Origin of the sequence: Psychromonas sp. SR45-3 (assembly GCF_014163575.1) — a bacterium.
GTDB lineage: Bacteria > Pseudomonadota > Gammaproteobacteria > Enterobacterales > Psychromonadaceae > Psychromonas > Psychromonas arctica.
Map to the genome: position 1 here is coordinate 1 of NZ_JACJDP010000026.1, position 57671 is coordinate 57671.

The window sequence follows — 57671 nt, forward strand, 5'->3', positions numbered from 1 at the left end:
GAAACGCAGCTGCGCCGATGATAGTGTGGGGTCTCCCCATGCGAAAGTAGGTCATCGCCAAGCGCCTAATTTAAAATAGCCCCACTGGTTAGTTCCGGTGGGGCTTTTTTAATTGTGTTGATTTAGTGATGATTACTTTCGCATGGGATAAACGAAATGCCACACAATGGCCATCCTTTAGTGCGACAGTAGGGCGAATATCGCGATAGCGATGGGTCATGAGCAATCTTCACCCATCGCCAAGTTGGCATAGTATTCAGAATAACCCTGTAGACTCTGTCTACAGGGTTATTCTCGTTTAGGGCTTTTGATGGTGATGACCTGCTTGAGCATGGGATAAATAAAGCGCCACGCAGTGGCCATCCTTTAGTGCGACAGTAGGGCGAATATCGCGATAGCGATGGGTCATGAGCAATGTTCAACTATCGCCAAGTTCTCTAAAAGCAGCTAGATACTCAATTCAATGATCAGACTTAGATAGTATCGATAAATCTGCAATGGATCGTTGCTATAAGTACATCCAATTTAATATTAATGAGAGGGTTATCCACATTAATATGACTAAGGGAATGCCTATACGTAGAAAGTCAGAAAATTGATAGCCGCCTGCGTTCATCACTAATAGATTAGTTTTATAAGCCATTGGAGTTGCATAACTTAAGTTGGCACCAAATAATACAGCAAGTATAAATGGTTCTGGTGAAAGGTTAAGCTGAGTAGCAACTGAGATGGCAATGGGAGTTCCAATAACTGCCGCTGCATTATTAGAAACAATATTAGTTAAGATAGCGAGCAGTAGCATTAAAGCCGATAAAACTCCTCCTGGTGGAAGGCCAGAGGATAAAACTACAAATACTTGTGCAATGTACTCCGCTCCTCCTGTAGACATCATCGCAGCACCGAGTGCTAAAGAGGCTGCTACTATTAAAATGACTTGGGTACTTAATGCGGAAGAGGCTTCTTCCCAGTTTAAACATTTACTGATTAATAATACTAGTACGCCACACACTGAACTAATTTCAATTGGTAATAAGTCGAATGCGGAAGATAATACAACAGCAAGTAATGTCCCCAACGCTAACGGTGCCTTGCTAGTTTGTGGTAATTGTTCTGCACCATCTATGATTAATAAACCTTGTTGAGATTTTAATCGTTCTATTTGTTTTGTTTTACCTTGTACTAATAACACATCAGCAATTCTCAGAGAGGTATTTGGAATACCACTGCGGGCTGTCTCCATGGGTTTACCTGCTCGATGCAATGCTATCACTGAGATATCATTTCTATTAAGAAAGTTGGTTTGTTGTAAGGTTCTTCCTTCTAACCCTGATCCGGCAATGATCACAATTTCTGCTAGTGTCTGATCTCCTGCTTCCAAAGCAGATAGTTCATTAGACTTATCTGAATCAGAAAATAAAGTCGCCCCCAATACTGATTCATACTCTTTAATATTATCAGGATAATCATGTATTTTTAAACGGTCACCAGCAATAAGGACTGTATCTGGTAAAGGGATGATATTTTGCTGGTTTTGATTACGTTGAATTCCCTCTATTTTGATGACACCATCGGTCAGTTTAATTATTTCTGTAATCGTTTTACCATTAGCTGCACTGTCTTCATTGATATTTAAATAAGCCGTAAATAAGCGTGGAGAGGTATCTGGCATTGAAGGTGTACGAGTAGGTAATAATTTAGGTGCTATAAATCCTAAATACAGGACTGCAACCACGGCAGCGATCAATGCCGGTTGAATAAAATCAAATAACTCAAATTCAATAACTCCCATATTTTTTGCGATACTAACGACTAATAAGTTTGTTGACGTTCCTATAGTTGTTGCCATTCCCCCAACTAACGTTGCTAACCCCATAGGTAGAAGTAATGGTGATGAATCTGTTTTAGTACGTAACGAGACACTGATTAAAATGGGCAGTAATAAAACAACAACGGGTGTGTTATTGATAAATGCACTTAGCGCACCCGCTAAGATCAAAGTTAATAATAAAGATAATTTAGGGCTTATTCTCCATAGTTTGGCTAGATATCGACCGATCGGCTCTAATGCGCCAGTTCGAACAATACCATGGCCAATAATCATTAATGCACAAACCGTGACTAAAGCTTCGTGTCCAAATCCTAAAAATAATGAACTTGGTTCAAAGTAATGGGCGGCTTTTTCGTCGTAGAAAGGGAAGAATACAAATAATAGACAGAGGACCGCTATGATTGAAAGCGAGGATGTTTCTAAAGGAATATCTTCACGACGGAATAAATATAACGCGAGTACTGTGATCAACAACACTATAAGCGCATGATTATTAGGTAGATCTGGAATATTCAAATGCCATCTCCTTAATAATGTCTTGTTATCATTTTATATATTAGATGTATGCAGGTTGTGATATTTGGGTGGTATTGATATGAAACTGATATCAGGACTAGGTTAAAAGCGATACCATCATTACTTTAGCATAACGCTTTTGTTTTTTTGCGGGATGAATCATGATTGTGAAATATCGCTCTTTTATTGTCCTGTATTGTTAGAAATAAAATGCAGATATAAAAAAACCGCAGTTAAGCGGTTTTTTATTGTTATATTTTCATGCGATTAACGCGTACCAAATACTACGATTGTTTTACCATGTGCAGAGATAAGGCCTTGTTCTTCTAACATTTTCAAGATGCGTCCAACAGTCTCACGTGAACAGCCCACGATTTGACCGATTTCTTGACGCGTGATTTTGATTTGCATACCATCTGGATGTGTCATCGCATCGGGTTGCTTAGCTAAATCTAATAATGTGTTTGCAATACGACCTGTTACATCTAAAAATGCTAAGTTACCTACTTTTTGGCTAGTAACTTGTAGTCTGTTCGCCATTTGGCGAGAAAGGCGCATTAAAATTTCAGGATTTACTGTAATTAGCTGAGTAAATTTTTTGTAAGAAATTTCAGCCACTTCACATGCTGATTTTGCTTTCACAGAAGCACTGCGAATTGGTTCTTCTTCTTTGTCAAATAAACCTAATTCACCGATGAAATCACCTTGGTTTAGATAAGATAGGATCATCTCTTTTCCATCTTCATCTTTAATTACAACAGCAACAGATCCTTTAACAATAAAGTACAGTGTGTCAGCTTTTTCACCTGCATGAATTAACATACTTTTTGCCGGATATTTGTGCGTATGACAATGTGATAAAAACCATTCTAAAGTAGGATCGGTTTGAGGTTTGGTAATGATCATAAACTTCCCTTTATCTGTATTGAATAGCTAATGGCTATTTCTTTTCATTTGTTGCACGAATAGACTTGTATATGAATTGTATCGCTTTTTTTTCAAACTCTATAATGTTTCTCAACATTAGTTGTGCAATAAATTAGATCTTGGTCATAAACAAGATTTATTTATTATGGTTTTGATTAGTTCTGCACTTATGCTCTCGGAATTAACCAAAGAACTATGATTTATTCATCTATTTTGAGTCTGTTGGAACTCTTGCTTACTAATCAAAGTGACACTCTCATTTAACTCTGAATACATGATAAATATTTCTTCATTTTTTATTTGAGTTAAAATTTGTTGCGTTTTTTGTTGTAATGAAAACTCTACTTCTCCGTAATCAGTACCCTCACGTAAAATATATTGTTCTATTAAATTGTTTAATGTCATTACATCAAGTTGTTGGTAAGGTATTAACATAAAAGGGCTCATCTAGGCTTTTCTTTAACAATACAGTAATTTAGAGGTGAAGTATGAGTTTGTTAAATGATTTACTTAAAAATAATAAGCAATGGGCGGAAGATATCTTAAAAGAAGATCCTGATTTTTTTATGCACTTAGCTGAGCAGCAATCACCAGAGTATTTATGGATTGGTTGTTCTGATAGTCGAGTGCCTGCCAATCAGCTATTAGGCTTGATGCCTGGTGATGTTTTTGTACATCGTAATATTGCTAATTTAGTGATTCATACCGACTTGAACTGTATGTCTGTGATTAAATATGCTGTTGATGTATTAAAAGTTAAACATATTATGGTGACAGGGCACTATGACTGTGGCGGAGTACGTGCAGCAATGGAAAAGCAATCCTTTGAATTGATTGATGGGTGGCTAAGAAATATTAAAGATGTGTATGTTAATCATCGTGCTGAATTCTTAGATTCAATGACAGAGAAACAAAAGTTGGATCACCTCACTGAGCTCAATATCATTGAGCAAGTTAAAAATGTTTGTCATACAACCTGTGTGCAAAATGCTTGGGTAAAAGGCCAGGACCTCACCGTACACGGTCTGATTTATTCTGTAAAAAATGGTCGTTTAAAAGACTTACAAGTGAATTTTGATAATATTGATAGCATTAATGATTTGTATCATATTAATTAATTAATGCAGTACTAGACTAGTTAACCAAAGAGTGATTTTAAAATGGAGTTGAATATGAACAAAAAGTTAATCGGTTTGTTGTTGGTTGGCCTGCCTTTTTTTGTTAGTGCAGGAGATATTGATGCAGGTAAAGCGAAGTCTGCTGTTTGTGTTGCTTGTCATGGTGTAGAGGGTATTTCTGCTGTACCTATTTATCCTAATCTTAAAGGACAAAAAGAAGTTTATTTAGCTTCATCATTAAAAGCGTATAAAGCTTCGCAACGACAAGGTGGTATGTCAGCACTGATGACGCCGCAAGCCGCAGCTTTAAGTGATACTGATATCGCTGATCTTGCTGCTTATTACTCTTCCTTGAAATAAACATGACCGCGTGATCAAAAATGGCCTCATAGAGGCCATTTTTATTATTAATATAGATATTTAAATATCAAATATTATAGGTCGTCAGAGTGACCTGATAAGTATTTTGCAACGCCTTCTGGAGTAGCTTCCATACCTGCTTTGTCTTTAGCCCATTGTGCAGGACAAACTTCACCGTGCTCTTCATGGAATTGTAGTGCATCAACCATACGCAACATTTCATCGATGTTACGACCTAAAGGTAGATCGTTAACTACTTGATGACGAACAACACCGTTTTTGTCAATTAAGAAAGAACCACGTAATGCAACGCCAGCTTCTTCTAATTCAACATCATATGCTTTACAGATTTCGTGTTTAACGTCTGCAACTAATGGGTATTGAACAGCACCGATACCGCCATCATTGATAGCAGTGTTACGCCATGCGTTGTGAGAGAATTGTGAATCAATTGATACACCAATTACTTCAACACCACGTGCTTGGAAATCACCAAAACGTTTGTCAAAAGCAATGAGTTCTGAAGGACATACAAAAGTGAAATCTAATGGGTAAAAGAAGATAACTGTTTCTTTACCGTTTGCGAATTCTTTTAGGTTAAAACTATCAACAATTTCACCGTTACCTAATACTGCTGCTGCTGTAAAATCAGGAGCTTGCTTACCTACTAATACCATGAGATTTTCCTTTATATAAGTTCAAATGAAGTTATGAATTATTTTTATCAGACATAACTTCATTAGGATGCGTTAAATAAAAAAAATATGCGAATTGTTTGTATCAATTAATTTAATAGGTTTTAACTATCGGTTTTTTGCTTTTATTTCTCACTACAAACTCGATAATTATTTGTTGATGTTAATGTTGATGTTGATGCTATTAATGGTCTTGAAGCTATCTAAATAGATAAGTCTCAGGAAGGGGCGGATCTTATTGGGTTAGTCACTGTAATTATCCGTCGGACATCAATAATAGTGGATAAAGCGAATTACTTTTAGTTAAATCCATCTTTTGAATAGCATCAAATGAATCGCATTACGCTTATCGATAATTGATATAAATAACAGAACTGAACGGCTACTTTGAATAACGAATATTAAAATATGAACAGGATAAAAGTGAGGAACTGAATTAATGTTGTTATTAATGGCTGTAGGGTTTTTAGTCTCTTATTAAAGCTAATAAACCCGACTTTTTAGTACGGGTTTATCTAAGTATCTGCTTTTCTTCAGGGCTGAGGGCTGAGGGCTAAGGATTACGTCCATATTTACTAAAGTCAGGTTTGCGTTTTTCGTTGAAAGCATTTCTTCCTTCTTGACCTTCCTCACTCATATAAAACAGCATCGTTGCATTTCCAGCTAATTCTTGTAACCCAGCTTGACCATCACAATCCGCATTAAGTGCCGCTTTTAAACAACGCAATGCCATCGGGCTATTTTGTAATATCTCTCGGCACCATTTTACTGTTTCTTTCTCAAGGTTTACTAATGGAACAACGGTGTTCACTAACCCCATATCAACGGCTTCTTGTGCATCATACATACGGCAAAGAAACCAGATTTCACGCGCTTTTTTCTGCCCTACAATACGCGCCATATAACTGGCGCCCCAACCACCATCAAAAGATCCAACTTTAGGGCCTGTTTGACCAAATTTTGCATTATCCGCGGCAATCGTTAAGTCGCACATCATGTGCAATACATGACCACCCCCGACAGCATAACCAGCAACCATTGCTATCACAGGTTTGGGACAAGTCCGAATCTGGCGTTGAAAGTCTAATACATTAAGATGGTGCCCACCTTCTTCATCTTTATAACCTGAATCACCACGGACACTTTGATCTCCGCCTGAGCAAAATGCTAAATCTCCAGCGCCAGTAAGAATAATGACACCAATTTTTTGGTCATAACGTGCATCACTTAATGCTTGCATCATTTCGTTGACTGTTTGAGGGCGAAATGCGTTACGTACTTGTGGTCGATTAATGGTTATTTTCGCAATACCTTCGGCTTTGTGATAAAAAATATCTTCAAAAGGTAAAGAACTTTCGTTCCATTGTATTGCTGAATAAAAGTCTGAATCAGTCATAATGGCTCCAACGTAATGTTTAAGAATGCTCTGTTAATAATAATTGTTTAATATTATTGGCATAGTTTATGGGATCTTGTTGGTGCGTGTTATGACCTAAACCATTAAAACAGTGAGTTTTTATATTTTTTGTTTGCGGAATAAATTTAGCTATCTGCGTAAACTTGGTATCTTTTTGCCCATAAAAATAACTAATCGCTAACGTTGTTTTGCTTAAAAAGTCTTGAGCACAATGTTGTTGGGCTAAGCTGGTTGAAAGCAACATATTCGCTAAGAAAACACCGTAGTTATGATTCCTTTTTTTTATGATATTTTGTTTTTGTTGTTCATTTAAATCCTCAAAGATCGGCTGTGCATACCATTGCTGTAAACTTTCTTCGATAGATTGAGTAGAGAATTTCTCTGCCCAAGCAAGATCAAATTGATAACGATTTTGCTTTGCTTCTTTATCTACTAATCCAATATGGCATGATTCTAAAATTAAATGTGTTAAACGAGGGTCATTTTGACTGCGAGCGTAATCCAATGCAATACGCCCACCGAGTGAGTATCCGACTAAACAAAACGAGTTAATGTTAAGTGATGCTAAGGTGAACTTTATCAATTTATGGCAATGTTCAAAACCACCTTCTAAAGGAGCTACGTTAGAAACCGAAGATCCGTGACCTGGTAAATCGATGGTAACACAATGGAAGTCATTTTTAAGGTGCTCGATGGTGGTTTGCCAATCCTTTCTATTGCCTAAAAAACCATGCAAAAAAACCAACGTTGGGTGGTCCTTTGAACCTTGCTGTTCACTAAATAATGGCATTTTGTAATTGCTCCTTTATTTCTGCTAACTGGATTGGCGTTAGTAGATTGCTGATACAAACTTCAATTAATGTTGCTTTATTGTGGGTAGTTATCGCGAGTGCATGTTGGTAATTTTCTTTAAAGGCTGTCAACGTTTTAGGCTGTTGGTAGTGAATTGAAAATTGCGCGCAGGTTTGGGAAAACGTTAAGCCGTGCGGTAACTGATAAAATGCTTGGTGTTGAGCTTTAGGGACGGGTAATAAGTTAAAAATACCTCCACCATCATTATTTAAAAGCACAATCACAAAGGGGTGTTGTAACTGAGTTAATAACGCTAAGGAGTTTAAATCATATAAAAAAGAGGTGTCGCCAATTAATAGCGCCGTTGCCGCCTGTTTATTTTTAGCAATACCCACTGCCGTTGCAATCACACCATCTATTCCACTTGCACCACGATTGCTATAAATTGTTGCGTTTGTATTGGCAAACATATCAGCTAAGCGGATCGCGAGACTATTCCCTAGAATAATATTATCTGTGCTGTGATTTAATACATATGCAGTACTATTTACTTCACTAATCTGATCATTCAGTAAATAAGGCTTAATAATATCTGGCAGCTGATCTTGATATACTTTTATTTTTTCAATCCACTTTTTATCTGTTGTTTTATTATTGTGTGCTTGTTTTATGAAGTTTTTTGCATTACTTACAAAACGTTGAGTGACGCAATGTGCGGGATCTATGCGTTGAGTATATTCAGAAACCACCCAAATAGGTGTGGCCGTTGAGCCGATATATTGTGTTAACCTTTTGCTCACTAAGTGATCTGAAAATTGTATAATTAGATCTGCTTGATCGATGTGTTGCTTAAATGATTGATTGCATAATAATAAATCGTAGCCGGTTATATTATTTATTACTCCCTGTAACTGAGACTGAACATCTGCGAACATTAATAGATTAAATTGTTGGCAAAACTGTGCAATTGCCATTGCCTGTTGCTTATCGCTGATACGTCCCACAAGTACTAAAACTTTCTCTGCATTCAACTCAATATTTTGATTTACGACCTCACCCTGTTGTGTTGAATGATAAATAGTGTAAAGAGCATGATGACTATCCCATCCTTTTAAACTACTAAGGTAGTTTTTGAAGTTAATGGTGCTCTGTTCGGGATAAAAAGGTTCGGCAATTGCCATATTAAAGTGGATCGGGCCTTTATCTAAATGTTGCTGGAATAAACCTTGATTGAGCGTTGTTAATAAGTAATTACTTTTGATAGATTCAGTCGGCGTTGGAATTTGTGCAAAAAATACTGGGTAATCGGCAAAAATTTTGTGCTGATCTATTGCTTGATTTGCTGCGCAATTAATGAGTTCAGGAGGCCTGTCTGCAGAAATGATGATCAGTGGAATATGGCTTTGTTTAGCTTCAATAACAGCTGGATATAAATTAGCCACTGCGGTTCCTGATGTTGTGATGATTACAACGGGCTTTGATGAAGCTTGGCTCAAACCTAATGCAAGAAAGCCTAAGCCTCGTTCGTCAAAATGAACATGTGTTATTACTTTTGGGTGATTAGCAGCAGCCAGTATCAATGGGGTTGAGCGAGATCCTGGTGCAATACAAAAGTCACTGATACCATAGCGAGTTAACTCTTCAATAAACAGGCTAGACCATAATAAATTAATATTATGGTGTTGATGGGGAAAGGTATATTGATGATCTGCCTGTTTCATTGCACGCCCTCTAATGTGTACCCAATATGGTTAATATCGTTTGAATCTTATTATCTAACTCTTGCCATTCTTGTTCTGCAATGGACCCGGTGACAATGCCTGCTCCTGCAAATAGTTTAATGCAGTTTTCGCTCACTAGGGCACTTCTTATGGCGACACTAAAGTCACTTTCATGTTCGCTAATACAACCTACTGCGCCTGCATACCAGCCTCTATTATAAGGTTCATTGTCATTAATAAATTGTAATGCAGGTAATTTGGGCGTGCCACCTACCGCTGGAGTCGGATGTAATTTATATAACAGGTCACTGTCTTTTGTATCTTCAGCTAATTGTGCTGAGATAGGGACGCATAAATGTTGCACGTTATGTAATTGCATTACGTGCGCGGGTGCACTGCTTACTTGTGCTTTAAGTTGTTTTAAACTAGCAACAATAAATTCTTGAACAATATGATTTTCACGGTCTATTTTTTTATCATTTAATAAACTTTGTAATAACAGATCATCTTCGCGTTTATTTCTGCCCCTATTCACTGTGCCTGCTAAAGCTTCTGTTGTCACCGTTCGTTGCTGACGACAGAAAAGGCGCTCCGGAGAGCAGCTGATAAAGCTCTGCTTATTAGATAGTTTTAAAACATAATGGAAACTATTAGGGTTAGCTTGTTGCCAAAGTGCCATCATATCCCAGGTGTTGATAGGGGTATCAAAACATAACTCAGTTTCTCTTGATAATACGACTTTGGGTAATAAAGCCTTATATTCTATGGCAAGCTCAACTAATTTCGCCCATTGTTGCAGATTAGGGCTATCCTGACGCTTTAGAAATTGTGAGTTAAATGCAATTAAGGGGACTGCAGGTTGTAACAGTTTAACGCTATCAATTGTTTTTTTAATGCTATGGGCACCATTAAAATGGAAAGTGACTTGTGTTTGTTCTTTGTCAGTCGCTCTTAATTGTTCAAATACCATTAGCGGTCTGATGAAAAGAATGGCTGGAAAATCAGGCCATTGTTGACCTTGCTGTTGGAAAGCTAAGCCACCTATATAAAATGCTTGTTCAGTAGCTTTGGGGATATGATGTAACGTCTCAATAGCGCCAAAACAGGCAAGAGTTTTACTTTTTTCTTTATTTTGCCAATAGATATGCGGTAATAATGGTAAGTTTTCTTGGCCAGCCAATCTTTGCCCTTTTAATAAAGGCAATAAACTGATTGATTCAATAGTTACTGTTAAATTGGTATTCGGAAAATGTCCGTGAATAAGACTAAATGATTGTAATTGCTGTGTTAATGTTTTTTTCAGTTGTTGAAGTTGGTTCATATCTTCGACTATAACCCAGTGCTATATTTATCTATTCATGTTTGCTAATGTAGCGCGATATTAACCTTATTCCTAGTACCGTTATCAATTATCATCATTTTTTATAGGACTTTTAGTGAAATCATTTCAAGTTTGGATCCAAGCATGTCGATTACGTACCTTACCGTTAGCTGTTGCTTCTATTATTGTTGCCGCAGGCTTAGCGGTACAACATCAAGTTTTTAGCTCGAGCATTTTTGTATTATCTTTATTAACTGCTTTATTACTACAAATCTTGTCCAACTTAGCCAATGATTACGGTGATGCGTTAACGGGGGCGGATGATCAGAGGACGGGTCCAGAAAGGGCTATGCAAAGTGGTTTGATTAGTGCCGCATCTATGAAAAAGGCAATAGTCCTTGTCACAGGGTTATGCCTCATTTCAGGGCTTTCTTTATTAAGCGTTTCATTTGCAGGTGACTTAACTCGTTGGCTGATTTTCTTAGGGCTAGGTGTGGCTGCTATTATTGCTGCAATTACTTATACCATGGGTAAATTACCCTATGGCTATCGTGCTATGGGCGATCTTGCTGTTTTCTTGTTCTTTGGATTATTAGGCGTACTCGGTAGCTTCTATCTACAAGCATTAACGCTGCCTATTTCTTTAATATTACCTGCTATCAGTGTCGGTTTATTAAGTGCAGCTGTTTTAAACATTAACAACATGCGTGATGTTTATAGTGACAAAGCGGCTAATAAAATCACTTTAGTGGTTTTATTAGGACGTAAAAAAGCGTTTGTTTATCACTTACTGCTTATCAGTACTGCAATGTTATGTAGTTCACTCTATATTTATCAGCTTGAGGGAAGCCAATTTTGGCAATATCTATTTTTATTAATTACCAGCCCATTAGCGAAAAGCTGTATTCAAATTGCTGAAGCAATCAAAAAAGATGATCGAGAAGGTGCAGTTTTTAATGAACAACTGAAAAACACAGCAATCAGTGCTTTTGTATTTTCATTATTGTTTGCGATTGTTCTGATTGCTTAAAAATCGAACAATTATTCTGCTAATAACTGGTTTTAAAGTCAGTTGTTTCGGTTTTTTTTACTATTTTTATAAAACATGACAAAATAAAGTCGAAAAAAACAACATATTTCCGCTTTTTTCTAAATACTGTGTTCTGTTTAACTACAAAGATTGTATAATACCGCGGGAATATAGCCTCCAATTTTTTACATACAGAGTATAAAAAATGACAGATTTAAGTAAATACAGAAACATTGGTATTTTCGCGCACGTTGATGCGGGTAAAACTACTACTACAGAGCGTATCTTGAAACTTACTGGACAGATCCACAAAACTGGTGAAGTACATGATGGCGAATCTACAACTGACTTCATGGAACAGGAAGCTGAGCGCGGTATTACTATACAATCTGCTGCTGTAACTTGTTTCTGGAAAGATCATCGTTTTAACGTAATCGATACTCCTGGACACGTTGACTTCACAGTTGAAGTTTACCGTTCACTTAAAGTATTGGATGGCGGCATTGGTGTATTCTGTGGTTCTGGTGGTGTTGAACCACAATCAGAAACTAACTGGCGTTACGCGAATGACTCAAAAGTTGCACGTATTATCTTCGTAAACAAATTAGACCGTATGGGTGCTGATTTTTATCGCGTAGTTAAACAAACTGAAACTGTTCTTGGTGCTAACCCACTAGTTATGGTTCTACCAATCGGTATAGAAGATGACTTCTGTGGTGTTGTTGATCTACTAACTCGTAAAGCACACATTTGGGATGAAACTGGTCTTCCAGAAAACTTCGAAATCACTGATGTTCCTGCGGATATGGTTGATAAAGTAGAAGAATACCGTGAAATGTTGCTTGAAGAAGCATTAGGTCAAGATGATGATCTACTTGAAGCATACCTTGAAGGCGAAGAGCCATCTCTAGAAGACATTAAACGTTGTATCCGTAAAGGTACACGTACTATGGAGTTCTTCCCAACTTACTGTGGTTCTGCGTTTAAAAACAAAGGTATGCAAAACATCCTTGACGCTGTTGTTGATTACCTACCTTCACCTACAGAAGTTGATCCACAACCTCTTACAGATGAAGAAGGCGAGCCGAATGGTAAATTTGCATTCGTTTCAGCTGAAGAAACATTTAAAGCGTTAGCATTTAAAATCACTGATGACCGTTTTGGTTCATTAACTTTCGTACGTATCTACTCTGGTACATTGAAGAAAGGCGATACCATCATGAACGCTGCTACAGGTAAAACTGAGCGTGTTGGTCGTATGTGTGAAATGCAAGCTGATGATCGTAACGAACTTACTTCTGCACAAGCGGGCGATATCATCGCTATCGTTGGTATGAAAGGTAACGTTCAAACTGGTCATACATTATGTGATCCAAAAGACCCAATCATTCTAGAAGCGATGGTTTTCCCTAACCCAGTAATCTCTATCTCTGTTACACCAAAAGATAAAGGTTCTACTGAGAAGATGGGTATTGCGATTGGTAAAATGGTTGCAGAAGATCCTACATTTAAAGTTGAAACTGATATCGATTCAGGTGAAACAATCCTGTCTGGTATGGGTGAGCTTCACTTAGATATCAAAGTAGATATATTAAAACGTACTTACGGTGTTGATTTATTAGTTGGTGAACCTCAAGTTGCTTACCGTGAAACAATCACACAAGCAATTGAAGATTCTTACACACATAAGAAACAATCTGGTGGTTCTGGTCAATTTGGTAAAATCGATTACCGTATCAAGCCTGGCGAACCTGGTAGTGGTTTTGCGTTTAAATCAATTGTTGTTGGTGGTAACGTACCTAAAGAATTCTTCCCAGCTATCGAGAAAGGCTTTAAAAGCATGATGGATACTGGTGTACTTGCTGGTTTCCCTGTACTTGACGTTGAAGTTGAACTTTTTGATGGTGGTTTCCATGCCGTGGATTCATCTGCAGTAGCATTTGAATTAGCAGCACGTGGTGCATTCCGTCAGTCTATCCCTAAAGCAGGCGCACAACTTCTTGAGCCTATGATGGCTGTAGACGTGTTCACTCCTGATGATCATGTTGGTGATGTAATCGGTGACCTTAGTCGTCGTCGTGGTATGATCGCTGGTCAAGAGCCTAGTGCTTCTGGTGTTCGTATTAAAGCTGACGTACCTCTTTCAGAAATGTTTGGTTACATCGGTTCACTACGTACAATGACATCAGGTCGTGGTCAGTTCTCTATGGAGTTCAAAAACTACATGCCTTGTCCTGCTTCAGTATCTGATGCTGTGATTGAGAAAGTTAAAGCTGATAAAGCAGCGGCTAAAAAATAATTTTTTTCCTAAATTAGGATAAAAAGAAAATATTTTAAAGTTGATAAACCCTGATAATGAAAGTTATCGGGGTTTTTTTATGTCTAATTTTATGAACGGAAGAGTTTTGCGCGACTGTTAGTGGTGAGTTCTCTATAGAGTTCAAAAAACACCATAGCTTATCCTACTTCCCTAATATCTAGAGTAAGCCGATAAAGTAGCTGCTAAAAGTAATTTCAAATAATAATAATTTTAGCTTTTCCTCGTAATGTAAGATGCGGGGCTCGTTTGTTTTTATCGATATGATGTTTTATTTTTACTTATAGGATATTTTAAACTATCCTCGCACCAACAATAAATTTATATCCAATAATAGGTATTTTAATTATGATTTTTGGTCGAGTTACACTTAAGCAAAAGTTGGCTTTTTCCGCTAGTTTTGCCATTTTAGTCGGTGCTATATTAGTGATGACAATCTCTTTTCAAAGCTCACTCAAACGATTAGATATTGAATTAAATCAGCGGCTTTTAAGTAGTACTAGTTATTACAATCGGTACGTGAGTGACTGGCTTGGTGCAAAAGGAGAAGCGCTACAGTCTCTACCCGCTACCATCGAACTTGATCAATTAGAAAAACATTTACAGCAGCTTCGAGTTGGTGCTAGGTTTGATAATGTATTTTTAGCATTTCAAGATGGTAGTCAAAAAAATGCAAATGGCGTAATTCTACCTCCAGGTAATGATGATCCTAGAAAGTGGGGCTGGTATAAAAATGCGATGAGCAAGCCGCAAGAAGTCTTTATGGATAACCCAACGGTAGCCGCAGCGACAGGCGCAAATGTTGTTTCTCTTGGTAAAGCCGTTCAGGTGCTAGGCGAAACTGCCGTTTTAGGTGCAGATGTACAGATAAGCGATATCATTGAGCAATTACAAAGTGCTGTCTTACCTGGTATAGGTTATATGTTTATCGCAACCGATAAAGGTAATGTTTTTGCACATGCTGATAGCTCGTTATTAAATAAACCGCTTAGTGCGATGGACCCTGGATTGAGTCAAGGTTTATCAAATTTGTCCACCGCAAATGCTAAATTACAAATCATGCTGGTGGCTAATCAAGAGAGTTATGTTTATGTCGCTCCTATTAAAGGAACGCGTTTACAAACGATTGTGATAATTAATAAAGAATCTGTTGTTGCGCCTTTAATTACAGCACTCTGGCAGCAATTGTTAGGTGCATTAGTGATTGTTGCTGTTTGTTTGTTAGCTTTTAATCTGTTTTGTAATTATCTCTTCAAACCATTACAAGGTGTATCTCGCGCTCTGGAAACGATTGCACAAGGGGGAGGTGATTTAACGAGACGTATTGATATTGATAGTAATGACGAAGTGGGTACATTAGCGAAGCACTTCAACCAGTTTATGGGCAGCTTACAAATGCTTATTCAAGATGTTTTTGCGCTGGCTGAACAGCTTAAAATAGAAGCGCGTGACAGTGAAGGGCGATCCAATGAATCAGTTAAAGGGTTACAATTGCAGCAGCAAGAGGTAACCATGGTGGCAACGGCTGTGACTGAGATGTCATCAGCAACGCATGAAATTGCCGAAAATGCAGAGCAAACAGCACAGGCTGCTTATTCTTTAGCTGATTATGCGCAACAGGGGCAATCAGAAGTAGAAAAAACGCAACATTCAATTACCAACTTAACGACTGAAATCGTTCAGGCGACTGATGTTATTAGCGAGCTACATCAGCATGCGCAAGATATAAATGGAATTTTAACAACCATCCAAGGTATCGCGGATCAGACTAATTTATTGGCACTTAACGCTGCTATTGAAGCGGCAAGAGCTGGTGACCACGGACGTGGTTTTGCTGTGGTCGCTGATGAAGTACGTAGTTTAGCGCAGAGGACTCATAGCTCTACTGAAGAAATTCAGAGTATGATCGGCACTTTGCAGACGAGCACTAATAATGCAGTGAAATTGATGAATAACAGTTCTTTATTAGCGAAAGGTACAGTGAATGATGCACAGCAGGCTGCACAATCTTTAGCTAAAATTAAGGATTCAGTAGAAGTTATTAGTAATATGGCAACACAAATTGCCACCGCTTCAGAGGAACAAAATCAAGTAACCTCTGAGATCACTAAAAATACGACATCAATTAAAGATGTAACTGATAAATTAACTGAAGACGCTACGGTATCTAAATTACAAGCGAGTGAATTGAATGCACAAGCTAATTTGTTAAGTGCTAAAGTTTCAGTTTTTCATGTGTAATTAATAATGAACTATTCGCTCCTCTTACTCTTGTAAGGGGAGACTTGTTTATCCCGAGATATCTGCCTTAGGGGAGATATTTTGAACCTCAATGCAGCTAAAGCTACGGTAAGTATAAAACCTATGCTGACAGATACTTAATGTGCTTTGCTTTTAGCAAATCCTTTTGTCATGAAACGTGCACTACTTTTTGCCATCAAGAGACCATCTACATATAACTCACCTTCTACTTTATAAAGAGGAGGACGAGAAGGCAGGACTTTAGCTGTCATTAAAATATCACTGTTGACTTTCATTTCATGTAGAAAGCGAATATTCATATCCGCCGTTACTGCTTCAATATCTTGATTGAAAACCGCTTGGCACATGCTGCTATCTAACAATGCCGCTAAAAAACCACCATGCAATATACTTTCATAGCCCTGCTGATGAATTGAGCTTTTAAAATGAGCCCAGACTTGCTGATTAGGATCACTGTAAAAATCTAATTTCAAACCTAATACGGCATTGGACCCGCACATCATGCAACCTTGATGACTTTTTTGCTTGTGTACTAAGGTGAGTGGCTGAGGAATATTCTTGTTATTAAGTAATTGTAATTCTTTTAATAATTGTGCTTTCTCTGAGTCATGTGTAGCAGACATATTAACCTCTATCATTCATTATTGATAACAAAAGTAATTGGCATATGCTAATTACTTGGTTAAGATAACATAGCAAAAGGTAATTGATAACTGATAACTGAAATTTAGAACTAAGAACTAAGAACTGAGAGCTGTAGATGAGACCTAAAATAAAGCGGCATATCTGTGCTGAAAAATTTGCTAAATGTAGCCTATTTAAACCCAATGGTATTCCAGTAACTAAGCTAATCAAAATCAGTATCGAAAGTGATGAATTGGAAGCTATTCGCTTGGTGGATATTGAAGGGCTTTCGCAACAGGATGCAGCCAAAAGAATGCAAGTTTCACGACAAACCTTTGCCAATATTTTAAAAAAATCACGTTTTAAGATAAGTAATGCATTGATTAATGGTCATGCATTAGTCTTACCCGATGAACTAGTCAACCTCATTAATTAAGGAAAATACCATGATTTATGCTATCGCAATGAGCAATAATAAGCTGTCTCACCAGTTTTCAAAATCTGAGAACTTCACCTTTTATGATGAAAACAATCAGATAATAGCCGTGCATGATAATCCAGCTTTAGGTCTTACCGGTTGCTCTGCAAAGTTATTAATTATTCAACTCTTACAAGAAATGCACTGCGATGTTGTGATTGTTAGAAAAGTAGGTGAAAAAACCTTAGCAAAACTGCTAAATGCAGGTTTAAAAGTAGAGCAAGGTAATACAAGGGATGAGATTGAAACATTATTGCTAAGTGCTAAATTACATCGTCGATCATTAAATACACCTGAGCAAGGTGTGTTGAAAAAGGTATCGCATAAAAATGCTGATGGTCGATGCTGCCACCATCATTAGACCATATAGCCGTTATTTATCAACTTTATGGCTGAGATCTGCTTACTTCTAACCTTGCTGCTTTTTGCATCTTGAATGCGAGTAATTTTTACTTAGCCTCAAATAATAAATGGTTTAGGTTATTGGTTTAAATCATTTTACTATTTCCTTAACCCTTAAGTGATTAATCATTGTTAAGAGTTAAGGTCTTTTTTGCTTAATTTTCTTCTCTTGTTTAACTTGGTTGCTTTTTCTTCTATACTGCCCGCATCTTGTCGGAGTGCTAATGGGAATTTCCCAAAGGCTGAGACCACATTAGTTAGCTATCATTTTGAATAGTTAACGTGGGATCCGTGGAACCTGATTGGGCTAATACCTACGAAGGGAACAAGTAGAAAATATCTGTCTATTTTCCATTCTTGGATATTTTTTAACTTCCACACCTATTCGACAAGCAATCTTTTATAAACCGTTTATATTAAACTAGGTAAAGAATGCTATGTCTAAAGAAATTAATTCAACGTTAAAAACCACTGATCGTAAAGGTCTATCTCGTCGTGAATCACGTCAAGCCGCACAGGATTATATTCAAAATTTGAATAATGAGTCTTATCCTAACTCTGAAAAAATATTTATTGACGGTGATATTCATCCGATCAAAGTAGCGATGCGTCAAATTCATCAAACTGATACATTTGTTGGTGGCAGTGAAGAAAACCCAATTTATGAAAAAAATGAACCTATTCCAGTTTACGATACATCAGGCCCTTATACAGATCCTAATACTAAAATAGATGTCCATGCGGGATTGCCAAAACTACGTAAAAGCTGGATAGAAGCGCGTGATGACGTCGAAGTCCTTGAAGGTGTGACGTCAGAGTTTGCACAGACACGTTTAGCTGACGAGTCATTAGATGAATTACGTTTCGCCAAGTTACCTAAGCCTTTACGCGCTAAAAAAGGTCAATGTGTAACGCAGTTGCATTACGCGCGTCAGGGCATTATCACACCAGAAATGGAATATATTGCGATTCGTGAAAACCAAGGCCGTGAGCGAATTAAATGTGAAGCTTTACTTTCACAACATGCAGGGCAGAGTTACGGAGCGAATTTACAGGAATCAATTACGCCTGAATTTGTTCGCTCAGAAGTAGCTAGAGGGCGTGCGATCATTCCATCTAATATTAACCATCCAGAATTAGAACCGATGATCATTGGTCGTAACTTTTTAGTTAAAGTTAACTCTAATATCGGTAACTCTTCTGTCTCATCTTCCATTGAAGAAGAAGTTGAAAAATTAGTCTGGTCGACGCTTTGGGGCGGTGACACGGTGATGGATTTATCAACGGGTCGTAATATTCATGAGACTCGCGAATGGATCCTACGTAACTCACCTGTACCAATCGGTACCGTACCAATTTACCAAGCCTTAGAAAAAGTAAATGGTGTGGTTGAAGATTTAACCTGGGAGGTCTTTCGCGATACGTTAATTGAGCAAGCAGAGCAAGGTGTGGATTATTTTACAATTCATGCGGGCGTATTGTTACGCTTTGTTCCGATGACGGCTAAACGCGTTACAGGTATTGTGTCACGTGGTGGTTCAATCATGGCGAAGTGGTGTCTGACTTATCATAAAGAAAACTTTGCTTATGAATACTTCCGTGAAATTTGTGAAATTTGCCAGCAGTACGATGTGTCGTTATCACTAGGCGATGGATTACGTCCAGGCTCGGTTGCAGATGCCAATGATGAAGCACAATTTTCTGAACTAGAAGTATTAGGTGAGTTAACCAAAGTAGCTTGGGAATATGATGTGCAAGTGATCATTGAAGGCCCTGGCCATATTCCGATGCAGATGATTAAAGAAAACATGGATAAGCAGTTAACAGAATGTTTTGAAGCGCCTTTCTACACATTAGGTCCACTAACAACTGATATTGCACCGGGTTACGACCATATCACCTCTGGTATCGGTGCTGCGCAAATTGGTTGGTACGGTTGTGCAATGCTGTGTTATGTGACACCTAAAGAACATTTAGGGTTACCTAATAAAGATGATGTAAAAGTAGGTTTGATCACTTATAAAATTGCAGCACATGCAGCAGATTTAGCAAAAGGCCATCCTGGTGCACAAATTCGAGACAATGCTTTATCTAAATCTCGTTTTGAATTCCGTTGGGAAGATCAATTCAATCTCGGTTTAGACCCAGTAACATCGCGAGAATATCACGATGAAACTTTGCCACAAGAATCGGGGAAAGTAGCGCATTTCTGCTCGATGTGTGGCCCTAAATTTTGCTCAATGAAAATCACCCAAGATGTGCGTGACTTTACTGCGAAGTTAGATTCAGGTGAAATATCGATTAAAATTCTTGATGAAACCATTGTTATGACTACAGACATGACAGCGGAACAAGGCATGGCCATTAAAGCGAAAGAGTTTACTGAAAGTGGTGCTGAAATATATCAGCCGGCTTTTGTGGATAAAGTATAAAGCTTAGATAAAGTATAATGGCAAAAATTGCCGGCTATTAGTCTTTTACTAATAACCGGTTTACAAACAAGTTTAAGGTTAAATATGAATAATATAGTGTGGACAATTGCAGGATCTGACTCTAGCGCAGGCGCAGGGATCCAAGCAGATCTTTGTACATTCCATGATTTAGGGGCAGATGGTTGCTCTGTGATCACGGCGGTCACTGCGCAAAATTCACAAGCTGTGCAGCTTGTTGAAAGTGTTTCTGAAAAAATGTTCGCACAACAATTAGCCAGTTTAGCGGAAGATATGCCTGCTAAAGTGATTAAAATCGGTCTGATAGCGAGTGTTGAGCATGTCAAAATTCTTGCACAGCAACTAGCAATCTACAAACAAACTTGGGCACGTAAGCCATTTGTTATTTATGACCCTGTGGCGGTAGCATCGACAGGTGATGAAATGGCAGAAGAGGGCATTAATGAGGTTATTAAAACGCAATTACTCCCTCAAATCGATCTATTAACACCTAATGCGAATGAAGTATTAACCTTATCTGGACATGCATTAATTTCTGGTGAATCGTTTAAACCTGCCGTGGATAAATTAATCAGCATGGGCTGCGGTAGTGTTTTAATTAAAGGCGGTCACTTTGAGCTGGTGGATGACATTGCGCTTGATTATTGGAGTGATGGAGAAAGAGAAATCGCACTAACAAGCCCTCGTTTAGACAATGTTCATACGCACGGAACAGGTTGTACCTTAGCCAGTGCCATTGCTGCAACGATGGCCTTAGATTATTTTATAGAAGATGCGTTAGTGATTGCAAAAGGTTATTTAAACCAAGGCTTAAAAGCCTCTAAAGCACTCGGTGCTGGTGAAGGTTCTGTCGCGCATTGTGGTTGGCCAACGCTGCGTGCTGATTTTCCTGAAGTCGTTTTACCTGAATCAAGTATTGGTTATGAGTTAGACCTACCAGGTAGTTTAGAAGCGGGCCCTGGCTTTAAACCTTGTGACACCATTAAATTAGGTTTATATCCCGTTGTTGATTCTGTTGAATGGGTAGAGCGCGTATTGAAAATGGGCGTAAAAACTCTTCAGTTACGTATTAAAGACAAACAACCAGAACAAGTCGAGCAACAAATTATTGATGCGATAGCGTTAGGAAAACAGTATGACGCACGTTTATTTATTAATGATTATTGGCAGTTAGCCATCAAACATAATGCTTACGGAGTACATCTGGGGCAAGAAGATATGGATGTAGCTGATTTACCGTTAATTGCCGATGCAGGTTTACGTTTAGGATTAAGCACCCACGGTTATTATGAAATGTTACGTGCAAGACAGCTTAAACCAAGTTATATCGCGTTAGGGCATATTTTCCCAACAAAAACGAAAGATATGCCTTCCGATCCACAAGGATTAACGCGTTTATCTAAGTATGCGAACTTAATGTCAGATATGGCAACCGTTGCTATTGGAGGCATTAATTTAGAGCGCGCTCCAGCAGTATGGCAGACGGGGATTGGTAGTATTGCGGTAGTGACTGCAATTACATTAGCGGATGACCCTAAACAGGTGGTTAATCAGTTTAATGAAATCATGTGTTAGTAGTGAACAGAGGATAAAAGCATGTTGAATGACGATGAATTATTACGTTATAGCCGCCATCTATTATTAGAAGATGTTGGAGAAACGGGTCAACAGGCCCTCAAAAATGCCAAGGTACTTATTATTGGGATGGGAGGGTTGGGTTCACCGGCTTCATTGTATCTTGCTGCTGCTGGCGTCGGGCATATCGTATTGAATGATTTTGACCATATTGAAGTAAGTAACTTACAACGCCAAATTTCTTATCAAAGTGATGATATTGGTGAAGCAAAAGTAGAAGTCGCTAAACGTAAATTGCAGCAAATTAATCCAGAAATTAAAGTCCGCAGTATCAATAAAGCCATGCCAGAGATGCAATTGACTATGGAATTGACCATGGCTGATTTAGTGTTGGATTGCACTGACAATATGGCGAGCCGACAATTGATTAATAAAGCCTGTGTCGATGCAAAAGTACCGTTAATTGTCGGGGCTGCAATACGCTTTGAAGGGCAGTTAATGTTCTTTGACCATAGCGAAACTGATTCCCCTTGTTACCACTGCCTATTTCCAAGTTCAGAAGAGCAAACTCTCAATTGCAGTAATTCAGGCATTATTGGTCCGGTGGTTGGCACTATCGGTACATTACAAGCATTGGAAGCGATTAAATATTTTGTTGGTTTACCGTCAGGCATTAAAAATAAATTGAAATTGTTCGATGGTAAATCCCTAGATTGGCAAACTTTTACGGTTAATAAAGATCCAAAATGCACAGTGTGTGGACAGCATTAATTAAGTGGTATCAATTAAACTGCATTCATAGGAACAAAGTTAAATGAAAATACACGTTAATGAACAAACGTTAGAGCTAGCAGAAAATAGTAATATCGAACAACTATTAATATATTTAGATAAGCCGTTAATGGGAAGCGCTGTTGCGGTCAATCAAGAAATTATCAGTCGCTCTCATTGGGCAGATACTATTCTTAACGAGGGTGACAACATCTCTCTATTTCAAGCCATTGCGGGAGGATAAATCATGTTATTTGATGAAATGAATAAAAACGATCAGTTGGTTATTGGTGATAAATCTTTCTCTTCTCGTTTGTTTACTGGGACTGGAAAGTTTAATGATCAACAGACCATGGTCGCTGCATTAAAAGCATCACAATCAGAATTAGTCACAATGGCCTTAAAGCGTGTCGATATGCAACATCGTGACGATGATATCCTTGCGCCATTAATTAAAAATGGCATGAAGTTATTACCCAATACATCAGGGGCCCGTAATGCAAAAGAGGCCGTTTTTGCAGCGGAACTAGCGCGTGAAGCATTACAAACTAATTGGGTTAAATTAGAAATTCATCCCGATCCGAAGTATTTGCTACCTGACCCAATTGAAACCTTAAAGGCGGCTGAAATGTTAGCCAATAAAGGGTTTATTGTTTTACCTTATATTCATGCTGATCCTGTATTGTGTAAACATTTAGAGGCGGCTGGTTGTGCTGCTGTGATGCCGTTAGGCGCTCCGATTGGTTCAAATAAAGGCATTAAAACCGCTGATTTTTTAGAAATTATTATTGAACAAGCGAATATTCCAGTGATTGTGGATGCAGGATTAGGTAGTCCTTCCCATGCAGCGCTCGCAATGGAGATGGGGGCAGATGCGGTGTTAGTTAATACTGCGATTGCTGTTGCGGGTAACCCTGTTGCCATGAGTGAAGCATTTGCAAAAGCGGTGCAAGCAGGTCGCCAAGCTTATTTAGCGGGTTTAGGTGGGCAAAGCACACAAGCGATTGCCTCAAGTCCATTAACGGCATTTCTTGAGGCAAGTATATGAATTTCAGTGACAAAATAAAAGAGTATCAATGGGACGATATTCGCCTATCTATCTATGCTAAAACAGATACTGATGTGCAACGTGCCTTATCAAAATCACGTTTAGATTTAGAGGATTTTAAAGCGTTAATAAGTCCAGCTGCTGAACCTTATTTAGAGCAAATGGCGCAAAAATCACAGCAGTTAACTGTGCAACGTTTTGGTAAAACGCAACAGTTTTATATTCCACTCTATCTTTCGAATATGTGCAGTAATATTTGCACTTATTGTGGTTTTTCAATGCACAACGCATTACGTCGTAAAACCCTAGATATGCAAGAAATTGAGAATGAATGCCTAGCCATTAAAAAAATGGGCTTTGACCATATTCTAATAGTAACGGGAGAGTCTGAACGTAAAGTCGGCATGGATTATTTCAAGCAAGCTTTACCTGTTATCAAAAAGCACTTTGCAAACATTACCATTGAAGTACAACCACTTGATCAAGACGAATACAGTGAATTGATTGAATATGGTGTTAATGCAGTATTAGTCTATCAAGAAACGTATAATCCAGTGACTTACGCTGAACACCACCTTAAAGGTAAAAAATCTGACTTTATCTATCGCTTAAATACTCATGACCGATTAGGCAAAGCGGGTATTCATAAAATGGGGCTGGGAAGTCTGATTGGCCTAGAAGAATGGCGCACGGACTGTTTTTTTGTAGCCGCGCATTTAAGCTATTTAGAGAAAAAATATTGGCAAAGCCGTTATACTATTTCATTTCCGCGTTTGCGCCCCTGTGAAGGGGGGATGGAAATAAAATCAGTGATGAATGATAAAGAACTAGTGCAATTGATTTGTGCCTATCGTCTATTTAATCCTGAAGTGGAATTGTCATTATCGACACGTGAATCTGAACACTTTCGCAATCATGTTCTACCCTTAGGTATTACTTCTCTAAGCGCCGGTTCAAGTACTCAACCAGGTGGTTATGCAGAGCAATCAGAGGTGGCATTAGAGCAATTTGAGATCAGTGATGAGCGTTCACCTGCTATGATGGCGGAGATTGTCAAAAAACAAGGTTATGAAGTGGTCTGGAAAGACTGGGATCACAGTCTAACTGCAAAATAATGGCTATTCCCGTTACCACTCAAAATGTAAAAGTAATGTATCTTGATGGATAACGGATATAAGGAAAATAAAGATGACAGAGCACGAGTTCGAACAAGAAGAAGAGATTTATGCGACTTTAGTAGAGATTAAGCGCGAACCGATCGAATTATATAAAATATTAAAAATTGAAAATCTTGTTTCCGGTGGTGGTGAAGCGAAGCAAGTGATCGCAGAAGGTTATGTGTCGCTTAATGGAGAAGTTGAAACTCAAAAGCGTAAAAAAGTTTATGCAGGCGATCTGATTTACTTTAATGAGCAATATTTTCAGATTGCAGTACAAGGTGCGACGGCAGATTATGAGTTTATAGAGCAGGAACAAGAAGCGCCGGTTAAGAATCATAATAGCAAACAAGATAAGCAATCAGAATTGCCAATAGCGGCGAAAAAAACGCGAAAGCCAATTAGTTTTTAACGAGCAGATCAATTACTTTCATTGATAAAAATTACACTTTTTTATTTATATTTCAATTGTTTAAATTTCAACTCCTTGTTTTTTGTGATTCAGATCGCTATTTGTAGTTTTTGTGTCATTTATTCATGAATTCCTTTTAAAACTTATATAAGTTAGAGGCGTTACTTAACAGGGACACGGATCGTCTACATTTTTGACTAAAGTAATGGTGCTTATTCGAGCACTTATCTCTCAAAATCATCAATAAAAATGATTCTAAACTATAGGAAAATGAATATGACATTCAATAAATATTTAATTGCCGTTGCCTCTGGTGCTATTCTTTCTGCTCCGCTTTCTGCTGCTACTATTTACAAAAACGATGCCCAAGAATTCAATGTAGGTGGACGTGTAGAAGTACGTGGTAACCTAACTGATGGCGAATACACTGATAAATCTCGTGTACGTTTGAATGTAAATGGTAAAAATAAGTTAAATGAAGATTTGACTGTTTTTGGTCGTTATGAATTTGAAATTAAAGAAAACAAAGATGACAATGAAGCAAATCTAACAACACGTCATCTCTACGTGGGTGGCGATACTCAATTTGGTACTGTTATTTACGGTCATCAAAACAATGCAGTTACCTACCTAACTGACTTCACCGATGTAGCTGAAACATTTGTTGGTTATATTAATGAAAATACAGCTACATCAGGCGACCGTTCAAAAAACACATTACGTTATATCTATGAAGCAGATGCATTAACTTTCCAAGTATCTGGTACTCAAAATGCAAATGATAATGCCGATGGTTTTGGTGTAATGGCTGCTTATAAAATCTCGCCTGAAGTGGAATTAGCTGCAGGTATCGCAAGCAGTGACCAAGAATACGGTAATGGTGCGGAAACAAGACAATCAGATTCTTATATGGTTGCTGCACGCTACTCAAAAAATAATGTTTACCTCGCAGCGACAGGCATGACTGGTAATATTTCAGCTGCTGGTATTGCAGATTCTGATTTTGTTGCTGCAGATGCTTATGCGGGTTACTACTTTGGTGAAGATAACGGTAACTTAGTCAATATTGGATATAGCTACTATTCAGCTGATGATATTGCATCATTAGAGACTAACTTTGTTGCCGTTGAATATGCACGTTACGTCGGCAACTTTGCTGTATACGGTAGTTACAAATTAGCATTAAATAACGATATGTCTGCTGGCGATCGTGAAAATGAATTGCAACTAGGTGCTCGTTACGGCTTCTAGGTTATGGTTCACGAGATAGTTTATTCTGAAAAGCACTCTTTTTGAGTGCTTTTTTAGTTTTAGTTGGAGATAATTAAAGATGAAATTATGGAATATTTTGAGCATTGCAATGGCCTGTTGCATAAGTACACAGGTGTTAGCGGATATCCAGTTAACCATACCATCACAGGTTAAATTGCAGCTTGTTAACGGTGAAAAGTCATCTAGTGTTTCACCGTTGTTATTAAAAAATGGTCAAAACCAAATCGCATTTCGTTATCAAGATCGTTATCGCGTAGGGGGAGATGATGTATTTTATTCCTCTGATATTATCATTATGACCTTTGCGGGAAAGGATGATAATTATGTGATGAGCGTTCCTAAATTAACATCGCAAGCTGAACGTGATGCGTTTAATGAAAAGCCGAGTATTAGCTTAAAAGACAGCCAGTCACAGAAAGTGGTATTTGAGCAGGGTAAACTATTGAAAAATGGTATGCAGTTTGACCGCGATTTAGTGGCAGAAATGAAAGATTATAATTTGACCTCTCAACCAGCTTCATTACAACAGCGTGTGACAATTATTACCACTCCAGGTACTCAGTCTGAAGTCGATGTTGCCGGTAAAATGTTAGATTACTGGTACCAGAAAGCCGATCAAAAAACGCGTGAACAATTCAAATTACGTATTAGTCAATAATATACTTTTTGTGCATTCAGTTTGAATACAGACGGGCAGAGTAGATTAGTGTTGCTGAAAAGATAAGATAGTTAAGTCGCGCTTTATTACCTTATCTTTTAAGCGTTCAAGAGCCTCTTTTATCTGCTCAATGCCGCTACAAATTGTGTTTATAATATTGATAAAACGTCAGTACCTTAGAGACATACTGTTGTGTTTCCGGATAAGGTGGAATCTGACGTTTATATCGTCTTACTGCGCCTTCTCCTGCGTTATAAGCCGCTAACGCTAAATCCTTGCTACGAAACTCTTTTAATAATGTTTTTAAATAGAGCGCACCTGCAAAAATGCTTTGTGTGGGATCGAATGGGTCGTTAACGCCAAATCGCTTTGCTGTTTCAGGCATTAGCTGCATTAATCCTTGAGCACCTGCTGATGATATTGCCTTGCGTTGATAAGCAGATTCTGCGGTGATCACCGCGTGTAAAAATGCTGGATCCAGTTGATGCTTGTTGGCTGCATTGACTATAATAGGGTGATATTTTCTCTGTAGCGTTGTATTGCGCGGAATGGCAATATTGGTATAACTCTTCGCTTTCCAATTTTTAAAACTAGGTGGCGCTCTATTGCTATCACTGCGTAGTAATAGCTTATAGTTTTTGTTTTCCTTACGTTCAGAGAAAAATTTATTTCCGCTTTTGTCTGTGTACATATAAATGTCGGCATTGGCAGTAAACACTAGACCGCTCATGATTAAGGTCAAAAAACAGAGCAATGAACGTAACGTCAATGAACTTCGCTCCAATAAACATGGCGCTAATGAATGTAGCATTGCGGTCAATGTAGTGCCTAAATCAACGCCTGACTGATGCTTTAATCTAACCCTGAAGATTGTTCTTAATACCTTCAACATATTTATTGATTACCCTTTTCAATATTCAGTGTATTGGCTTCTGAGTTTGCTAGTGACGAGCTGGTGGTTTTGGCTGGAGCAGTTGTTAAAGCGGTTGAAACCGCATCAGACGTTTCTTTTTCCACTGCATCTGCATTTTTAAGACCTTTATCTTTAGGATATAAAAATCGAGCATATTGTAATGTTTGCAATGCTTTTTCTGGTTGATCGCTGTGTTTATAAGCGAGATATAAAATATGAAAGTAAAAAGGTTTTGGAGAGCGATAAACCGTTGTCTCTAATTCGTTAATAATTTGTTTTATTTCTGTTTTATTATCATTTTGTATCGCACCGTTCAAGCGGAAGTTGTAAAGATGAAAGGTGAAATTAGTATCAAAAACAAGTGGATTAACAATATGCATTAATATACGAATATCTGGATTTTTACTGCGCTCAAATTCGGTTATTTTTGAAATAGTGAATAGGTTGGTCACCATAAAGATGGTAGTGAAAAGTGGAATTAAGGTGCCCGTAACACGCAGGAAAAAAGTCGGGGTAAAGCGTTTTTGATGCGTTGTCTCGGATTCGTAATCAACATAAAAAACCAATACTATCAATACTAACCAATGTAAGGCGGAATGATAGAGGGGATATTCTGTTTGAGTATGTACAGCAATCGGCACCACTAAAGCCAATAATGCTAACGCTTTGTTTAACTTAAATGAGCATAATAAAAGTATAAAAGTGAACACGAGCAGTAATATGCCCAGTATAGGAGCAACACCACCTTCAATTGCCCAAAAAAGTAGGTCATTGTGTGGATGTGTCAGTACTGAGACTTCAGGCTTCGATTGGCCATTCTTTACTTTTTCTGCGGTATGAATTAAATATTCTTTTTCGAAACTACCGTATCCGTAACCGAGCAAAGGTTTTTCTTTGATCATATCCCAGCTATTACTGTAGTGGACCAGTCGTTGACCTCCTTCTGCAAGGCTACTTACATTACGAGCACCTAATGCATCGCCCTTCATGGAAGCAAAGCCTGTACCTAATACAATAGCCAGTAAAAATAAGCCTAAACGTTTTTTGTTTGTTTGCCACGCCCAAGGTGCAAGTAACAAAAGAGCAATCACTGTGCCTAAATAACCAGTGCGAGACATGGCAACGGTGATCACCCAAATATTTAGCATTGCAGTGAGTAATAAGAAGATATGAAGCTTTTTATTGTTTATTTTCTGTAGTAAATAGCCACTCAGGATAAGTGTTGTCGCCATAAAACTAGCTAACACATTCGGTTGTTGGAAAATTCCATAGGGGCGGCCATAACCTACGTTGTAACCAAAGTAGTTGTCGGCTGGTAATAAATAATCTTGCATCAGGCTATAACAAGCTTGTATTAAACCTGCTAACACAATCAGCAATAAGAGCTTTTCGACTTGTGGTCGAGTAAAGTTAAATTGTTGCAGGCTGAGAAACAGTAAAATACCTGCAAATAACCCTAATAAACGCGTATAACTTTGATCTGCTAAGACATTGTTGGGATAGAAAACAGGTACAAATAATAATCCTAAAGCAATAAAAATAATGGCTGTATATTTAGAGTAAATTACTTTTTGTTGTGCACTTATTTTCCATAATCCTAACCCGATCAATAGAGAGAAAAATATCCATACCACGTTATTAACTGCAAGTTCTAAGCCACTTCCCCCTTGATTATGTTGGAAGTAATGTGCCCCGAATCCCATTAAAAGTGTAAAACTAATAAAAAATGTGTGCGTTAATTTTTGTTGTAAATCCATTTATCTCTCATGTTTATCTAGGATTGCTTGTGATGCGATTATTTATTTCTTGAAACCAATTCATAAATAATCGCTATTGAGTTACTTCTTCTTATCTAAAATCGCTTTTAAGAATTGTCCCGTATAACTGCCTTTTATTTTTACTACCTCTTCCGGTGTACCTGTTGCAATTATTTCACCACCGCCATTACCGCCTTCAGGGCCTAAATCGATGATCCAGTCTGCTGTTTTAATAACATCCAAATTGTGCTCTATTATCACTAAAGTGTTACCTTTGTCGCGCAGAGTATGGATCACTTTTAGCAGTTGAGCAATGTCATGGAAGTGTAATCCTGTGGTTGGCTCATCTAGAATATACAGCGTTTTGCCGGTATCTCGCTTAGACAGCTCCCTAGCTAACTTAATACGTTGCGCCTCACCACCCGATAAAGTTGTCGCCGCTTGCCCTAATCGAATATAGGATAGACCAACATCCATTAATGTTTGTAATTTTCGTGCAATAACAGGCACAGGTTCAAAGAATTTAAATGCATCTTCGACAGTCATATCTAAGGTTTCATGAATATTTTTACCTTTGTATTTCACTGATAAGGTTTCTCGGTTATAGCGTTGTCCTTTACAGGCGTCACAAGGCACATAAACATCAGGTAAAAAGTGCATTTCTACTTTGATCATGCCATCACCTTGACAGGCTTCGCAGCGTCCGCCTTTAACATTAAAGCTGAAACGGCCTGGTTTATAACCTCGTGATCGAGATTCAGGTGTGGCTGCAAATAACTCTCGAATTGGTGTGAAAATACCAGTGTAAGTCGCAGGGTTTGAGCGTGGTGTTCTACCGATTGGACTCTGATTGATATCAACCACTTTATCAAGTTGTGATAAGCCACTAATACTCTTATGCTTAGCGGCTTGTATTGTGGTCGCTTTATTGAGCTTGGTTTGTGCTAATGGAAATAGAGTATCGTTAATCAATGTCGACTTACCAGATCCTGATACGCCCGTTACGCAGGTTAAAACACCAACAGGTAAAGCTAAATTCACTGATTTTAAGTTATTTGCACTTGCAGCATTAAGTTTTACCCATTTACCAGTGAGTGGTGTTCGTTGCGCTGGGATCTCAATGGCTTTACGGCCACTCAAATAATCGGCAGTTAGTGAGTTTTTAGCTTTTAATATTTTTTGATAATTACCCTGCGCAATTATTTCACCCCCGTGGATACCTGCACCAGGGCCAATATCAATAATATGATCAGCTTGACGTATTGCATCCTCATCGTGTTCTACAACAATCACGGTATTACCTAAATCACGTAAATGAGTGAGCGTTTTTAGTAAACGCTCGTTATCACGTTGATGTAAGCCAATGGAAGGTTCATCTAATACGTACATCACTCCCATTAAACCTGCACCTATTTGACTCGCCAAACGGATACGCTGTGCTTCCCCTCCTGATAAAGTTTCTGCACTTCGCTCTAGGCTGAGGTAATTAAGGCCGACATTTACCAAAAAGCTGAGACGTTCTAAAATCTCTTTTAATATTTTTTCTGCTATTTGCGCTTTCTGACCCTGTAGTTGAATATTTCTGAAAAATTGTTCTGCATCTGAAATAGAGAGCTCTGAAATATAAGCAAGATTGACGTCATTGATAAATACATTCCGCGACGATTCTTTTAAGCGAGAACCATGGCAACTTGAACAAGGTTGACGGTTCATGTATTTACTTAAATACTCGCGCATGGCAGAAGACTCTGTTTCTTTATAGCGACGCGAGCGATTAGGAATAACACCTTCAAAGGAATGCAGGCGAGATACTTGATCACCTCTATCATTGCTATAAGTGAAGGAAATTTTATCTGCACCAGAACCATTTAAAACGATTTGTTGTTGCTTTTTGGTAAGCGATTTAAAAGGGCTTTTTACTGAAAAATCATAATGTTCAGCGACTGCCTGTATTATTTGATAATAGTAATTAGATTTACTGCTCCATCCTTCAATGGCGCCGTCTGCTAAGCTGAGTGAGCTGTCGGTCACCACTCGTGCCTCATCAAAATACTGCTCGACTCCCAAACCATCACAGGTTTCACAAGCACCAGCAGGACTATTGAATGAAAAGATACGAGGTTCTAATTCTGCAATGCTATAACCACAATGTGGGCACGAAAAATTAGCAGAAAAGAGTTGTTCTGGGTGGTTGTTATCCATGTCAGCTAATATTGCAGACCCATGACTTAAGTCTAATGTGGTCTCAACCGATTCAGCTAAACGTTGTTTAAGGTCGCCTCGTACTTTAAAACGATCCACAACGACTTCTATATTATGTTTTTTATGTAATGCTAATTTTGGTGGATCACTTAAATCACAAATATCGCCATCAATGCGAGCACGTAAAAAGCCTTGAGCCGCTAAGCTTTCAAATATTTTTGCATGCTCGCCCTTACGATCTTTAACAATTGGAGCAAGAAGCATCATTTTACTTCCTTCAGGGTGCTCCAAAATAGCATCTACCATTTGGCTAACGGTTTGCGCATGTAACGTGACACCGTGAGTCGGACAACGTGGATCGCCAATACGGGCAAATAATAAACGTAAATAATCTGATATCTCAGTAATGGTGCCTACCGTGGAGCGAGGATTATGAGAAGTTGATTTTTGCTCAATTGAAATCGCTGGTGATAAACCTTCTATATGTTCTACATCGGGTTTTTCCATTAATGATAAAAATTGGCGAGCATAAGCGGATAATGATTCAACATAGCGACGTTGGCCTTCTGCATATAAGGTATCAAAAGCTAATGAGGATTTTCCTGAGCCTGAAAGGCCGGTGATCACAACTAACTTATCGCGAGGAATGGAAAGGCTGATATTTTTTAAGTTATGCGTTTTTGCACCGCGGATTTCAATGTTATTCATTACTTCTCACTCGCTAATTATGTTGAATAATAGATATATTCTAGTGGGCTGAGGGTGTTATTTATTAATCGATTTGCTTATTTAAATCATAATACACTGTGAATTATTACAGTGGTAGTCAAGATTGAGTTGGAGCAAACGCATATTTTGGAAAATATATTACTTGTTACTAAATTTTTACTTTAAAATCACATTTTTGTTTTGTATTTTAAAGTTTAAAATAAACCGGATGGTTTTTATGTTACGTATTTTTTTGATGATATACTCACTTTTTTTGAGTTCTGTTTCTTTAGCCCATAACTACCAACCACTGCAAGTTGCAGAAGCTAATTATCTAGCTGAGAATTTCCCATTACATATTTATATTGATCACTCTAAATCAATGACCATTGATGATATTAGTGAGCTTAATCTAGATCAAAGTAACAGTACTTCACGTATTAATATATCCGTTGAACGAGCAAATTATTGGTTTGTATTTCAGATGCATAACCAAAGCGAGCAAGCGATAGAGCGGATCGTTAAGTTTAATGAAACCTTTCTCTATCAAGCAGATATTTACTATCGAGTTAGAGATTCGAGCCTAGCTAAAAATAATAATACGCGATGGTTTCATGATCAAAGTGGTTTAGCAGTCCCTGTTGCGGAGCGCAGCATTCATAATCGGTTACCGAGCTTTAGTGTGCCATTGCAACCTGGCGAAACAAAAACAATATATGCTAAGATCAATACCGAAATTAACTTGGTGACTGTCGGGCTTGAGGTAAAGTCTCCCTATCAATATGCGCAGGATGAACAAATAGAAATTGCTGGATACTGGTTATTTTTTGGCATGTCCTTGGCTATGTTTATTTATAATTTATTCTTATTGATCTCATTAAGGGATAAATTATATTTTCATTATGTATTGTATTGCCTTACTTTTATTATTTTTGTCTTTATGTACAGTGGCTTTGATCTGTATGTTATTGAATCTGCTTCAGTGCACTATTTATATATAATTTCAATTTCCATCTCGTTTGTTTTTCTATTGCAATTTGTTCGAACATTATTACAGACCGGCAGTAATTTGCCAAAAATAGACTTTTGTTTACAGTTCTTGATGGCCTTGTTTATCCTGCAAAGTGTGGTTAGCGGTATCAACACTCATTATTATTATTTAATTATCTATATCGCCATGCCAAGCACTTTATTTCTATTATTAGTGAATATTATTGCCTACTTTAAAAAAGTACCACTCGCTAATTATGCTCTGTTTGGGTTGAGTTGGTATGCGTTAGGAGTGTTTGCTGTTGCAGGCGTAAATGCTGGGGTTTTACCCTTTAATTTCTTTACTCGTTATGGTTTTATGCTTGGATCGCTGATTGAATTAGTTGTCTTCTCATTAGCGTTAGCTTATCGAGTACATGACCTACAAGTTAATAAAAGTGCACTGTATTTGAATTTGTACAAAGCTAAATATCAATTAGAAAAAACGGTTAAATCACGTACCGCTGAGCTGATTTCGGTTAATAAATCACTACAGCAATTATCGCAGGAGGATGGTCTTACTGGATTGTTTAATCGTCGCTTCTTTGATCAAACTATTGCCAAAGAATGGATGCGCCTACAACGAGAAAAGGGTTCGCTTTGTTTAATTCTTGCTGATATCGACTTTTTCAAGCAGTTTAACGATATTTATGGACACCAACATGGCGATCACTGCCTGCGCATTACTAGTGCATTGATCAAGCAATCAACAACACGTAGTGCCGATTTAAGTGCGCGTTACGGAGGAGAAGAGTTTGTGATTCTATTACCCAATAGCAATGCTGAGGATGGCCGACAAATTGCTAATAAAATAAAACAAGCGTTAAAAGAGAGTCACATTACTCATTCTCATAACCCAGGGGGAATTATAACAATGAGTTTTGGCATTAGCGCAGTAGTACCTGATCAAAGCAGCTCAGTAGAGCGGCTTATTAAGCAGGCGGATGATGCCTTGTATCAGAGTAAAAAGAACGGTAGAAACTGTATTACTATTTATAAAGAAAGCATATAAATGGCTGACATTAAAGTTAAAGCAAAACTTACCTTGCTCGATAAAATGAGTATCATTAGCTATCGCGCTGGCATGGTCTTTTTAACGATTAGTTTATTAACTATAGCGCTGCAGCAATTGTATTACCCTGTATGGTACAAACATGGCTTAGTGTGGATGGCTTTTTCGGTGTTATTATTGGCCGCTAATCTACATATTTATGATAAAAATATTCGTTACATTCTAGTTACTAGTGCATGGTTAGGTGTGTGGTTAGTTTCTTTGAGCTTTATTAGTAGCGGACAAGTTATCACCCATTTAAGCCTAGGGGCGCTATTAATTTGTTGTGCAGGTGTGAGTTATAAAGAAAGCTTTTGCTTTTCACTAATGATAGTGAAAATCAATCCCTTGTTATTTTGTGCTTTCTACTATGGTGTGTTTTTTTCAAAACCTGTAATTGCTGCTATTTTTGCAATAGTGAGCGCACTGATCACTGCTTACATGGCCTACAAAAAGTTACGTATGCCGCTGCATTATGATCTTGGTGATCGCAGTAAATATCAACATTAAATACTGTGCTACTTTTATCCCAAAATATTAATTTTAGCTGTTACTTACTTTTAGTCTAGTTTTTAGGGGGCTGAAAAGGTAACAAAAAAGTCGCAAAAGCGACTTTTATGAATAACTGTAAAACAACAAAGGACTTATTCTGTAAGCAATATCACAGCATTCTTACCGCCATCATTCATACCATTATCAACGTAATTATCAGCACCATCAGGTAGCAATATTGATTCTTCACCCGCTTCAGAAGTCACTTTATAAATAAACTGTAAGCCTTCACGTTCTTCAGTTGAAATATTTTCAGCAACCTTGAATTTACCATTTTTAAACTTTTTCAGTTCAATGGCTTGCCATTGATTATGCTCAGACAACAAATCAATGCTTGCTGCCCCGTTTGCGATCTCTTTTGATACTTCAAAAGTCACTTTAACGATTGGTTTATTTTTTAAAAATTGTTTTTTAATGCTCATACTTGTTGCTCCCTAAAGGTATTATCCTATATTTAATTTACTTTAAACACTGTATAAATTCTAGTCATCTATTCGATGAAAGTTAATTTAGATTAAATTGATGGTTAATAATCTCTTGCGTAAACGCTTTCTTAAGGTAAAAACCACGAGGGCGGACTTTAATGAGTTGTCCTTGCTCACCGTATGCATCGGTAACGCATTGACCATTTGCTGCTTTTGGACGTAATTGTAATACTTGCCCATCTCGAGCACTAATGGTTTCTATTTGACCTAATGCTATTTTCTCCATTAGCTCGTCCCAGTCCTGCTGCATTAATTGTTCTTGTAATTTTGAGGCTGTCCATAAAAAACCGTTACCAACAATACGTTCTGAAAGAGGGATTTTTCGTTCACCTTGTACAGGAAGCCATAATACTTTGCTTAACTTATTACGTATATTACTGTTATGCCAAGTTAAGTGTGTTGTGTGTAGAATGGGGGTACTACAAACAAAAGTTGTTTCTAAAACTTTACCCTGACTGTCAATAGGGATTGTTTTTAATTCAATCCCTAAGTGTTTGAAATCTTGTTCTGGTTTACTGCCTGCCGCCGCACCCAAGTGCCATTCAATAAGTTGTCCAACCCAACCTTTATTTTTACGCAAGTTTTCAGGCACATCAATTTTAGCAATCTTTGCTAATTCTGATAATGAATAGCCCGCAATAGCTTCGCAATAGGTTAATAATTCAGCTTCTGATTGGGGTGTTGGCCTCATAGGTACTCTCTTAACCGCTTAAAAACATAGACCCATTTATTATACGTGTTTTTTTTATTTGGGGTTATTCATAGTTGTAAAATGAACTTACACAGAGTTATGCACAATTTTAGTGGATAACTGAATAGATCATAAGATCCTAAGATTTATTTTAAAAAAGAACTTAAAGTAGGCTAATAAATTGTTTTAGTGTTTATTTTTTAAACAAAAAATGCCACTCAAATTGATAATGACTATTTTTTAAACGTGTAAGATATTCACATTGGGCTGTGAATTAAAAATACTGGATCTAATGACAGGGTCAAAAGGTGGTAGTTTATCTTTAAAAGGTAACTTATTGTTTTATATTGAAAAATTTATTGGTAAAATAATTAAATAAAGATCTTGAAGTTTATGTCTTTTTCTAGATCTTTTATTAAATTTTAATTGTGCACATAGTTATGCACAGATTTAGTGGATATATTTCACAGTACACTTTACGTAAACGTGATGCAGGTAGTATCGATTAATTTTTTTAGCGTTTATCGGTTTGATGGTAAAGGGTTTCTGTGAAAGAATGCATCCATAATTATAATTTCATCCATCCCGTGTTATCGCCTATTTACTTGTGTATAAATGAAGATGGATCTTAACCTTATTAAGGTTTTTAATGATTGATGCTGATGGTTATCGTTCCAATGTAGGTATCATCATTTGTAATAAAAATGGTCAAGTTTTATGGGCTAAGCGCTTTGGTCAACATTCATGGCAGTTTCCACAGGGTGGAATTAAAGAAGGTGAAACACCTGAACAAGCTATGTATCGAGAGTTATATGAAGAAGTCGGCTTAAAACCTGAGCATGTAAAAGTAGTCGTAAGTAGCCGTCAGTGGCTACGTTATAAGTTACCTAAACGTTTAGTACGCTGGGAGTCTCCCGCGCCTATATGCATTGGCCAAAAACAACGCTGGTTTTTATTACAATTGATAACAGAAGAAGAGCAAATTGGATTTGACACTTGCGGCCATCCCGAATTTGATGACTGGCGATGGGTTACTTATTGGTACCCCGTTCGACAAGTCGTTTCATTTAAACGCGATGTATACCGAAGAGCACTCGCTGAATTTTGTCATGCAGCATTTTCATTAATGCACAAATCAGATAAAAAGAGAAATAAACGACCTCGCCGAGGTTCCTTCAAGTAATTGCTTCTTCCCTTATTAATAGGAGAGTTTTATGTTCAGCCAACTTCGTCAAATCGTAGAGCAATTCGGTGAGGCAAGTACACTTTCTGATGCTATGAACTTATTAGTAGAGCAAACCAAAAGTACAATGATCTTGGATTGTTGTTCTATTTTTATTACTAATAAAGAAACTCAAAAGCTGACATTGATGGCAAGTGAAGGTCTAGATAGCCAAGTCGTTGGTGCAACGCATTTTAATTTTAATGAAGGTATTGTTGGTCTGGTTTATCAAAAAGGTGAACCGATTAATTTAGCAAACGTTTCTGAACATCCTCAATTTAAATATCTACCATCCAGTAATGAAGAACAATTTAGTTCGTTTCTCGGCGTCCCTATTATCCATAAACGTCAAGTATTAGGTGTATTAGTTGCTCAGCAGCGATTACCGCGATTGTTTAATGAGTTAGAAGAGTCATTTTTAGTGACCTTAGCTGTCCACCTAGGTAGCGTATTAGGCGGAACTTTATTAGATTTACCCGATGAAAAGGCGCCCAAAAATCGCTCGGTGCACTTACAAGGTAGCCCAGCGAGTTCTGGTATATCAATTAATAAAGCCCATGTTTTACAGGCCCATTTATTGTTGAGTGATGTGGGTATTGAGTTAAGTGAAAAACCTGATCTGGAGATGCAATCTTTTACAAATGCAGTACAAGCTTGTGCTGATGAGTTTTCTAAAGTATCAATTACGCTTAAAGAGCAAGTATCCAAAGATGCTTTTATGCTATTTGATGTCTACGGCCATTTATTAAAAGACAAAGCATTACTAACGGCAGTTGAAGTGCAAATTAGACAACAACATTTAACTGCTAAAAGTGCCGTTAAAACTGTAGCAGAAACTTATATTCAACAGTTTGAGAGTATGAGCGATCCATACTTAAGAGAACGGGCTGTTGAGATTAGGGATGTTGGCCAGCGCTTATTATACCATCTATCAAATCGTGATGATGAAAAGCAAGACTTTACTGAAGAGATTATTCTCGTCGCTGAAGAAGTCACTATTTCGATGCTAGCAATGATCCCTCCAGATAAATTAAAAGGTATTATTTCAGTACGAGGTGGTTTGAGCTCGCATGTTGCAATCTTATCGCGAGCATTAGGGATCCCTGCTGTATTGGGGGTATCTTTAAGAGTTAAAAATTTAGCACATAAAAATATTATTATTAATGGCTATGCTGGCACTATCATTATTGAACCAGAAGCGTCATTGATTGCAGAATATCAAATACTGCTTGATGAAGAAAATGAGATGAAAGCACTGGTTGAATTAGGTGCAAATCAAGCTGCGATGACCAAAGATGGCTGTGAGATTGAAGTGCTACTGAATACAGGGCTAAACACCACACCGGACGTGTTTAAAGAACAAAACTTCTCTGGCATTGGTTTATACCGCAGCGAGCTACCTTTTATGCTCAGCAGCGCGTTTCCAACAGAACAAGAGCAAGTCAGTACATATCAACTTTTATTTGAACAATACAGAAATCTACCGGTAACCATGCGCACCTTGGATATTGGTGGCGATAAGCAACTCAGTTATTTCCCGATCACTGAAGAAAATCCATTCTTAGGTTGGCGTGGTATTCGTTTAACATTGGACCACCCTGAGATATTCCTGATTCAAATCCGTGCCATGTTACGGGCTAGTATTAATACGCAGAATTTACGTATTATGTTACCGATGGTGGGATCTGTAGGGGAAGTGGAAGAATCGAAGCGTTTAATTGAACAAGCATGGCAAGAGATTTGTTGGGAGCAACATTTAACTACTGAACAATTTCCTCTACCTGATATTGGTGTAATGATTGAAGTGCCTTCAGCTATCTTTATTATTGATCAATTGGCCCCGCTGGTGGACTTTTTATCTATTGGGACTAATGATTTAACACAATATTTATTGGCTGTAGACCGTAATAATAGTCGTGTTGCAGACCTATTTGATAGTTATCATCCTGCAGTACTACAAGCGATGCAGTTTATTTTAAAACAGAGCCAAAAAAATAATATTGAAGTGAGTATTTGTGGTGAGCTTGCCGGGGATCCGATCGGCTTATTAATGTTGTTAGGTTTGGGGTATCGAAAACTAAGTATGAATGCTTTTAATATTAATAAGGTTAAATATTTACTTAACAAAGTGACCATCCCAGAGTTAGAAGCCTGTACACAAGTTGCACTAAAGGGGCATGATGGTGCCTTTATTAAAAAAACCTTTATTGATTATTTAGATGCTAAAGGTCTAGGTGGATTTGTTCGAGCAGGTAAGAAATAAACATTTAAACCGTGATTACTATAAAAAGGGAATGAAAAGAAAATAAAAAAAACCGAACTAATTAGTTCGGTTTTTTCTTTTATAACGCATTATTCTGAACGCAATAGCCAGTAAGTATACTTCATGATATTAACTTTATTGTGTCCATTTTTGCTCTGCTAGCGTTGATGCTTCTAGCTAGTCGCGCTATGTAGCAAGTGTAAATGTAATAGCGCGACTAGGGGGAACTTATGACTGAGCAGCTAACTCTTTTGCTTCTTCTGCACGACAAGCAGCAGTAGTGAAAATAACATCTGTTGAGCTATTTAACGCAGTTTCAGCTGAATCTTGTACCACACCAATGATGAATCCTATTGCAACCACTTGCATTGCAATTTCATTTGGCACACCAAATAAACTACATGCTAATGGAATTAATAACAAAGAACCACCGGCAACACCTGATGCACCACAGGCAGAAATAGCCGCTACAACGCTTAATAAAATAGCCGTTAGGATATCAAACTCAATACCTAGCGTATGCACTGCTGCAAGTGTTAATACCGTAATAGTAATCGCAGCACCCGCCATATTAATAGTTGCACCTAATGGGATAGATACAGAGTAGGTATCTTCATGCAGTTTTAATTTGTTACATAAAGCCATATTAACCGGAATATTAGCTGCAGAACTACGTGTAAAGAATGCGGTTACACCTGATTCACGTAAACATTGAAAGACTAATGGGTAAGGGTTGGTACCTAGTTTGATATACACAATAATCGGGTTTACAACCAAAGCAATAAACAACATTGAACCGATTAATACTGCTAATAAATGCGAGTAACCAATTAACGAATCAAAACCTGTTTCAGCAAAAGTCGCAGCCACTAAACCAAAGATACCGATAGGTGCTAAGCGGATCACAAGCTGTACAATTTTAGATACGCCGTGTGCTAGGTCATGCAAAATATCTTTAGTCGATTGCTTTGCATGTCGAAGTGCTAGCCCTAAACCTATAGCCCAAGCCAAGATACCAATGAAGTTACCTTTTAATAGCGCATTCACAGGGTTATCTACTATTTTAAATAGCAGTGTATTTAATACTTCTAAAATACCATCTGGCGGTGTGGCGTTGATATCAGTGGTAATGAGTACTAGCTCTGTTGGAAAAGCGTAACTAAATAATACTGCTGTTATTGCAGCTAATAAAGTACCGACTAAATATAGGTGAATAACAGGTGTAAGATTGGTATGCGTACCTTTACTTTGGTTGGCAATGGATGAGGCAACTAAAATAAAAACAAGGATAGGAGCAACAGCTTTTAGTGCGCTAACAAAAAATCCACCAAGAAAAGAAACAGAAGTAGCACTGCTTGGTGAAACCGTTGCAAGGCAGACTCCAGCGATAATACCAATAACAATCTGTAATACTAAACTGCCATTCATCATGCGTTGGAGAAGAGTAGGGGTTGAACTCATAAATATGTCCTATTTTTATTTTAAAGGCAATTAAAGCTCAAATGTTCAATTAAAACATTAAGCTATAACCAGCGTTATTTTTATAAATATTGATTTAGGGGGATTGTAACAACTCAATTATAAGCGAAATTATTACAGATCAGAATTTGGCAAAGAAAATAGCATAATTAGTCGCAATATAGTGCTGTAATTGCTGTTTTTTAAATAATTAAGCGATAAAAGCGTTAATACGCCCAAACGGTCAAATAGTTGTAATAAAGTTGTTGAATAATTGTTGATTTTTAGGTGGGGGGGATCCAGGTTAAGGTTATCTTTTAAATTTATCTCCTGGTTATAATCAATGCCGCCATCATTCATATAAAACGACTTAAGGTAATGCCGTGATTACGTTATGATACTGCCATTAAAATCACTAACCAGAGTAAAACATGTCATCATCTCATTATGTATTACCCAATATAGACCCGATCGCTATTAGTCTTGGCCCTTTAGATATTCGCTGGTATGGCTTGATGTACCTTGTTGGATTTGCTTATGCATTTTGGATGGCGAATAGAGTTTGTGATAACTCCAAGGGTGTTTGGACGCGTGAACAAGCAAGTGACCTTTTATTTGCAGGTTTCATGGGCGTTATTCTTGGTGGTCGAATTGGTTACGTCTTCTTTTATCAATTCCCTACTTTCTTAGATAATCCATTATACCTATTTAGAATATGGGAAGGCGGCATGTCATTCCATGGTGGCGTTATCGGAGTGGTCACTGCTATTATTATTTATGCGAAACGTCAGCAACGTTCTATTTTATCGGTAGGAGATTTTATTGTTCCATTGTTACCCGTTGGTTTAGGGGCTGGGCGAATTGGTAATTTTATCAACTCTGAATTGTGGGGGCGCGTTACTGATTCTCCTTTTGGCATTATCTTCCACAACGCTGGCCCACTGCCTCGTCATCCTTCGCAATTATATGAATTCGCATTAGAAGGTGTATTACTATTAATTATCTTATTGCTGTTTATTCGTAAACCAAAACCTGCCGGTTCAGTCGCAGGCTTATTCTTATTAGGTTACGGTACATTCCGCTTTATTATTGAATTTGCCCGTGAACCAGATGCACATCTTGGCTTGTTGACACTAGGATTGAGTATGGGACAAATACTGTCTTTACCAATGATTATTATCGGTTCTGCTTTGATGGTTTATGCTTACAAAGTTAACCCGATTCAAGCCGAGAAAAATCAATCTAAAAAAAATAAAGGTAACAATCAATGAAACAGTATTTAGACTTATGCCAACGCATTATCGACCAAGGCACTTGGATTGAAAATGAACGCACGGGCAAACGCTGTTTAACCGTGATCAATGCGGATTTAGAATATGATGTAGGCAATAATCAATTCCCAATGATCACTACCCGTAAAAGCTTTTATAAATCTGCGATTGCTGAGTTTTTAGGCTATATCCGTGGTTATGATAATGCCGCAGATTTCCGTGCTTTAGGCACAAAAACCTGGGATGCAAATGCTAATTTAAATGATGCATGGTTAAATAATAAATACCGTCAAGGTGAAGATGATATGGGGAGAGTCTACGGCGTGCAAGGGCGCGCTTGGGCAAAACCCGATGGAACTACCTTAGATCAATTAAAAAAAATTGTTGATAACTTAAGAAATGGCATCGATGATCGTGCTGAGATACTTACTTTTTATAATCCCGGTGAGTTTGATATGGGGTGCCTTCGTCCATGTATGCACACGCACACTTTTTCATTGTTAGGGGATACGTTGCACCTGACTAGCTATCAGCGTTCGTGTGATGTGCCGCTTGGCCTTAATTTTAACCAAGTGCAAGTCTTTGCTTTCTTAGCATTAATGGCGCAGATCACCGGTAAAAAAGCGGGTAAGGCGTATCATAAAATTGTTAATGCACATATTTATGAAGACCAATTAAGCTTGATGCAAGAGGTACAATTAAAAAGAGAGCCATTTCCATCTCCGCAATTAAAGATTAATCCGGAAATTACATCCCTTGAAGACTTAGAAACTTGGGTAACGATGGATGACTTTGAAGTGCTTAATTACCAATGTCATGAGGCGATTAAATATCCTTTTTCTGTATAAGCATTTACGATGCTGATCCATTAATAGACGAAACAGCAAGCTTAAGCCCACTTCATTGTGGGCTTTTTATTGGTTATTTTCTCTTGGTAAAACTCAGTTAACCTATCTAACCTCAACTCTGGATAAGCAAAACCATACAATACCGTTATTTCCGTGAATTTCTACGTTGATTTATCTCGCAACCATCCATTGTTAATTCATTAAATTGTCTTGAACTTCGCAAAACTAGCGGTACTGTATAATAAGTCATATAACTTTATGAATTTAAATATAAAGACGCTTTCATTATTTAAAATTAAGGTTATTTAATGAAATGGGGGATTTATTTTTCACAGTAACGATGATATTCATGATTGCCTTTAGCGTCATTCGTTTATTTATACCTGAGTATTAGTTCACAAATACTACAAAAGATAAAAGTTATTTACCTACATAAATCACAGAAGATAAATAGCCTTAGTATTTGTGTATATGAAACTCAAGCTATTTGTATTACTATTAAGTGACTTTATTAAAGGAAGATACCTTATGCATAATGCATTTGAAGAAATCGCTGGGGGTAAACGTAGCCTACATGTGCAAGTTGCACGTGAGATCGCTCGTAAAATCCTTTCAGGAGAAGTAGCTGAAAATGAAATAATTCCAGGTGAAATGATACTATGCGGGCAGTTTAAGGTCAGCCGAACCTCGCTGCGTGAAGCAATTAAGTTGCTCACATCAAAAGGGTTGTTGGAATCAAAACCTAAGGTTGGAACGCGTGTAACAAGCCGAGAAAACTGGAATTTTTTAGACTCACAACTATTAGATTGGTTGACAGGTATTGGTGATAATAATGCTGTTTATCGAGATTTTTTATCACTGCGTAATGCATTAGAGCCCGAAGCTGCAGCCTTAGCCGCTGAAAATGCAACCGCAGAGCAGCGTATTTTATTGTCTGCAACATTTCAGCAGATGGATTATATATCTAAAAACTTTGACCTTGAACGTTGGACTGAAGCTGACATGGAATTTCATCGATTGATATTTTTGTCTACGGGAAATAGTTTTTATTTACCGCTTGCAAATGTTCTCTGCACCATGTTTAAAAGCTTCATTGCTCATTCTTCAATTAAAGGCAGCACTTGTATCGGAGAGCATCGAGCTATCTATTCTGCAATCATGGCTGGAGACGCAAACAAAGCACGTCAAGCAAATGTAGAGCTGTTAAGTAAAAGTAAGCGTCGCTTACCGAGTACTGACTAAGATACTTTCTATTGTATTATAATATTTTATTTTAGGTGCGAGATAAAGGTTAGTTTTTAGTCTTAGTGTACTGTTAACGATTACTAAACAGTGATTAGAAAAGCTATTAGAAGCCTTAGGGCCTTATAGTGGGTGCCTTGCTTAGGTAGATACTTAGATATTTAGATATTTAGATATTTAGGTGCCTATACCTCTATTCTCAAAATGAGTATGCCTGAAAACATTTAGTATGCTTGAAAAGAAGCAGAAAATAATTTAGTTAACTTTTAAAAAGACTCTCTTTCGCTGTTTCTAGTAAGCTTACCATCTGTTTATATAACATTACTTTATATAAACTTACTCAATTATATAGATTGTATCTTATACAAATCACTTGAAAATAACCTCGGAAGATTCACTGCTCTAGAGATGATTTTTGGGTTTAATCTATTGATGTCATTTAAAGGACTATTTATGCCTCAAACTTTGATCCCCAATGTTCATGACTTTATCGCTACAATTGATCCCTTTGACAAATTGCCAAAAGATTTACAGCGTAAAATAGCTTGTTGTATAAAAATAACTTATTTGGCGAAAGGTGAACAAATTCAATTTGGTGGAGACCAGGAGCTGCGTTATCTGTATGTGATCCGTACTGGCTCCATGGAACAACGTAAGCATAATGGCATGTTGAGAGCTAAATTAGGGCCTGAAGATCTGTTTGGTTTTACTTTTTTGGATAAACATAAAGAGTCTCAACAAGATTACAATGCCATTGCTATTGAAAATACCCTGCTTTATTTGGTGCCGCATTCAGACTTATTACGATTACTAGAAGAGTATCCCGACTTTGCAGAACACTTTGCTGGTAACGTTCAAGTGCGTTTGCATTCCGCACTCGATGTTGTCTGGTCAGATAGTGAGAAAGGTATTTTTGTTAAAAAAGTCTCTGAAGTCGCCAGTGATAAAATTGTAGTCGCCGACTCCAGTACACCGATCAGAAAAGTCGCTGAAGAGATCATGGCTGTGTGCTCACCAACGGCGGTGATCACTGAAAATGGTGAAATTGTTGGTTTGATAACCGACCGTGATATGACTAAACGGGTCATTGTCGTTGGATTGGATTATAACCGCCCAGTCAAAGAGATCATGACACCCAATCCGCTAACTATTGGACCAAACGACTTAGTACTTAAGGCATCATCAATCATGATGCAAAATAATGTACGCAGTTTACCCGTTGTTGAAGGGAATAAAGTACTAGGCGTGCTGACAACAACACATTTAGTCCGAAATAATAGAATACAGGCGGTATTTTTAATTGAAAAAATTAAATACGCCAATAGTGTCGCAGACCTGACAAAACTGACACCCGAGCGACAAGCTATTTTTGAAGCATTAGTGGAAGGCAAAGTTAGTGGCGATATTATTGGTCATGTTATGACCATGATCATGGATGCTTATAATCGCCGTTTATTACAAATAGCAGAAGGTCATTTTGGCAAACCTCCCTGTGAATTTGCTTGGATTGTGGCCGGCTCCCATGCGCGTAATGAAGTGCATATGTTGTCAGATCAAGATAATGCAATTATTTTGTCTGATGATGCAACGAGCGCGGATCGTATTTATTTTCAAGGTGTTGCGATGTGGGTATGTAATGCGCTAGATGCGTGTGCTTACCCCCTGTGTAGTGGTAAATTCATGGCGGTTAACCCTAAATGGTGTGTACCATTGAAGGTGTGGAAAGCCTCTTATAGTAAGTGGGTAGCTAATCCAGAGTACGAGAGTCTTTTAAATGTCACTGTTTTTTTAGAAACACGTTGGCTATATGGCAATGAAAGCTTCAACAAGGAACTTCAAGCACATTTATTTTCCAGTATTAAGTCTTCTAATGTTTTTCTATCTTCAATGGTCAGAGATTCTGTATCAGTGAGTCCACCGCTAGGTATTTTTAACTCATTAGTCTTAGAGAAAAGTGGTGAAAACTCTAAAACCTTAAATATTAAAAAGTTTGCGATTAATTTGTTGGTTGATTTAGCGCGTATTTACGGGTTGTCATCGGGGTCAGAAAAAGCAGAAACAATGGCTCGTTTTGAACATGCTTATGAACATAATTTATTAAGTGAAGACATGCTTAAAAATGTACAAGGTTCATTTCAATTCCTCACACAAGTACGTTTGTCACATCAGTTAAGTGCCTTACAAGAAGGTAAAGTACCTGATAATAATATTATTCCTGAAACCTTTGGTAGTTTTGAAAGAAAGCATTTAAAAGATGCTTTTAGGATCATTGCAGACTTGCAAGATTACACCAAGCTAAAGTTTAACAGCTAGTAAAAAGGCTTATTTTAGGTTTATTGATTAATGGAAGGAAACCATGCGTCGTATTTTACAATATTTTCATCCGCTCAATAAATTAAAGCGAGAGCGTGAGTGTTATCTCAATAAATACCAAGTACCTGGTAATATAAAAGCGCTATTATCGTCACCTTTGCCCGGTTTAGACGAAGATATTTTTTCGCTTGATTACCTCTCGGTCGATTTTGAAACCTCTGGTTTTGACCCTAAATATAACTCTTTATTGAGTGTTGGTTATTTGCCATTGGTTAATCAACAATTGTTATTGTCTGAAGCAGTAGAAACCTTAATTAATTGTGCAGAAAACATTAAGGCTGAAACTGCCGTGATCAACCATATTGTCCCTGAGATGCTTGAACAAGGTAAACCTTGGGCTGAGGTACTTGATGCATTATTAGACGAACTGGTAGGAAAAGTGCTTATCGTGCATGGTAGTGTCGTGGAAAAGCGTTTTTTAAACTACTACATTGCGCAACAGTATCAATTACCGCCATTACCCCTGTTATGGGTTGATACATTACAGATGGAGAAATCCTTACATGCTTATAAAGATAGCGCTGAGACGGAAGACTTTAGACTAGGGTCCATTCGTGCTCGGCATAATTTACCTGAATATGCAGCACATGGTGCATTGGTTGATTCTCTAGCGACAGGAGAGTTGTACTTAGTATTATTAAAAAAATGTTTTGAAGGTACGGATTCGAGCGTACGTCATATGAAATTTGATTACAGCAGAGTGTTTTAACCTTTCGCACACTTTAATTAAATAAGGTGTGATGCTTGCTCACTCACTTAACAACACGGTCGAGATAGCCGAGTAAAAATCAATAAGTTGATATTTATAATTTGCAAAAAGGCGACTCGCTTTACGTAAGCCGCCTTTTAAGGACCCAAATAATTTTATCGTTTTAGAACTTGTATTTAATACCAGCGCGGTACTTAGCTTGTCTTTTACTTGAACTTGAACCTTCATCTATAGTCCAAATCTCTGCAAATGGGCGCCAGTTGCCAAATTGGTAGCCGACTACGATACCAGCATCGTACTCCCAATCTTTATTATCAAATTGTTTAACTTTATCCCATGACTTAATGTAGTTAGCTTCGTAGCTTAACTTTAAGTTAGGTAAAGATTCAAATTTATAAGAACCCGTTAAAGTCACTTTAGATTTAGTTGGATCGTTTACCTTTAAACCTGTTTCAACGTTGGTATCCCCATCCGTAGGATCTGAATAGTTTGCAAATTCATGACGGTAACGTAACGCAGTGGTTAAACCAAAATCAGATTTATAAACAACACGAATTTGTGGTTTAAATGTCGTTTTACGATCTGTTAAAGCAATTGGCATACCTGGTTTAATTTGCCATTTGCCCATTTTGTAAGTTAAACCTAAGTCTAACTCTGTTTCCGTCAACTCTGTATTGCTCAGCGTTTTAGTTCTGTCAAAGCTGGCAAACTTCATCTCAATACCAATGTTTGCTTTTAGGTTATCAACACTCTCGATGTTGAAGCCAGTACCTAACTTTACACGACTCGCTTCTTTATTATCATGAGAACGCCACTCATGACGGAAATCGATTTGAGCAGCAGAAGCTGCACTTGATAATAAGGTTGTTGCAACAGCAAATATTAATTTATTTTGTAATTTCATTGTTATCATCCATGTTGATGTGATGTTGATGTGTTAAATTTATGTATTAGTTTTATTGCCAATAAGTCGATTGTTGTTACATTCAATTAAAGCCAAATAGGTTTTGTTACATTTTGAGCAGTAAAACTTAAATCTCTTCTTTTGTATCGATTTTTAATTGGTATTTCATAATACAAATAGGATACATAATTTTTGTCATTTTGTTCTGTGATAGGGCTCTTATTTTTATGGTTAAATTATTTTCTGTACTGCCGTTAAAATTAAAGCTCTTTTCTATCAGTGTCTTGCATCTGTTTTGTTTGTTTTTAATGAAAAGTATTAGTATTTATAGAGAGCTGGATAACACTTTTAAATTTTAATTTGTGTTACTTTTTATTGGTGTGTTGTTTTTGTATTCTTTCTGTGGCAAAGCCTTTTTATTGTTAATTATATTATTCTAACTACATCATTTCTTCTTTTTTTACTCATATGACGCAAACTATCCAAATTTGTTTTTTAGCCTTTTATATTTAAATTTCATTAGCATAAAGTGAATGAAAATTAGTTTTAATATCATTTAGTTTCTGTTAGTTGTTGTTTTTTAAAGTTATTTTATATTTTACTTTGAAGTAATTACATCAGTTATTTTAAATTTTCCCTTTGTTACTGAATTTTGTTCATTTATGAAGAAGCTGCGTGAATTTGATCTAGGTTAGGTTATTTGTAAACAGTCATCATTAAATATGATTCCAATCACATACTTCTACTATTGTAATACAAATAAGCGTAGCTCTGTTATATGGTCTACATAATCTTATTAACTCTAAAGGACATCAATATGGATTTTAATTTATTAGTAGTAGGAGTTTATTTCCTATTTCTCATTGCCATTGGCTGGATGTTTAGAACATTTACAACCAATACAAGTGATTACTTTCGTGGGGGCGGTAACATGCTCTGGTGGATGGTAGGTTCAACTGCCTTCATGACACAATTTAGTGCTTGGACATTTACTGGCGCAGCCGGTAAGGCATATAACGATGGTTTTACCGTAGCGATTATCTTCATGGCTAACGCATTCGGTTACTTTATGAATTTCGCCTATTTTGCTCCTAAATTCCGCCAACTACGTGTTGTAACGGTAATCCAAGCAGTTCGCCAACGTTTTGGTAGTAAAAATGAGCAAGTGTTTACTTGGACGAGCATGCCAACCAGTGTTATTAATGCTGGTATTTGGTTAAATGCACTCGCTATCATTGCTTCTGGTCTATTTAACGTTGATATTGAATATACTATATGGGCTACAGGACTTGTTGTATTAGCGATGTCTGTAACAGGTGGTTCATGGGCGGTTATCGCATCTGACTTTATGCAGATGGTTATCATCATGTCAGTAACTATTACTTGTGCGATTATTGCGCTTAATCTTGGTGGTGGTATTTCAAATATCATTGATGGTTTTGAACAAACACGTGAAGTAACCTTCCTTGTTGGTACACAGATTAACTACTTAAGTATCTTTGCTATATGGTCATTCTTTATTTTTGTTAAGCAATTCAGTATTACTAATAACATGCTTAACTCATACCGTTACCTTGCAGCAAAAGATTCAAAAAATGCTCGTAAAGCAGCACTATTAGCTTGTGTATTAATGACAATGGGCCCATTAATTTGGTTCCTACCAAGTTGGTTCCTTGCATCTACTGGTGTTGACTTATCAGCTATATACCCTGACGCAGGTAAAAAAGCAGCTGATTATGCTTACCTATACTTTGTTGATGAGTACATGCCTGCTGGTATGGTTGGTTTACTTATCTCTGCGATGTTTGCGGCGACAATGTCTTCAATGGATTCAGGTCTAAATCGTAACTCAGGTATCTTTGTTAAAAACTTCTACCAAGTTGTTGTTCGTCCTAAAGCAACTGAGAAAGAGTTAGTAACTTGTTCTAAAATCACCTCAACGGCGTTTGGTTTAATTATCATTGGTGTTGCATTATTCATCAACTCACTTAAAGGTTTGAGCTTATTTGATACAATGATGTATGTAGGTGCCTTGATCAGTTTCCCTATGACAGTACCTACGTTCCTAGGTTTCTTCATTCGTAAAACACCGGATTGGGCTGCTTGGGCAACATTAGCTGTTGGTGCTTGTGTATCTTATTACGTTGGTTTAGTTATCTCTGCAGAAGATATTCAAAATTGGTTCAATCTAGATACTGCTTTAACTGGTCGTGAATGGAAAGATCTTAAAGTTGCTCTTGGTCTAATCGGTCATATTGTTGTTACTGGTGGTTTCTTCATCTCTACGATGGCGTTCTACAAACCTTTAGCAGAGCATCGTGAAAAAGATATTGATACATTCTTTACTAACTTAGCAACACCTTTACATAATACGTCTAGTGCTCAAGCTCACCTTGATAACAAACAACGTACAATGTTAGGTAAATTAATTGCGATTGCTGGTATTGGTATTATGGGGATGTTCTTCTTGCCAAATACATTTAGCGAAAGTTTAATCTTTGTTTTATGTGGTGGTATCGTGTTCGCTATAGGTCTACTACTAGTGAAAGCTGTTAGTGTTGTTAATGAAGATGATGATGACGATAATAACGATAAATTGCCTGAATTGAGCTAATTTCATCCACATATAACTTTAATCTTATTTTCTAATATAAAGCGGTTAGTTTATCTAACCGCTTTTTTTTGCGTTAAATAAACGTTGCTTTAACTTCAGTTTTACATCCGCTATCACCTGAAATAACTCGTTTTCTGCCCTTTCACTCAGCTCTCATGGCTTTATTTATATCGATCTCCATCAAGATACAAAAATTATTTAATATCAATTATATTAAATAAGTATTCTAAATTTTGCGCTGGAAAAATGACTTAGTTTAATGCGTAGGTTGAGGTAAATGGCTATTCCCTTTATGAAACTTACAACGAAGAAATAAGTTATTTTAACAAGCGAAATAGATCAGTTCATTAGTGTGATTGGTATCGCCCTTAAGTGAGTAGGTTCAATAAACATAAAGATCTAACGGATTAAATTGCTGCTTTATTATCCTTTTATAATAGGAATAAGGATGTGTGCATCACGGCTTGTTCTGTGGAGCACTAACTCTTATTTTAAATATAGGATGACGTTGTAATATTCGATAAGCACTAAATAAGCACTGAGAATTAGGTATTTAAATAAAATACTTGTTTTACATTTTTAGATGAAAAGTTAATACAGCCAATCGTCGAAAGGGCATCATGCCACATCATATGGTGTCCGAGTTGATGATTGAATCATACATATTGATTCGTAACCAGTATATAAGTTATGGGAGGACTAAAGGTCTAATAATCTTTATAAAAATGTATGCAGCAGATTATGGATTTGCTAAGTATCAGCATCTTGAATGCTTTGATATAATCGAGAGCAGGGGATGAAACCCGTTACTTATAATCTATGTGTAACTAGCTCAATAACAGGTTGTTCATTTCAATATAATGAATATATTTCAGTCTAAAGTAAGTGATTTGTTATGTGAATCGAGGATTAAATACGGATTATCTAATAATAAAAAGTGGACTGGAATGAAAATAAAACGGTATCGATTAAAATAAAATTGTATAGATACCGTTTTAATTTATAAGTTTTTTAACTCATGTCTATGAAGTGTAACCATAAACTGTGTGTTTAACGCATAGTAACAAACTCTTCCGAGCCTGTTGGGTGTATCGCAACGACACTATCAAAATCTGCTTTAGTCGCGCCCATCTTCATTGCAACAGAGAAGCCTTGGATCATTTCATCAACCGCAAAACCGATACCGTGTAAGCCAACAACAACTTCATTTTCTCCCGCGCAAACTAGTTTCATTTTACAAGGTTGACGATGTTGAGTGACTGCTGTGTACATGGCAGTAAAGCCTGACTGGTAAACTTTCACGTTTTTCTGGCCATATTGTTCAATCGCTTGTTGCTCGGTTAGTCCAATAGTACCAATCGGTGGATGACTAAATACCACGGTTGGAATTAAATCATAATCCATTTTTGCTTCAGGTTTGTTGTTAAATAAACGCTCTGATAATTGGCGGCCTGCTTTTACTGCAACAGGTGTTAACTCAACACCACCTTCCATGATATCTCCGACACAATAAATGCCAGGAATATTAGTTTCTTGGTATTGGTCAACTTTAATGTATCCGGATGCATTCGTTGCAACGCCAGTTGCTGCAAGATTAAGCTTATCAGTAGCAGGGTGGCGACCAATCGCCCAAATTAACGTATCTACATTGTGGCTTTGACCATTTTCTAGTTCAAGTGTCAGGCTACCATCTGCTTCTTTGGTGATCTGTTTTGGCGTAGAATGAGTATGTAATGTAGGTCCTTCAGCAGCCATTACTTCAACTAAGGTATCAACGATAAGTGGATCAAAACTGCGTAATGGTGATTCTTTACGTACAAACAGGTGAGTTTCTGTGCCTAATGCACTTAATACGCCTGCTATTTCAACGGCAATGTAACCTGCACCCACAACAGCTACGCGTTTAGGTTGTTCGGTAATATCAAAAAAACCATTAGAATCAATACCTAGCTCAGCACCTGGTACATTAGGAATAGAAGGGCGGCCGCCAGTTGCAATAGTAATGTGTTTTGCAGTGATTTTTTTACCATTGACTTCAACGGTATTTTTATCAACGAAAGTAGCAAAGCCTTTAATGACTTCTACTTTATTGTTACCTAATACACGATCATAGGACTCATGGATTCGACCAATATAAGCTTGACGATTTTCAACCATTTTAGCCCAATTAAAGCCTTTTACATCAAGGTCAAAGCCATAATCCGCAGAGTACAGGTTAATGGCTTCGGCTACTTGTGCTCCATGCCACATGACTTTTTTCGGTACACAACCAACATTGACACAAGTGCCACCTAAATCTTTGGCTTCAATGATTGCTACTTTTGCACCATACATTGAAGCACGATTAGCTGAAGCGATACCGCCACTGCCGCCGCCGATACAGATGTAATCAAAATCGAATTGTTTGTTGCTCATGGAGTACCTCATTAATTGTTCAGGAGTAATAGGTTAGGTAGTAATACTTATTTAATTACCTTTTTATGAATAGTAAGTTACAGCATTGCAGCAAAAAACTATACCGCTTGTATTGAATTTTGTGTTTTATTAAAGCAAATTTTTGTCTGTTAAATTTGTATTGCTAGTGTTGATGGCAAATTACTTTTGATTTAACAAGAAAAATAGCCACGAAGCGCTGCCCTTTATGAAGGGCTCGAAGAAAGACTATCGTTAAAAAAATAATTTTATGACTTTCATTTTTAGCTTCTTGCCCCTTCGTACCTTCGTGGTTAAATTACTTTTACCTCAATTTTTTCGTTCTTTATAGCTTGCTTATTACATTGCTTATAATTTAAAAATTAAACTTCAGTAATCGTTTGATAAGCCCATGTAAGCCAAGGCATTAAAGCTTCTAAATCACTTTGCTCAACGGTGCTACCACACCAGATACGTAATCCACTTGGGGCATCTTTATAAGCACCAATATCAAAAGCGACTTCTTGGTCCGCAAGTAACTTAATAAACTGTTTTAACTGCTTATCAGATAAATCGACTGAGAAGCAGACGCTAGTATTAGAACGAATACTCTCTTTTTCTGCTAAAAAATGGATCCATTTATGGTTGGCTACAAATTCACTTAATATGGCTAAATTTGCTTGGGATTTTTTAATGCAAGCATCAACACCACCGATCGACTTAACCCAGTTCAAAGCATCTTGATAATCTGCTACACATAACATTGATGGAGTATTGATGGTTGCGCCTGTGAAGATCCCATCAATTAACTTTCCACCTGTAGTCAGTCTAAATATCTTAGGTAATGGCCAGTTCGGAGTATAACTTTCTAAACGTTCAACAGCACGAGGGCTTAAAATGATTACACCGTGAGCTCCTTCACCACCTAATACTTTTTGCCAACTAAAGGTTGTTACATCTAATTTTTCCCACGGCATATCCATGGCAAATACAGCAGAAGTCGCGTCACAGATAGTTAAACCTTCTCGTGTATCGCTAATAAAGTCAGCATTATCAACCTTGACGCCTGAAGTGGTGCCGTTCCAAGTAAAGATGCAATCATTTTCAGGTTTGACTTGGCTTAAATCGGGCAGCTGTCCGTAACCTGCTTTAATTTCATTTACGTTTTCTAGCTTTAGTTGTTTAGTGATATCTGCATACCAGCCTTGTCCAAAAGACTCCCAGTAACAAATATCCACAGCTCGAGGACCTAGCATCGACCACATGACCATTTCCATTGCACCAGTGTCTGATGCTGGCACAATCCCTACACGGTAGCCTGCTGGTAAGTTTAATAGCTCGGCAGTATCGGTGAGCACTTGCTGTAACGCTTTTTTACCTATATCGGAGCGATGTGAGCGACCTAGTGTTGACTGGTTTAGTTTCCCTAGGTCATATCCTGGTCTTTTGGCGCAAGGCCCTGAAGAGAAGTTAGGAGTGACGGGCTTTATCAGTGGTCTGGTGCTCATGTCGTTAGGTCCTTTTAAAGAAAATATCTTGAAGGCTGTAAAAAGTAATGTTATTTGATGAAGCTGTACAGTATTATTTTCGTTAATGTCTATTTAATGACAACTGAAGTGAGATGATAAAGGTAGGTGCTTATGCACTGTTTGATGAAGGCTTGGCACGATAACGAATATGCAATAAAAAGTTGGCTGATAAAGCAAACAGGTAACCAAGATCAAGCCCAAGATCTATTGCAGGACATCTTCATCAAAGCGCTGCAACACAAACAAGTGTTTTGTCGTATTGAAGATGCAAAAAGTTGGCTGTTCAAAATCGCACATAACTGTTTTATAGACAGTTATAGAAAATCTAAATTACGCATAACTGTACCTGAGTTAGAGGTTGAAGATAAAACTCAAGGAGATTCACAAGATAATGCAACGCTTATGACTGACCTTCAACACTGCATGACTCGTGTTATTTTAGAGTTAGATGAAGATGATCAAGAGATTATTGAGCTGTGCGATATACAGGGAATGAAACAAACTAAGTATGCACAATTAAAACAGCTCTCCTTAACCGCCACTAAATCAAGAATTCAACGCGCACGGAAAAGATTACGGCGACGAATGGTGAGTGCTTGCCAAGTCAAATTCGAACATAACAAAGTATGTAGTTTTACCCTTAGAAAATAACCAACCTAAAAATAATTTAAAAAATCTGCATCTTTTTCGATGACTAAACGTGTTAAGAGTATAAACACAAAATAGTTGGAGAAAGCCAATGTTAGTCTGGTTCACTTATCTTGCAAATTACATTACCTATGACCTTTTAGGTCTTGTTAAAGAGACACCGTTAGCGAATGGGTTACATTTTTTTATAGAAGATACGAGTAAAATATTAGTACTTTTATTGGTATTGATTTATTTTATTGCCATCATAAGAGCAGCACTTAATCCTGAAAAAGTAAGATATTACTTGCAAGGAAAGCATCGTTTTATTGGTTATTTACTCGGTTCATTTTTTGGCTCAGTCACCCCATTCTGTTCCTGTAGTTCTATTCCTCTTTTTATGGGGTTCGTCTCGGCCCGTATTCCTCTTGGCGTTACGATTGCCTTTCTGCTCACTTCACCGCTAATCAACGAAGTTGTGGTGGTCATGCTAGGTTCATTGCTAGGATTAAAATTTACTATTATTTATATTGCTATTGGTATTTCGTTAGGAATTTTTGCGGGCTTTTTAATCGATGTTATCAAAGCTGAACGTTGGTTAGTACCATTCTTGGCAAAGCAATACCAGTCGGAACAACAGGTAAACCCCGTTCAATATACTGCTCATAAAATGAGTCTATTAGCGCGCCATCAGTTTGCTAAGGAAGAAACGCTAAATATCTTCAAGCGTGTTTGGAAGTGGGTGATTATTGGCGTCGCCATTGGCGCGTTGATTCATGGCGTTATTCCCGCGCAATGGTTCAGTGACCATTTAGGTGCTAAACAGTGGTGGTCGGTTCCACTTGCCACTGTACTTGCGATCCCTATGTACATTAATGCGACAGCGATAGTGCCAGTGTTAGAAAGTTTGTTATTAAAAGGGGTGCCATTAGGTACAACATTAGCATTTTGTATGAGCGCAGTCGCGGTCAGTTTACCAGAATTCATGATGCTGAAACAGGTCATGAGCAAACGGCTTTTATTTATCATTGCAGCATATTTGTTAGTCGCATTGAGTTTATTAGGTTGGTTATTTAACGCTATTAATCTTTAAAATAAAGGAGATAAAAATGAAAAATATTAATGTATATGGTTCTGGTTGCAAAAACTGTATTGCAACTGCGGAGGTATTAGAAAAAACAGCGACAGCGATAGGTGTTGCGATTAAAGTAGAAAAAGTGACAGATTTACAAGCTATTATGGAAGCGGGAGTGCTTACTACACCAGCTATTTCCATTGATGGTAAGTTAGTACATTCTGGCTCTGTCCCTGATCAGAAAATGGCGACAGCTTTTTTGAGTTAAGTTAATAGCAACGCTGTTATACTGATTGATGACTTTAATTGTTAAATATTATAATTATTGATTGTTTTACAATCAGTCGGTTGATATCCATAAAAAATTGCTTTACTTTGAAATTTGCTTAGGTATTATCCGTTTCGTCTGCAGGGGTGTAGTTCCAACGGCAGAACGACGGATTCCAAATCCGTATGTTGGGAGTTCGAATCTCTCCACCCCTGCCACATTTTAAAGCCTCGACTTATGTCGGGGCTTTTTCATTTCTAAATCAGCAACATGCCGTGTAGTATAGCTTTATCGGCAAACTTACCCCTACTTTTTGT

The 57671-nt window shown here is 37.5% G+C and carries 47 protein-coding genes, 1 tRNA gene and 1 riboswitch; of the genes, 30 read left to right on the top strand and 18 right to left on the bottom strand.

Annotated features, from left to right (window positions below):
• Window positions 1-508 precede the first annotated feature (508 nt).
• From H5084_RS13455 to H5084_RS13465, 3 genes are all read right to left on the bottom strand, one after another.
• Window positions 509-2344 carry an SLC13 family permease gene (locus H5084_RS13455; RefSeq protein WP_182690800.1) on the bottom strand — a complete coding sequence of 612 codons (1836 nt, stop codon included), beginning with the start codon at window positions 2342-2344 and terminating at the stop codon, window positions 509-511.
• A 267-nt stretch (window positions 2345-2611) separates the two neighbouring features.
• Window positions 2612-3250 (bottom strand): cAMP-activated global transcriptional regulator CRP, encoded by a 639-nt coding sequence (crp, locus tag H5084_RS13460; protein WP_028868783.1) that lies wholly within the window; start codon window positions 3248-3250, stop codon window positions 2612-2614.
• A 225-nt stretch (window positions 3251-3475) separates the two neighbouring features.
• The gene (locus H5084_RS13465; RefSeq protein ID WP_028868782.1) at window positions 3476-3706 is read right to left on the bottom strand and encodes a YheU family protein; all 231 of its coding nucleotides are present in this window, start codon (window positions 3704-3706) and stop codon (window positions 3476-3478) included.
• 53 nt (window positions 3707-3759) lie between these two features.
• Here H5084_RS13465 and can point away from each other — a divergent pair, with 53 nt between their 5' ends.
• Both can and H5084_RS13475 read left to right on the top strand, forming a co-directional pair.
• On the top strand, window positions 3760-4389 hold the full coding sequence (can, locus tag H5084_RS13470; RefSeq protein WP_028868781.1) for a carbonate dehydratase: 630 nt from the start codon (window positions 3760-3762) through the stop codon (window positions 4387-4389).
• Between the two features lie 54 nt (window positions 4390-4443).
• The gene (locus tag H5084_RS13475) at window positions 4444-4749 is read left to right on the top strand and encodes a cytochrome c (protein WP_028868780.1); all 306 of its coding nucleotides are present in this window, start codon (window positions 4444-4446) and stop codon (window positions 4747-4749) included.
• A 74-nt stretch (window positions 4750-4823) separates the two neighbouring features.
• Here H5084_RS13475 and H5084_RS13480 read toward each other — a convergent pair whose 3' ends face one another.
• The 5 genes from H5084_RS13480 to H5084_RS13500 all read right to left on the bottom strand — a co-directional run bounded on the left by H5084_RS13480 (window position 4824) and on the right by H5084_RS13500 (window position 10695).
• Window positions 4824-5426 carry a peroxiredoxin C gene (locus H5084_RS13480; protein WP_028868779.1) on the bottom strand — a complete coding sequence of 201 codons (603 nt, stop codon included), beginning with the start codon at window positions 5424-5426 and terminating at the stop codon, window positions 4824-4826.
• Window positions 5427-5997: 571 nt separating this feature from the next.
• On the bottom strand, window positions 5998-6840 hold the full coding sequence (gene menB / locus H5084_RS13485; RefSeq protein WP_028868778.1) for a 1,4-dihydroxy-2-naphthoyl-CoA synthase: 843 nt from the start codon (window positions 6838-6840) through the stop codon (window positions 5998-6000).
• Window positions 6841-6859: 19 nt separating this feature from the next.
• Window positions 6860-7651 carry a 2-succinyl-6-hydroxy-2,4-cyclohexadiene-1-carboxylate synthase gene (gene menH / locus H5084_RS13490; protein ID WP_028868777.1) on the bottom strand — a complete coding sequence of 264 codons (792 nt, stop codon included), beginning with the start codon at window positions 7649-7651 and terminating at the stop codon, window positions 6860-6862.
• Window positions 7638-9374: a 2-succinyl-5-enolpyruvyl-6-hydroxy-3-cyclohexene-1-carboxylic-acid synthase gene (gene menD / locus H5084_RS13495; RefSeq protein WP_182690801.1), complete on the bottom strand. Its 1737-nt coding sequence runs from the start codon at window positions 9372-9374 to the stop codon at window positions 7638-7640. Before menD ends, menH begins: the two co-directional genes overlap by 14 nt.
• 10 nt (window positions 9375-9384) lie before the next feature.
• On the bottom strand, window positions 9385-10695 hold the full coding sequence (locus H5084_RS13500) for an isochorismate synthase MenF (protein ID WP_182690802.1): 1311 nt from the start codon (window positions 10693-10695) through the stop codon (window positions 9385-9387).
• Window positions 10696-10810: 115 nt separating this feature from the next.
• On the opposite strand from H5084_RS13500, the gene menA reads away from it, so the two are divergent.
• From menA to H5084_RS13515, 3 genes are all read left to right on the top strand, one after another.
• Window positions 10811-11725, top strand: a complete 915-nt coding sequence (gene menA / locus H5084_RS13505) for a 1,4-dihydroxy-2-naphthoate octaprenyltransferase (protein WP_182690803.1) — start codon at window positions 10811-10813, stop codon at window positions 11723-11725.
• Window positions 11726-11930: 205 nt separating this feature from the next.
• Window positions 11931-14024: an elongation factor G gene (fusA, locus tag H5084_RS13510; RefSeq protein WP_182690804.1), complete on the top strand. Its 2094-nt coding sequence runs from the start codon at window positions 11931-11933 to the stop codon at window positions 14022-14024.
• A gap of 366 nt (window positions 14025-14390) precedes the next feature.
• On the top strand, window positions 14391-16283 hold the full coding sequence (locus H5084_RS13515; protein WP_220485967.1) for a methyl-accepting chemotaxis protein: 1893 nt from the start codon (window positions 14391-14393) through the stop codon (window positions 16281-16283).
• Between the two features lie 137 nt (window positions 16284-16420).
• Here the strand turns inward: H5084_RS13515 and H5084_RS13520 are convergent, their stop codons facing one another.
• Window positions 16421-16927 (bottom strand): PaaI family thioesterase, encoded by a 507-nt coding sequence (locus tag H5084_RS13520; protein WP_182690805.1) that lies wholly within the window; start codon window positions 16925-16927, stop codon window positions 16421-16423.
• Window positions 16928-17064: 137 nt separating this feature from the next.
• Here H5084_RS13520 and H5084_RS13525 point away from each other — a divergent pair, with 137 nt between their 5' ends.
• The 11 genes from H5084_RS13525 (at window position 17065) to H5084_RS13575 (ending at window position 27151) form a co-directional block, all read left to right on the top strand.
• Window positions 17065-17364: a DUF134 domain-containing protein gene (locus tag H5084_RS13525; protein WP_028868696.1), complete on the top strand. Its 300-nt coding sequence runs from the start codon at window positions 17065-17067 to the stop codon at window positions 17362-17364.
• 10 nt (window positions 17365-17374) lie between these two features.
• Window positions 17375-17767: a NifB/NifX family molybdenum-iron cluster-binding protein gene (locus H5084_RS13530; protein ID WP_028868695.1), complete on the top strand. Its 393-nt coding sequence runs from the start codon at window positions 17375-17377 to the stop codon at window positions 17765-17767.
• A gap of 245 nt (window positions 17768-18012) precedes the next feature.
• Window positions 18013-18150, top strand: a riboswitch (TPP riboswitch).
• A gap of 95 nt (window positions 18151-18245) precedes the next feature.
• Complete coding sequence (gene thiC / locus H5084_RS13535; protein ID WP_259396803.1) at window positions 18246-20240, top strand: phosphomethylpyrimidine synthase ThiC; 1995 nt, start codon at window positions 18246-18248, stop codon at window positions 20238-20240.
• Window positions 20241-20324: 84 nt separating this feature from the next.
• Entirely contained in the window at window positions 20325-21833 is a 1509-nt protein-coding gene (thiE, locus tag H5084_RS13540; protein WP_182690806.1) for a thiamine phosphate synthase, read from the top strand.
• 21 nt (window positions 21834-21854) lie between these two features.
• Window positions 21855-22604: a HesA/MoeB/ThiF family protein gene (locus H5084_RS13545; protein ID WP_182690807.1), complete on the top strand. Its 750-nt coding sequence runs from the start codon at window positions 21855-21857 to the stop codon at window positions 22602-22604.
• A 43-nt stretch (window positions 22605-22647) separates the two neighbouring features.
• A complete protein-coding gene (gene thiS / locus H5084_RS13550; RefSeq protein ID WP_182690808.1) occupies window positions 22648-22848 on the top strand; it encodes a sulfur carrier protein ThiS in 201 nt (66 codons plus the stop codon).
• 3 nt (window positions 22849-22851) lie between these two features.
• Entirely contained in the window at window positions 22852-23652 is an 801-nt protein-coding gene (locus H5084_RS13555; RefSeq protein WP_220485968.1) for a thiazole synthase, read from the top strand.
• A complete protein-coding gene (gene thiH / locus H5084_RS13560; RefSeq protein WP_182690809.1) occupies window positions 23649-24767 on the top strand; it encodes a 2-iminoacetate synthase ThiH in 1119 nt (372 codons plus the stop codon). The genes H5084_RS13555 and thiH overlap by 4 nt, the downstream gene beginning before the upstream one ends.
• Window positions 24768-24840: 73 nt before the next feature.
• On the top strand, window positions 24841-25221 hold the full coding sequence (locus H5084_RS13565) for an RNA-binding S4 domain-containing protein (RefSeq protein WP_028868688.1): 381 nt from the start codon (window positions 24841-24843) through the stop codon (window positions 25219-25221).
• A gap of 276 nt (window positions 25222-25497) precedes the next feature.
• On the top strand, window positions 25498-26472 hold the full coding sequence (locus H5084_RS13570) for a porin (RefSeq protein WP_028868687.1): 975 nt from the start codon (window positions 25498-25500) through the stop codon (window positions 26470-26472).
• Window positions 26473-26551: 79 nt separating this feature from the next.
• Complete coding sequence (locus H5084_RS13575) at window positions 26552-27151, top strand: DUF2057 domain-containing protein (RefSeq protein ID WP_028868686.1); 600 nt, start codon at window positions 26552-26554, stop codon at window positions 27149-27151.
• Between the two features lie 136 nt (window positions 27152-27287).
• Here H5084_RS13575 and H5084_RS13580 read toward each other — a convergent pair whose 3' ends face one another.
• From H5084_RS13580 to uvrA, 3 genes are all read right to left on the bottom strand, one after another.
• The gene (locus tag H5084_RS13580; RefSeq protein ID WP_259396804.1) at window positions 27288-28043 is read right to left on the bottom strand and encodes a lytic transglycosylase domain-containing protein; all 756 of its coding nucleotides are present in this window, start codon (window positions 28041-28043) and stop codon (window positions 27288-27290) included.
• 2 nt (window positions 28044-28045) lie between these two features.
• A complete protein-coding gene (locus H5084_RS13585) occupies window positions 28046-29821 on the bottom strand; it encodes a PglL family O-oligosaccharyltransferase (RefSeq protein WP_182690810.1) in 1776 nt (591 codons plus the stop codon).
• A gap of 81 nt (window positions 29822-29902) precedes the next feature.
• Window positions 29903-32731 (bottom strand): excinuclease ABC subunit UvrA, encoded by a 2829-nt coding sequence (uvrA, locus tag H5084_RS13590; RefSeq protein ID WP_182690811.1) that lies wholly within the window; start codon window positions 32729-32731, stop codon window positions 29903-29905.
• A 238-nt stretch (window positions 32732-32969) separates the two neighbouring features.
• Here uvrA and H5084_RS13595 point away from each other — a divergent pair, with 238 nt between their 5' ends.
• Window positions 32970-34772, top strand: coding sequence for a diguanylate cyclase (locus H5084_RS13595; protein ID WP_182690812.1), 1803 nt, complete (start codon window positions 32970-32972; stop codon window positions 34770-34772).
• Window positions 34773-35321 carry a DUF2301 domain-containing membrane protein gene (locus tag H5084_RS13600; protein ID WP_182690813.1) on the top strand — a complete coding sequence of 183 codons (549 nt, stop codon included), beginning with the start codon at window positions 34773-34775 and terminating at the stop codon, window positions 35319-35321. It abuts the gene before it with no gap.
• Between the two features lie 134 nt (window positions 35322-35455).
• Here H5084_RS13600 and H5084_RS13605 read toward each other — a convergent pair whose 3' ends face one another.
• On the bottom strand, window positions 35456-35785 hold the full coding sequence (locus tag H5084_RS13605; protein ID WP_028868639.1) for a hypothetical protein: 330 nt from the start codon (window positions 35783-35785) through the stop codon (window positions 35456-35458).
• 82 nt (window positions 35786-35867) lie between these two features.
• The gene (mutH, locus tag H5084_RS13610) at window positions 35868-36539 is read right to left on the bottom strand and encodes a DNA mismatch repair endonuclease MutH (protein WP_182690814.1); all 672 of its coding nucleotides are present in this window, start codon (window positions 36537-36539) and stop codon (window positions 35868-35870) included.
• Between the two features lie 649 nt (window positions 36540-37188).
• Here mutH and rppH point away from each other — a divergent pair.
• Both rppH and ptsP read left to right on the top strand, forming a co-directional pair.
• A complete protein-coding gene (rppH, locus tag H5084_RS13615; RefSeq protein WP_028868637.1) occupies window positions 37189-37722 on the top strand; it encodes an RNA pyrophosphohydrolase in 534 nt (177 codons plus the stop codon).
• A 31-nt stretch (window positions 37723-37753) separates the two neighbouring features.
• Window positions 37754-40024, top strand: coding sequence for a phosphoenolpyruvate--protein phosphotransferase (gene ptsP, locus H5084_RS13620; RefSeq protein ID WP_182690815.1), 2271 nt, complete (start codon window positions 37754-37756; stop codon window positions 40022-40024).
• Between the two features lie 228 nt (window positions 40025-40252).
• Here ptsP and sstT read toward each other — a convergent pair whose 3' ends face one another.
• The gene (sstT, locus tag H5084_RS13625) at window positions 40253-41485 is read right to left on the bottom strand and encodes a serine/threonine transporter SstT (RefSeq protein ID WP_028868635.1); all 1233 of its coding nucleotides are present in this window, start codon (window positions 41483-41485) and stop codon (window positions 40253-40255) included.
• A gap of 428 nt (window positions 41486-41913) precedes the next feature.
• On the opposite strand from sstT, the gene lgt reads away from it, so the two are divergent.
• The 5 genes from lgt to H5084_RS13650 all read left to right on the top strand — a co-directional run bounded on the left by lgt (window position 41914) and on the right by H5084_RS13650 (window position 47925).
• Complete coding sequence (lgt, locus tag H5084_RS13630; RefSeq protein ID WP_028868634.1) at window positions 41914-42753, top strand: prolipoprotein diacylglyceryl transferase; 840 nt, start codon at window positions 41914-41916, stop codon at window positions 42751-42753.
• The gene (locus H5084_RS13635) at window positions 42750-43601 is read left to right on the top strand and encodes a thymidylate synthase (protein ID WP_182690816.1); all 852 of its coding nucleotides are present in this window, start codon (window positions 42750-42752) and stop codon (window positions 43599-43601) included. The genes lgt and H5084_RS13635 overlap by 4 nt, the downstream gene beginning before the upstream one ends.
• A 528-nt stretch (window positions 43602-44129) precedes the next feature.
• Entirely contained in the window at window positions 44130-44843 is a 714-nt protein-coding gene (locus H5084_RS13640; protein ID WP_028868632.1) for a FadR/GntR family transcriptional regulator, read from the top strand.
• A gap of 453 nt (window positions 44844-45296) precedes the next feature.
• Window positions 45297-47156, top strand: coding sequence for a putative nucleotidyltransferase substrate binding domain-containing protein (locus tag H5084_RS13645; RefSeq protein WP_182690817.1), 1860 nt, complete (start codon window positions 45297-45299; stop codon window positions 47154-47156).
• Window positions 47157-47199: 43 nt separating this feature from the next.
• A complete protein-coding gene (locus tag H5084_RS13650; RefSeq protein ID WP_182690818.1) occupies window positions 47200-47925 on the top strand; it encodes a 3'-5' exonuclease in 726 nt (241 codons plus the stop codon).
• Between the two features lie 163 nt (window positions 47926-48088).
• Here the strand turns inward: H5084_RS13650 and H5084_RS13655 are convergent, their stop codons facing one another.
• Window positions 48089-48829, bottom strand: coding sequence for an oligogalacturonate-specific porin KdgM family protein (locus H5084_RS13655; RefSeq protein ID WP_028868630.1), 741 nt, complete (start codon window positions 48827-48829; stop codon window positions 48089-48091).
• An 817-nt stretch (window positions 48830-49646) separates the two neighbouring features.
• On the opposite strand from H5084_RS13655, the gene H5084_RS13660 reads away from it, so the two are divergent.
• The gene (locus H5084_RS13660) at window positions 49647-51443 is read left to right on the top strand and encodes a sodium:solute symporter family transporter (RefSeq protein ID WP_028868629.1); all 1797 of its coding nucleotides are present in this window, start codon (window positions 49647-49649) and stop codon (window positions 51441-51443) included.
• Window positions 51444-52493: 1050 nt separating this feature from the next.
• Here the strand turns inward: H5084_RS13660 and gorA are convergent.
• Complete coding sequence (gorA, locus tag H5084_RS13665; RefSeq protein ID WP_182690819.1) at window positions 52494-53858, bottom strand: glutathione-disulfide reductase; 1365 nt, start codon at window positions 53856-53858, stop codon at window positions 52494-52496.
• Between the two features lie 380 nt (window positions 53859-54238).
• On the bottom strand, window positions 54239-55363 hold the full coding sequence (locus tag H5084_RS13670) for a phosphoserine transaminase (protein WP_182690820.1): 1125 nt from the start codon (window positions 55361-55363) through the stop codon (window positions 54239-54241).
• A 132-nt stretch (window positions 55364-55495) separates the two neighbouring features.
• Between H5084_RS13670 and H5084_RS13675 the strand changes: the two genes are divergently transcribed.
• The 4 genes from H5084_RS13675 to H5084_RS13690 all read left to right on the top strand — a co-directional run bounded on the left by H5084_RS13675 (window position 55496) and on the right by H5084_RS13690 (window position 57572).
• Window positions 55496-56035, top strand: a complete 540-nt coding sequence (locus H5084_RS13675; protein ID WP_182690821.1) for a sigma-70 family RNA polymerase sigma factor — start codon at window positions 55496-55498, stop codon at window positions 56033-56035.
• An 88-nt stretch (window positions 56036-56123) separates the two neighbouring features.
• Window positions 56124-57104 (top strand): permease, encoded by a 981-nt coding sequence (locus tag H5084_RS13680; protein ID WP_028868625.1) that lies wholly within the window; start codon window positions 56124-56126, stop codon window positions 57102-57104.
• 16 nt (window positions 57105-57120) lie between these two features.
• A complete protein-coding gene (locus tag H5084_RS13685; RefSeq protein ID WP_028868624.1) occupies window positions 57121-57354 on the top strand; it encodes a thioredoxin family protein in 234 nt (77 codons plus the stop codon).
• A 142-nt stretch (window positions 57355-57496) separates the two neighbouring features.
• Window positions 57497-57572: transfer RNA gene (locus H5084_RS13690), tRNA-Trp, on the top strand.
• Window positions 57573-57671 lie beyond the last annotated feature (99 nt).

Bases quoted from the DNA above. Each gene is read 5' to 3' on its own strand.
- crp (WP_028868783.1), bottom strand. From the start codon at position 3,250: ATGATCATTACCAAACCTCAAACCGATCCTACTTTAGAATGGTTTTTA.
- H5084_RS13465 (WP_028868782.1), bottom strand. From the start codon at position 3,706: ATGTTAATACCTTACCAACAACTTGATGTAATGACATTAAACAATTTA.
- can (WP_028868781.1), top strand. From the start codon at position 3,760: ATGAGTTTGTTAAATGATTTACTTAAAAATAATAAGCAATGGGCGGAA.
- H5084_RS13475 (WP_028868780.1), top strand. From the start codon at position 4,444: ATGAACAAAAAGTTAATCGGTTTGTTGTTGGTTGGCCTGCCTTTTTTT.
- H5084_RS13480 (WP_028868779.1), bottom strand. From the start codon at position 5,426: ATGGTATTAGTAGGTAAGCAAGCTCCTGATTTTACAGCAGCAGCAGTA.
- menB (WP_028868778.1), bottom strand. From the start codon at position 6,840: ATGACTGATTCAGACTTTTATTCAGCAATACAATGGAACGAAAGTTCT.
- menH (WP_028868777.1), bottom strand. From the start codon at position 7,651: ATGCCATTATTTAGTGAACAGCAAGGTTCAAAGGACCACCCAACGTTG.
- menD (WP_182690801.1), bottom strand. From the start codon at position 9,374: ATGAAACAGGCAGATCATCAATATACCTTTCCCCATCAACACCATAAT.
- H5084_RS13500 (WP_182690802.1), bottom strand. From the start codon at position 10,695: ATGAACCAACTTCAACAACTGAAAAAAACATTAACACAGCAATTACAA.
- fusA (WP_182690804.1), top strand. From the start codon at position 11,931: ATGACAGATTTAAGTAAATACAGAAACATTGGTATTTTCGCGCACGTT.
- H5084_RS13515 (WP_220485967.1), top strand. From the start codon at position 14,391: ATGATTTTTGGTCGAGTTACACTTAAGCAAAAGTTGGCTTTTTCCGCT.
- H5084_RS13520 (WP_182690805.1), bottom strand. From the start codon at position 16,927: ATGTCTGCTACACATGACTCAGAGAAAGCACAATTATTAAAAGAATTA.
- H5084_RS13525 (WP_028868696.1), top strand. From the start codon at position 17,065: ATGAGACCTAAAATAAAGCGGCATATCTGTGCTGAAAAATTTGCTAAA.
- H5084_RS13530 (WP_028868695.1), top strand. From the start codon at position 17,375: ATGATTTATGCTATCGCAATGAGCAATAATAAGCTGTCTCACCAGTTT.
- thiC (WP_259396803.1), top strand. From the start codon at position 18,246: ATGTCTAAAGAAATTAATTCAACGTTAAAAACCACTGATCGTAAAGGT.
- thiE (WP_182690806.1), top strand. From the start codon at position 20,325: ATGAATAATATAGTGTGGACAATTGCAGGATCTGACTCTAGCGCAGGC.
- H5084_RS13545 (WP_182690807.1), top strand. From the start codon at position 21,855: ATGTTGAATGACGATGAATTATTACGTTATAGCCGCCATCTATTATTA.
- thiS (WP_182690808.1), top strand. From the start codon at position 22,648: ATGAAAATACACGTTAATGAACAAACGTTAGAGCTAGCAGAAAATAGT.
- H5084_RS13555 (WP_220485968.1), top strand. From the start codon at position 22,852: ATGTTATTTGATGAAATGAATAAAAACGATCAGTTGGTTATTGGTGAT.
- thiH (WP_182690809.1), top strand. From the start codon at position 23,649: ATGAATTTCAGTGACAAAATAAAAGAGTATCAATGGGACGATATTCGC.
- H5084_RS13565 (WP_028868688.1), top strand. From the start codon at position 24,841: ATGACAGAGCACGAGTTCGAACAAGAAGAAGAGATTTATGCGACTTTA.
- H5084_RS13570 (WP_028868687.1), top strand. From the start codon at position 25,498: ATGACATTCAATAAATATTTAATTGCCGTTGCCTCTGGTGCTATTCTT.
- H5084_RS13575 (WP_028868686.1), top strand. From the start codon at position 26,552: ATGAAATTATGGAATATTTTGAGCATTGCAATGGCCTGTTGCATAAGT.
- H5084_RS13580 (WP_259396804.1), bottom strand. From the start codon at position 28,043: ATGTTGAAGGTATTAAGAACAATCTTCAGGGTTAGATTAAAGCATCAG.
- H5084_RS13585 (WP_182690810.1), bottom strand. From the start codon at position 29,821: ATGGATTTACAACAAAAATTAACGCACACATTTTTTATTAGTTTTACA.
- uvrA (WP_182690811.1), bottom strand. From the start codon at position 32,731: ATGAATAACATTGAAATCCGCGGTGCAAAAACGCATAACTTAAAAAAT.
- H5084_RS13595 (WP_182690812.1), top strand. From the start codon at position 32,970: ATGTTACGTATTTTTTTGATGATATACTCACTTTTTTTGAGTTCTGTT.
- H5084_RS13600 (WP_182690813.1), top strand. From the start codon at position 34,773: ATGGCTGACATTAAAGTTAAAGCAAAACTTACCTTGCTCGATAAAATG.
- H5084_RS13605 (WP_028868639.1), bottom strand. From the start codon at position 35,785: ATGAGCATTAAAAAACAATTTTTAAAAAATAAACCAATCGTTAAAGTG.
- mutH (WP_182690814.1), bottom strand. From the start codon at position 36,539: ATGAGGCCAACACCCCAATCAGAAGCTGAATTATTAACCTATTGCGAA.
- rppH (WP_028868637.1), top strand. From the start codon at position 37,189: ATGATTGATGCTGATGGTTATCGTTCCAATGTAGGTATCATCATTTGT.
- ptsP (WP_182690815.1), top strand. From the start codon at position 37,754: ATGTTCAGCCAACTTCGTCAAATCGTAGAGCAATTCGGTGAGGCAAGT.
- sstT (WP_028868635.1), bottom strand. From the start codon at position 41,485: ATGAGTTCAACCCCTACTCTTCTCCAACGCATGATGAATGGCAGTTTA.
- lgt (WP_028868634.1), top strand. From the start codon at position 41,914: ATGTCATCATCTCATTATGTATTACCCAATATAGACCCGATCGCTATT.
- H5084_RS13635 (WP_182690816.1), top strand. From the start codon at position 42,750: ATGAAACAGTATTTAGACTTATGCCAACGCATTATCGACCAAGGCACT.
- H5084_RS13640 (WP_028868632.1), top strand. From the start codon at position 44,130: ATGCATAATGCATTTGAAGAAATCGCTGGGGGTAAACGTAGCCTACAT.
- H5084_RS13645 (WP_182690817.1), top strand. From the start codon at position 45,297: ATGCCTCAAACTTTGATCCCCAATGTTCATGACTTTATCGCTACAATT.
- H5084_RS13650 (WP_182690818.1), top strand. From the start codon at position 47,200: ATGCGTCGTATTTTACAATATTTTCATCCGCTCAATAAATTAAAGCGA.
- H5084_RS13655 (WP_028868630.1), bottom strand. From the start codon at position 48,829: ATGAAATTACAAAATAAATTAATATTTGCTGTTGCAACAACCTTATTA.
- H5084_RS13660 (WP_028868629.1), top strand. From the start codon at position 49,647: ATGGATTTTAATTTATTAGTAGTAGGAGTTTATTTCCTATTTCTCATT.
- gorA (WP_182690819.1), bottom strand. From the start codon at position 53,858: ATGAGCAACAAACAATTCGATTTTGATTACATCTGTATCGGCGGCGGC.
- H5084_RS13670 (WP_182690820.1), bottom strand. From the start codon at position 55,363: ATGAGCACCAGACCACTGATAAAGCCCGTCACTCCTAACTTCTCTTCA.
- H5084_RS13675 (WP_182690821.1), top strand. From the start codon at position 55,496: ATGCACTGTTTGATGAAGGCTTGGCACGATAACGAATATGCAATAAAA.
- H5084_RS13680 (WP_028868625.1), top strand. From the start codon at position 56,124: ATGTTAGTCTGGTTCACTTATCTTGCAAATTACATTACCTATGACCTT.
- H5084_RS13685 (WP_028868624.1), top strand. From the start codon at position 57,121: ATGAAAAATATTAATGTATATGGTTCTGGTTGCAAAAACTGTATTGCA.